The 43,677-nt window shown below is 73.0% G+C and carries 38 protein-coding genes (1 of these 38 cut by a window edge); 14 read left to right on the top strand and 24 right to left on the bottom strand.

What is annotated here, in order from left to right; genetic code table 11:
• Positions 1-477 precede the first annotated feature (477 nt).
• From proC to ACZ6RC_RS21930, 5 genes are all read right to left on the bottom strand, one after another.
• Positions 478-1,287, bottom strand: coding sequence for a pyrroline-5-carboxylate reductase (gene proC, locus ACZ6RC_RS21950; protein WP_391140434.1), 810 nt, complete (start codon positions 1,285-1,287; stop codon positions 478-480).
• 85 nt (positions 1,288-1,372) lie between these two features.
• On the bottom strand, positions 1,373-2,110 hold the full coding sequence (locus tag ACZ6RC_RS21945) for an ABC transporter permease (protein WP_391140433.1): 738 nt from the start codon (positions 2,108-2,110) through the stop codon (positions 1,373-1,375).
• A 79-nt stretch (positions 2,111-2,189) separates the two neighbouring features.
• On the bottom strand, positions 2,190-3,044 hold the full coding sequence (locus ACZ6RC_RS21940) for an ABC transporter ATP-binding protein (protein ID WP_469585682.1): 855 nt from the start codon (positions 3,042-3,044) through the stop codon (positions 2,190-2,192).
• Between the two features lie 61 nt (positions 3,045-3,105).
• On the bottom strand, positions 3,106-3,660 hold the full coding sequence (locus tag ACZ6RC_RS21935) for a hypothetical protein (RefSeq protein ID WP_469585679.1): 555 nt from the start codon (positions 3,658-3,660) through the stop codon (positions 3,106-3,108).
• 134 nt (positions 3,661-3,794) lie between these two features.
• The gene (locus tag ACZ6RC_RS21930) at positions 3,795-4,049 is read right to left on the bottom strand and encodes an SH3 domain-containing protein (RefSeq protein ID WP_469585774.1); all 255 of its coding nucleotides are present in this window, start codon (positions 4,047-4,049) and stop codon (positions 3,795-3,797) included.
• Between the two features lie 436 nt (positions 4,050-4,485).
• Between ACZ6RC_RS21930 and ACZ6RC_RS21925 the strand changes: the two genes are divergently transcribed.
• Positions 4,486-6,687, top strand: a complete 2,202-nt coding sequence (locus tag ACZ6RC_RS21925) for a protein kinase domain-containing protein (RefSeq protein WP_469585676.1) — start codon at positions 4,486-4,488, stop codon at positions 6,685-6,687.
• 361 nt (positions 6,688-7,048) lie between these two features.
• Here the strand turns inward: ACZ6RC_RS21925 and ilvD are convergent, their stop codons facing one another.
• From ilvD to ACZ6RC_RS21905, 4 genes are all read right to left on the bottom strand, one after another.
• Positions 7,049-8,902, bottom strand: a complete 1,854-nt coding sequence (gene ilvD / locus ACZ6RC_RS21920) for a dihydroxy-acid dehydratase (protein ID WP_469585673.1) — start codon at positions 8,900-8,902, stop codon at positions 7,049-7,051.
• Between the two features lie 143 nt (positions 8,903-9,045).
• Complete coding sequence (locus ACZ6RC_RS21915; protein ID WP_391140428.1) at positions 9,046-9,657, bottom strand: TetR/AcrR family transcriptional regulator; 612 nt, start codon at positions 9,655-9,657, stop codon at positions 9,046-9,048.
• Positions 9,654-10,490 (bottom strand): sugar phosphate isomerase/epimerase family protein, encoded by an 837-nt coding sequence (locus tag ACZ6RC_RS21910; protein WP_391140427.1) that lies wholly within the window; start codon positions 10,488-10,490, stop codon positions 9,654-9,656. The genes ACZ6RC_RS21915 and ACZ6RC_RS21910 overlap by 4 nt, the downstream gene beginning before the upstream one ends.
• Before the next feature lie 423 nt (positions 10,491-10,913).
• The gene (locus ACZ6RC_RS21905) at positions 10,914-11,846 is read right to left on the bottom strand and encodes a Ppx/GppA family phosphatase (RefSeq protein WP_453618471.1); all 933 of its coding nucleotides are present in this window, start codon (positions 11,844-11,846) and stop codon (positions 10,914-10,916) included.
• A 40-nt stretch (positions 11,847-11,886) separates the two neighbouring features.
• On the opposite strand from ACZ6RC_RS21905, the gene ACZ6RC_RS21900 reads away from it, so the two are divergent.
• Complete coding sequence (locus ACZ6RC_RS21900; protein WP_391140425.1) at positions 11,887-12,804, top strand: DUF3109 family protein; 918 nt, start codon at positions 11,887-11,889, stop codon at positions 12,802-12,804.
• 95 nt (positions 12,805-12,899) lie between these two features.
• Here the strand turns inward: ACZ6RC_RS21900 and ACZ6RC_RS21895 are convergent, their stop codons facing one another.
• Positions 12,900-14,777 carry a BACON domain-containing protein gene (locus tag ACZ6RC_RS21895; RefSeq protein ID WP_469585665.1) on the bottom strand — a complete coding sequence of 626 codons (1,878 nt, stop codon included), beginning with the start codon at positions 14,775-14,777 and terminating at the stop codon, positions 12,900-12,902.
• A 173-nt stretch (positions 14,778-14,950) separates the two neighbouring features.
• Here ACZ6RC_RS21895 and radA point away from each other — a divergent pair, with 173 nt between their 5' ends.
• Complete coding sequence (gene radA / locus ACZ6RC_RS21890; protein WP_391140423.1) at positions 14,951-16,363, top strand: DNA repair protein RadA; 1,413 nt, start codon at positions 14,951-14,953, stop codon at positions 16,361-16,363.
• Between the two features lie 288 nt (positions 16,364-16,651).
• Positions 16,652-17,776 (top strand): DNA integrity scanning diadenylate cyclase DisA, encoded by a 1,125-nt coding sequence (gene disA / locus ACZ6RC_RS21885; protein WP_391140422.1) that lies wholly within the window; start codon positions 16,652-16,654, stop codon positions 17,774-17,776.
• Positions 17,777-17,947: 171 nt separating this feature from the next.
• Here disA and ACZ6RC_RS21880 read toward each other — a convergent pair whose 3' ends face one another.
• Complete coding sequence (locus ACZ6RC_RS21880; protein ID WP_391140421.1) at positions 17,948-18,787, bottom strand: hypothetical protein; 840 nt, start codon at positions 18,785-18,787, stop codon at positions 17,948-17,950.
• 198 nt (positions 18,788-18,985) lie between these two features.
• On the opposite strand from ACZ6RC_RS21880, the gene ACZ6RC_RS21875 reads away from it, so the two are divergent.
• From ACZ6RC_RS21875 to cseC, 6 genes are all read left to right on the top strand, one after another.
• Complete coding sequence (locus ACZ6RC_RS21875; RefSeq protein ID WP_469585660.1) at positions 18,986-19,720, top strand: phosphatase PAP2 family protein; 735 nt, start codon at positions 18,986-18,988, stop codon at positions 19,718-19,720.
• Positions 19,721-19,742: 22 nt separating this feature from the next.
• Entirely contained in the window at positions 19,743-20,861 is a 1,119-nt protein-coding gene (locus tag ACZ6RC_RS21870; protein ID WP_469585656.1) for an HhH-GPD family protein, read from the top strand.
• 179 nt (positions 20,862-21,040) lie between these two features.
• Entirely contained in the window at positions 21,041-21,628 is a 588-nt protein-coding gene (locus tag ACZ6RC_RS21865; protein WP_391140418.1) for a SigE family RNA polymerase sigma factor, read from the top strand.
• Entirely contained in the window at positions 21,616-22,482 is an 867-nt protein-coding gene (locus tag ACZ6RC_RS21860) for a hypothetical protein (RefSeq protein ID WP_469585652.1), read from the top strand. The genes ACZ6RC_RS21865 and ACZ6RC_RS21860 overlap by 13 nt, the downstream gene beginning before the upstream one ends.
• A gap of 96 nt (positions 22,483-22,578) precedes the next feature.
• The gene (gene cseB, locus ACZ6RC_RS21855; protein ID WP_391140417.1) at positions 22,579-23,283 is read left to right on the top strand and encodes a two-component system response regulator CseB; all 705 of its coding nucleotides are present in this window, start codon (positions 22,579-22,581) and stop codon (positions 23,281-23,283) included.
• Positions 23,284-23,306: 23 nt separating this feature from the next.
• Positions 23,307-24,623, top strand: a complete 1,317-nt coding sequence (gene cseC, locus ACZ6RC_RS21850; protein WP_391140416.1) for a two-component system sensor histidine kinase CseC — start codon at positions 23,307-23,309, stop codon at positions 24,621-24,623.
• A gap of 172 nt (positions 24,624-24,795) precedes the next feature.
• Here cseC and ACZ6RC_RS21845 read toward each other — a convergent pair whose 3' ends face one another.
• On the bottom strand, positions 24,796-26,478 hold the full coding sequence (locus ACZ6RC_RS21845; protein ID WP_469585649.1) for an MDR family MFS transporter: 1,683 nt from the start codon (positions 26,476-26,478) through the stop codon (positions 24,796-24,798).
• Between the two features lie 160 nt (positions 26,479-26,638).
• Between ACZ6RC_RS21845 and ACZ6RC_RS21840 the strand changes: the two genes are divergently transcribed.
• Positions 26,639-27,196, top strand: a complete 558-nt coding sequence (locus ACZ6RC_RS21840; protein WP_391140414.1) for a TetR/AcrR family transcriptional regulator — start codon at positions 26,639-26,641, stop codon at positions 27,194-27,196.
• A 13-nt stretch (positions 27,197-27,209) separates the two neighbouring features.
• Here ACZ6RC_RS21840 and ACZ6RC_RS21835 read toward each other — a convergent pair whose 3' ends face one another.
• On the bottom strand, positions 27,210-27,902 hold the full coding sequence (locus ACZ6RC_RS21835) for a M23 family metallopeptidase (protein WP_391140413.1): 693 nt from the start codon (positions 27,900-27,902) through the stop codon (positions 27,210-27,212).
• Positions 27,903-28,387: 485 nt separating this feature from the next.
• On the opposite strand from ACZ6RC_RS21835, the gene ACZ6RC_RS21830 reads away from it, so the two are divergent.
• Entirely contained in the window at positions 28,388-31,438 is a 3,051-nt protein-coding gene (locus ACZ6RC_RS21830; RefSeq protein WP_469585644.1) for an NACHT N-terminal Helical domain 1-containing protein, read from the top strand.
• A gap of 72 nt (positions 31,439-31,510) precedes the next feature.
• On the opposite strand, the gene ACZ6RC_RS21825 is transcribed toward ACZ6RC_RS21830, so the two are convergent.
• Positions 31,511-34,036, bottom strand: a complete 2,526-nt coding sequence (locus ACZ6RC_RS21825; RefSeq protein ID WP_365712632.1) for an ATP-dependent Clp protease ATP-binding subunit — start codon at positions 34,034-34,036, stop codon at positions 31,511-31,513.
• A 463-nt stretch (positions 34,037-34,499) separates the two neighbouring features.
• Between ACZ6RC_RS21825 and ACZ6RC_RS21820 the strand changes: the two genes are divergently transcribed.
• Positions 34,500-35,090 (top strand): SCO3374 family protein, encoded by a 591-nt coding sequence (locus ACZ6RC_RS21820; RefSeq protein WP_391140411.1) that lies wholly within the window; start codon positions 34,500-34,502, stop codon positions 35,088-35,090.
• Here the strand turns inward: ACZ6RC_RS21820 and ACZ6RC_RS21815 are convergent.
• From ACZ6RC_RS21815 to ACZ6RC_RS21770, 10 genes are all read right to left on the bottom strand, one after another.
• Positions 35,069-35,404, bottom strand: a complete 336-nt coding sequence (locus ACZ6RC_RS21815; RefSeq protein WP_147979058.1) for a histone-like nucleoid-structuring protein Lsr2 — start codon at positions 35,402-35,404, stop codon at positions 35,069-35,071. The genes ACZ6RC_RS21820 and ACZ6RC_RS21815 overlap by 22 nt on opposite strands.
• 157 nt (positions 35,405-35,561) lie before the next feature.
• Complete coding sequence (locus ACZ6RC_RS21810) at positions 35,562-36,098, bottom strand: amino-acid N-acetyltransferase (RefSeq protein ID WP_391140410.1); 537 nt, start codon at positions 36,096-36,098, stop codon at positions 35,562-35,564.
• A gap of 9 nt (positions 36,099-36,107) precedes the next feature.
• Entirely contained in the window at positions 36,108-36,530 is a 423-nt protein-coding gene (locus ACZ6RC_RS21805) for a BlaI/MecI/CopY family transcriptional regulator (protein WP_391140409.1), read from the bottom strand.
• A gap of 136 nt (positions 36,531-36,666) precedes the next feature.
• Positions 36,667-36,843 (bottom strand): hypothetical protein, encoded by a 177-nt coding sequence (locus tag ACZ6RC_RS21800; RefSeq protein WP_391140408.1) that lies wholly within the window; start codon positions 36,841-36,843, stop codon positions 36,667-36,669.
• 14 nt (positions 36,844-36,857) lie between these two features.
• Entirely contained in the window at positions 36,858-37,427 is a 570-nt protein-coding gene (locus ACZ6RC_RS21795) for a hypothetical protein (RefSeq protein ID WP_391140469.1), read from the bottom strand.
• A 123-nt stretch (positions 37,428-37,550) separates the two neighbouring features.
• Entirely contained in the window at positions 37,551-38,357 is an 807-nt protein-coding gene (locus ACZ6RC_RS21790; protein ID WP_391140407.1) for a type III pantothenate kinase, read from the bottom strand.
• Positions 38,357-39,394 carry a carboxylating nicotinate-nucleotide diphosphorylase gene (nadC, locus tag ACZ6RC_RS21785; protein ID WP_391140406.1) on the bottom strand — a complete coding sequence of 346 codons (1,038 nt, stop codon included), beginning with the start codon at positions 39,392-39,394 and terminating at the stop codon, positions 38,357-38,359. The genes ACZ6RC_RS21790 and nadC overlap by 1 nt, the downstream gene beginning before the upstream one ends.
• Before the next feature lie 2 nt (positions 39,395-39,396).
• Positions 39,397-41,118, bottom strand: coding sequence for an L-aspartate oxidase (locus ACZ6RC_RS21780; protein ID WP_469585635.1), 1,722 nt, complete (start codon positions 41,116-41,118; stop codon positions 39,397-39,399).
• Complete coding sequence (gene panC, locus ACZ6RC_RS21775) at positions 41,115-42,188, bottom strand: pantoate--beta-alanine ligase (protein ID WP_469585632.1); 1,074 nt, start codon at positions 42,186-42,188, stop codon at positions 41,115-41,117. The genes ACZ6RC_RS21780 and panC overlap by 4 nt, the downstream gene beginning before the upstream one ends.
• Entirely contained in the window at positions 42,185-43,096 is a 912-nt protein-coding gene (locus tag ACZ6RC_RS21770) for a Rossmann-like and DUF2520 domain-containing protein (protein WP_469585629.1), read from the bottom strand. The genes panC and ACZ6RC_RS21770 overlap by 4 nt, the downstream gene beginning before the upstream one ends.
• A gap of 124 nt (positions 43,097-43,220) precedes the next feature.
• Between ACZ6RC_RS21770 and ACZ6RC_RS21765 the strand changes: the two genes are divergently transcribed.
• Positions 43,221-43,677, top strand: the 5' end (the start) of a protein-coding gene (locus tag ACZ6RC_RS21765) for a threonine aldolase family protein (protein WP_469585626.1). 683 nt of this gene lie beyond the right edge of the window; only the first 457 of its 1,140 coding nucleotides appear in the window; the start codon lies at positions 43,221-43,223; the stop codon falls past the right edge of the window.

The raw sequence follows: 43,677 nt of genomic DNA, 5'->3' as shown, positions 1-43,677 counted from the left end.
CCGGGCTTTTCCCTTCGGTCTTGCGTTTCCGACTCTATCAGATCTTTCCGATCCGATTTCCTCGGTGCTTTCCGGCTTCTTCGGTTTCCCGTTTCGGCCTTCCTGCGTTTCCGACTCTATCAGATCCTTTCGGGCCTGATTCCCAGTCAGCGGGAGTTGTCTTCGCGGCTGTTGGGCCGTTCCGACGAGTGAGACTTTAGCGGATTCCCTGCCCCCGACGCTAATCGGGGACGTGCGTTCAAACCTTCGAACACGGATTCCTCATTTCGCAGAAACACACGGAAAGCACGACGGCGCGACAAAGCGCCGTCAGCTTCTATGGGTTCTTGCGGGATGGCTGTCCGGGGCCGACCGGGGTCGGTGCTCACGTCGGACAACTCGGAGAACACTACGTACCGGGGAATCCCGTGTCAACCCCCGGCCTGGGGCGTGCCTCTCCCCGGGGCCTGGCACGCGCGGACGGCCCCTGAGAGGGGGTCAGCCGTTGCCGGAGGCGAGTTCGCGGCTGCGGTCGCGGGCGGCTTCGAGGGCCGCGATGAGGGCGGCGCGGACGCCGTGGTTCTCCAGCTCGCGGATGGCGCTGATGGTGGTGCCGGCCGGGGAGGTCACGGCCTCGCGGAGCTTGACCGGGTGTTCGCCGCTGTCGCGGAGCATCACGGCGGCTCCGATGGCGGCCTGGACGATCAGGTCGTGGGCCTGGGCGCGGGGCAGGCCGAGGAGGATGCCGGCGTCGGTCATCGCCTCGACGAGGAAGTAGAAGTAGGCCGGGCCCGAGCCGGAGAGGGCGGTGGCGGCGTCCTGCTGGGACTCCGGGACGCGCAGGGTCTTGCCGACGCCGCCGAAGATCTCCTCCGCGTGGGCGAGGTGATCGGGGGTGGCGTGGCTGCCGGCCGAGATGACGGACATGCCCTCGTCGACGAGGACGGGGGTGTTCGGCATGACGCGGACGACGGGGGTGCCGGCGGTGAGGCGTTCCTCGATGAACGAGGTGGGGATACCCGCGGCGGCGCTGATGACCAGGCGGTCGGTGGCGACGTGCGGCGCGAGTTCGTCGAGGAGACGCCCCATGTCCTGCGGCTTCACCGCGAGGATGAGGGTGTCGGCGCGCTTGGCCGCCTCGGCGTTGGTGACCGGCTCGACGCCGTAACGGGAGCGCAGCTCCTCCGCGCGTTCGGAGCGCCGGGCGGTGACGAGGAGGTTGGCGGGACGCCAGCCGGCTCGGATCATGCCGCTGAGGAGCGCTTCACCGATCTTGCCGGTGCCGAGGACTGCGACGGTCTGGGTCATGGCTCTGTTCACCTCGCCGGAGGGGGTTACGTGCCGCCATCCTCGCATCGCGGGGGCCGCGCGGCTCCGGGTGTCCGAGGGGCGGTCACGCCGTGCGGCGGCGGAGGGTGGCGGCCCCGAGGGCGAGGACGAGGAGGGCGCAGCCGGCGACGACCAGGGCGTCCCGTACGAAGACGTCGGTGACGTCCGGGTGGCGGAGGACCTCGTTCATGCCGTCGACGGCGTACGACATGGGCAGGACGTTCGAGAGCGTCTCCAGGACGGGCTGCATCCGGTCGCGGGCGGTGAACAGGCCGCAGAGCAGCAGCTGGGGGAAGATCACGGCCGGCATGAACTGGACGGCCTGGAACTCGGAGGCGGCGAAGGCGGAGACGAAGAGGCCCAGGGCGGTGCCGAGGAGGGCGTCGAGGAGGGCGACGAGCAGGAGGAGCCAGGGGGAGCCGACGACGTCGAGGCCGAGGAACCACAGGGCGAGGCCGGTGGCGAGGGCCGACTGGACGACGGCGAGGAGTCCGAACGCCAGGGCGTAGCCGGCGATGAGGTCGGCCTTCCCGAGGGGCATCGCGAGCAGGCGTTCCAGGGTGCCGGAGGTGCGTTCGCGCAGGGTGGCGATCGAGGTCACGAGGAACATCGTGATCAGCGGGAAGATGCCGAGCAGCGAGGCGCCGATGGAGTCGAAGGTGCCGGGGCTGCCGTCGAAGACGTACCGGAGCAGGAAGAGCATCAGGCACGGGACGACGAGCATCAGCGCGATGGAGCGCGGGTCGTGGCGCAGCTGGCGGAGGACACGGGCGGCGGTGGCGAGGGTGCGGGCGGCGTTCATGGCGGAGCTCCTGGGGGGGGCCGACGGGGCGGGCGGTGGCCGGCGTGGGGGCCCGCGGGTGGGCGGCAGGCGCCGGGGATCAGCGCGGTGGGGTCTCGGGGTGGGCGGCGGCGCGGGCGGCGGCGGCGTCGACCAGGCGGAGGAAGGCGTCCTCGACGGTGGCGGTGTCGTTGCGTCGCCGCAGGGCTTCGGGGGTGTCCTCGGCGAGGAGCTCGCCCTCGCGCATGAGGAGCAGGCGGTGGCAGCGCTCGGCCTCGTCCATGACGTGCGAGGAGACGAGGATCGTGGCGCCGCGTCGATCGGCGATGCGGTGGAAGAGGGCCCACAGGTCGCGGCGGAGGACCGGGTCGAGGCCGACGGTGGGCTCGTCGAGGACGAGGAGTTCCGGGGTCCCGAGGAGGGCGACGGCGAGGGATACCCGGCTGCGCTGGCCGCCGGAGAGCCGGCCGGCGAGGGCGTCTGCGTGCGAGGCGAGGTCGACGTCGTCGATGGCCCGCGCCACGGCCGTACGGCGTTCCTCGCGGTGGGCGCGGCCGGGGAGGAGGACGGAGGCGAAGTAGTCGAGGTTCTGGGCGACGGTGAGGTCGTCGTACACGGACGGGGCCTGGGTGACGTAGCCGATGCGGGCGCGCAGGGCGGCGTCGCCCGCCGGGCGGCCGAGGACGTCGAGGGTGCCGGTGACGTGGGCCTGGGTGCCGACGACCGCGCGCATGAGGGTGGACTTGCCGCAGCCGGAGGGGCCGAGGAGGCCGGTGATCCGGCCGGGTGGGACGACGAAGTCGATGCCGCGCAGGACGGTGCGCCTGCCTCGGACGACGGTGAGGCCGCGGGCGACGATCGCTCCGGTCACCGGGTGGTTCGAAGCGGTGCCCGGAGCGGGGTTCGTCTCTCGGTCCGCTGCCTGCCCCGGGGCCTGCTCGGAGTAATTCACCATGTGATGAATAATGGGCGTGGAGGGAGAGGGCGTCAAGCACTCGGGCAGGGGCTCGGGCGGACTACTTCCGCTTCGGCTTCTTGCGGGCCGCCGGGTTGCCCGTGCGGGTGCCGCGCCGCTTCTCGTACCGTGCGCGGGCCGTCTCGTACTCGGTGCGCCGCAGCTTCTCGCCGGGAGCCTCGATGAGGCAGCGGAAGGCGTACGCGAGGAGGGAGCCGATGAATCCGATCGCCTTCAGGCTGCGCAGGGAGTCCTCGCGGGCCGGGTCGGCCGGGCGCCGGGCGAAGCCCTCCCAGGTCTTGCGGAAGGCGATGGCGCTGCAGATCGAGAACATGACGATCACCAGGATGTTGACGAAGCCGCCGACGTCGGCGATCTCGAGGCCCTGGTAGCCGAAGCGCAGCACGAGGCAGCCGGCCGCGGCCGCGACGAGTGCCCCGACCGCGAGGCCGGCGCGGCGCAGGCCGTAGTGGCCGGTGTGGTCGACCCACGTCGTGCCGAAGAAACGGATCTCCTCGGGGCGCGGCCCGGCGGGAGTGCCGTCGGCCGCGCTCTCGGCGGTGCCGCGGGGGGTACGGGGGTTCTCGGGCCGGTCGGTGCGGTCGTCGTCGCTCACGGGACCGATTATCCCCGGGTGGGGCGGGGGCGCGTGAGGGCCGGGGCGTGGGGCGGTGCGCGTGGGGCGTTGCCCGTAGGGGTGGGCGCCCGGGCCGGGGTGCGTCCGGCCCGGGGGCCGGGGGCCCGGGTGGGTCAGCCGCAGCGGCGGGCGACGTAACCGTCGGTGCCCGTCTTCACGTAGGCGTCGGAGATGAACTCGCCCGAGGCGATGTTGTCCCAGATGTTCGTGGTGCCGTAGGGGCCGGAGATCCGTTCGCCGGGCGTCTGGCAGTAGATCGCCACCCGCACGTCCGGGGCGAGGGTCCGCACGAGCCGGAACTGCGTGCCCGGGCCGGAGCGGACGTTGACCCGGTAGCCGGGGGCGACGGGGTAGCGGGTCACGGTCATGGCGGCGACGCCGTCGAGCTCCGCGGCGGCGGGGGCGACGGTGACGGAGATCGCGGGCGCGGTGCCGTCGAGCTCCGCGACCGTGGGGGCCACCGCGACCGAGACCGCGGGCGCGGCGGGTGCGGTGCCGGTGTCCCCGCCCCTGCCGGTGCCGTTCGGTACGGCGTCGGTGGCCACCGGCTCCGCGACGGCCGTCGGCCCGTGCGGTGCCTCCGCCGTGTCCTTCGCGTCCCGTCCCCGGTTCTTCTCGTCCACGCCCATGCCGTCGTCCTCCCCCGTTGGCGCAAAAGCGCTCCATGACATCCGCGTACCGCCGACGTTCGCGTACCGCGACGCGCAGGCTAGCAAGGCCCCTCGGCCGTCCGGGGGCCATCGACTAGGCTCCGTGCGTCGCGCACGCGCGCGAACACAACGGGGAACCACACGGGGGTGGGCTATGCCGCCGTTGCGCAGCACCGGCGCGGACCGGGAAGCGGAAGAGCCTGAATACGCCGGTGAGTACCGCCTTCAGGCCTGTCTCGGCGCGGGCGGGATGGGTGTGGTGCACCTCGCCACCTCCGCCTCCGGCCTGCGGCTCGCGGTCAAGGTCGTCCACGGGCAGTACGCGGAGGACCCGGAGTTCAGGGCCCGCTTCCGGCAGGAAGTGGCCGCTGCCCGACGGGTGAGCGGCGCCTTCACCGCGCCCGTCGTGGACGCCGATCCCGATGCCGTGCGCCCCTGGATGGCGACCCTGTACGTCCCCGGCCCCACCCTCGCCGACCAGGTGAAACGGAACGGTCCCCTGGCCCCCGCCGAGCTGCGCCGCCTGACGGCGGGGCTCTCGGAGGCGCTGCGCGACATCCACCGCGCGGGGGTCGTCCACCGTGACCTCAAGCCGAGCAACGTCCTGCTCACCGACACCGGCCCGAAGGTCATCGACTTCGGCATCTCGCGGCCGGTGGACAGCGATCTGCGGACGGAGACGGGGAAGCTGATCGGCTCGCCGCCGTTCATGGCGCCCGAGCAGTTCCAGCGGCCCCGGGAGGTCGGGCCGGCGGCGGACGTCTTCGCCCTCGGGTCGGTCCTGGTGCACGCGGCGACCGGGCACGGCCCGTTCGACTCCGACAGTCCGTATGTGGTCGCGTACCAGGTCGTGCACGACGAACCCGATCTCTCGGGGGTGCCGGGCGAGCTGGCACCGCTGGTCGCCCGCTGCCTGGCGAAGGAGCCGGCCGAGCGGCCGACCCCCTCCGAGATCATGGCGGCGCTGCTCCCTCCGTCGTACGAGGCGGAGGCATTCATACCGGCGCAGCGGCGGCCGCTCGTCCTGCCGGAGCCGGTGGCGGGGGCGGGCGCCGGGGCGGGGTCCGGATTCGGGTCCGGGTTCGGGGCCTCGTGGGACGCCGATACTCCCGTACGGGTCACCGTGCCGGCGCGGAGGCCTCGCCGGGCCGGGCGGTTCCGGTTGCCGGTCGTGGTGACGGCGCTCGTCGGCCTGGCGGCCGGCGGCCTCTTCGTGGCGTTCGGGGCGGGAGCGGACGCCACCGGGCCCGAGCCGCGCCGGGCCGAGGTCGCCACCGCCTTCGGCGGCTGGCAGACCGCACTGCAGAAGGCGGGCGAGCCCACGGCCCCCGCGTGCGCGCACGTCGGCGGCGCGCTGTTCTGTTCGGCGCGCGGGGTCGGCCTGGCGCGGCTCGACCCGCGGACCGGCCGGGTCGCCTGGTCGCACCCGGCCGCCCTCGACGATCCGGTCGCCGGGCCCCTGGCCGCGGGCGGTGTCCTCGGGGTCGTCGCCGCCGACGGCACGCTCCGTACGTACGGCCGCGAGGACGGGGCCGCGCGGTGGGACACGAGCGGTGCCGCCCGCCAGGAGGGAGCCGTTCCGGCCGGTGACACCTTCCTCTTCCCCACGTCGGCCGGGGGCGTCCGGGCCGTCGACAGCGCGACCGGCGCGCAGCGCCGCACGTACGCCCTGCGCGGGTTCACGGCTCCCCGCTTCGGTTCGTACGACCCCGCGACCGGTCTCCTGCCGGTCTTCGAGACGGCGACGGCCGCCGGGAGCGGTAAGCGGACCCGCGTCGGGGCGCTGCGGCCGCGTACCGGTGAACTCGTCTGGCAGACGCGGCTGGAGGGGGATCTGGTGCCGGTGGGGATGGGGGCGGGCGGGGCGCTGTTCCTGCGCTCCGCGAACAGCGACTCGCAGATCGACGCGGTCGTACGGTACGAGCCCGGGGCCGCCGGGGCGGCGGGGACGGTGCGGCGGGTGGCGCTGCCGTTCCGGTTGGACGAGCCCACGATCGCGGTCCGGGGCGACATCGCCTATCTGCTGACCCCGCGGGGGCAGTTGACCGCCCTGGACACGGCCGCGCCGGGCGGGCGGGTCCTGTGGGAGCTGGAGACGGCCGCCGGAAACGTCTCCGCGCCCGTCGTGACCGCCGACGGCGCCCGGCTGTACCTCTCCGCGTCCGACGGCCGCCTCCTCGCCGTCGACACGGCGCGGGGCGCCCTCCTCGGCCAGACGAAGCCCCGCCTGCGCGACGGGCGGCTCGGTTATGCCACGACCGTCCCGGCGCCGGTGGTGACCGGGGACCGGGTCTACGCGACCGCCCCCGACGGGTCGGTCTTCGCGGTGGACGCGCGCGACCCGGGGGCGTGGTGAGGGGGTAGGTCCCGCGGCGTGAGTGCCTGACGATGCGGGCGGGGCTCTACGCGGCGTGAGTGGCCGGCGATCCGGGTGGGTCACCGTGCCCGGCGACCCGCCCGGGGAGCGGTTCGCTTCCCCGAGGGGCCGCGGCCCGCCCTATGCGGGGGACGGTTCGCTGCCCCGAGAGGCCCGGGCCCTGGCGGCGAGCGGGTCGCTCCCCCGAGGGGTCCGGCCACGAGCGGCGAGCGGGTCGGAGAGAACCTTGGCGGCGTACGTGAGCGGACGGACGAGCCGCAGAAGCCCCCCTTCGCGCCGTACTCGGCGGCACGAAGAGGGGCCGGCTCACCCGCCCCCCGCGAGGGGCCGGCGGCTCGGGTCAGCCCAGGCGGGTCACGTCGCGCACCGCGCCCTTGTCGGCGCTGGTTGCCATCGCCGCGTAGGCGCGGAGGGCCGCCGAGACCTTGCGCTGGCGGTTCTTCGGGGCGTAGACGCCGGCCAGGGCCTCGTGGCGGGCCGCCAGGGTCGCGTCGTCGACCAGGAGCTCGATCGCGCGGGTCGGGATATCGATGCGGATGCGGTCGCCGTCCTCGACCAGGGCGATCGTGCCGCCGGAGGCCGCCTCCGGTGAGGCGTGGCCGATCGACAGGCCCGACGTACCGCCCGAGAAGCGGCCGTCCGTGACCAGGGCGCAGGTCTTGCCCAGGCCGCGGCCCTTCAGGAAGGACGTCGGGTAGAGCATCTCCTGCATGCCCGGGCCGCCGCGCGGGCCTTCGTAGCGGATGACGACGACGTCGCCGTCCTTGATCTGCTTGTTGAGGATCTTCTCGACGGCCTCGTCCTGCGACTCGCAGACGACCGCCGGGCCCTCGAACGTCCAGATCGACTCGTCGACACCGGCCGTCTTGACCACGCAGCCGTCGACGGCCAGGTTGCCGCGCAGGACCGCGAGGCCGCCGTCCTTCGAGTAGGCGTGGGCCGCGTCGCGGATGCAGCCGCCGGCCGCGTCCGTGTCGAGGGAGGCCCAGCGCTCGGACTGCGAGAAGGCGGTCGCGGAGCGGACGCAGCCGGGCGCCGCGTGCCACAGCTCGACGGCCTCCTCGGACGGCGAGCCGCCGCGCACGTCCCAGGTCTCCAGCCACTCCTTGATGGAGCGGGAGTGGACGGTGTGGACGTCTTCGTTGAGGAGGCCGGCGCGGTACAGCTCGCCGAGGATGGCGGGGATGCCGCCTGCGCGGTGGACATCCTCCATGTAGTACGTGCCGCCGGGCGCCACGTTCGGGGCGACCTTCGCCAGGCACGGGACCCGGCGCGAGACCGCGTCCATGTCGGACAGGCCGTAGTCCAGCTCGGCCTCCTGCGCGGCGGCGAGCAGGTGCAGGATCGTGTTGGTCGAGCCGCCCATGGCGATGTCGAGGGCCATGGCGTTCTCGAAGGCCGCGCGGGTCGCGATCGAGCGCGGCAGGACGGAGTCGTCGTCCTCGTCGTAGTAGCGCCGGGTGATGTCGACGACCGTGCGGGCGGCGTTCTCGTACAGCGCCTTGCGGGCCGTGTGGGTGGCGAGGACCGAGCCGTTGCCGGGGAGGGAGAGGCCGATGGCCTCGGTCAGGCAGTTCATCGAGTTGGCGGTGAACATGCCGGAACAGGACCCGCAGGTCGGGCAGGCGTTCTCCTCGATGCGGAGGATGTCCTCGTCCGAGATCTTGTCGTTCACGGCGTCGGAGATCGCGTCGACCAGGTCGAGCGTGCGGACCGTGCCGTCGACCAGCGTGGCCTTGCCGGACTCCATCGGACCGCCGGAGACGAAGACCGTCGGGATGTTGAGGCGCAGCGCGGCGTTCAGCATGCCGGGGGTGATCTTGTCGCAGTTGGAGATGCAGATCAGCGCGTCGGCGCAGTGCGCCTCGACCATGTACTCCACGCTGTCCGCGATCAGGTCGCGGGAGGGCAGGGAGTACAGCATGCCACCGTGGCCCATCGCGATGCCGTCGTCGACGGCGATCGTGTTGAACTCGCGCGGGATGGCCCCGGCGGCCGTGATGGCCTCGGAGACGATCCGGCCGACCGGCTGGAGGTGGGTGTGGCCGGGCACGAACTCGGTGAAGGAGTTGGCGACGGCGATGATCGGCTTCCGGCCGATGTCCGCGCCGGGTACACCGGAGGCGCGCATAAGGGCGCGTGCGCCCGCCATGTTGCGGCCGTGGGTGACAGTGCGGGACCTCAGCTCGGGCATCGTCGCTCGCTCCTCGTGACGGGTGTGCTTGCTTTCGAGCGTACGCCGCCGCTCCAAGATCTGGACAGGCTGTCCGTATGCCGGACCTGGTGTTCAGCTTTCGGGCATCCGTGCGGCGTGAGCCACGGGGGGTGATCCGCGGGTCACGCCTCCGTCAGGTACCGCTGGAGTGTGGGGGCCACCAGGGCCACGATCTCCTCCGGGTCGGCGGAGGCCAGCGGCTCGACCTGGATGACGTACCGCAGGATCGCGATGCCGATCATGTGCGAGGCGGCCAGCTCCGCGCGGAACTTGGGGTCCGGGACCTCCAGGTCGGCGGCCACGCGTTCCAGGAGCCGGCGCAGGACGAAGCCGCGGAGCACCTTCGCCGCCGCCTCGTGGGTGAGGGCGGAGCGGATGATGGCCAGCAGCGGGGCGCGGGTCGCGGGGTTCTCCCAGACACCGATGAAATAGCGGGCGAGGCGCTCCCCGATGCCGTCGAGCGGGCCTCCGAGGACCTGCGGGACGACGAGGGCGGGTTCGAAGGAGATCTCGACGGCGGCCGCGAACAGCTCGTCCTTCGTACCGAAGTAGTGGTGCACAAGCGCCGGGTCGACCCCGGCGGCCTTGGCGATGCCGCGCACGGAGGTCTTGTCGTAGCCGCGCTCGGCGAACTGCGCGCGGGCCGCCTCCATGATCCGCTGCCGGGCCCCCGGTCCGCGGTCCTCCGCGGTACGGGAGGGGCGGCCGCGCCGGCGCGGGGCCGGTGCGGTCATGAGCGGGGGACCCGCCCCGGCTGCGCGGTCGCCGAGGCGAGGTGGAGGCGGGTGAAGGCCAGGGCCTCGGCCAGGTCGGCCTCGCGTTCGGCGGCGGACATCGCGCGGCGGGTGTTGACCTCGACGACGACGTGCCCGTCGAAGCCGATGTGGGCGAGGCGTTCCAGAACCTCCGCGCAGGGCTGGGTGCCGCGGCCGGGGACCAGATGCTCGTCCTTGGCGGAACCCCTGCCGTCGGCGAGGTGGACGTGACCGAGCCGGTCGCCCATGCGGTCGACCATGGCGAGGGCGTCGGTGCGGGCGGTCGCGGTGTGCGAGAGGTCGACGGTGAAGTGGCGGTAGTCGTCCTTGGTGACGTCCCACTCGGGGGCGTACGCGAGCATCTCGCGGTCCTTGTAGCGCCAGGGGTACATGTTCTCGACGGCGAACCGGACGTCGGTCTCGTCGGCCATCCGCCAGATGCCGGTGACGAAGTCGCGGGCGTACTGCCGCTGCCAGCGGAACGGCGGGTGGACGACGACGGTGGAGGCGCCGAGCTTCTCGGCGGCCGCCTGGGCGCGCTGGAGCTTGACCCACGGGTCGGTGGACCAGACGCGCTGGGTGATGAGGAGGCAGGGGGCGTGGACGGCGAGGATCGGGACCTCGTGGTAGTCCGAGAGCCGGCGCAGCGCTTCGATGTCCTGGCTGACGGGGTCGGTCCAGACCATGACCTCGACACCGTCGTAGCCGAGGCGTGCGGCGATCTCGAAGGCCGTCGCCGTCGACTCCGGATAGACCGAGGCCGTCGACAGGGCGACCTTCGCATCCGGGACGCGCACCACTGGTTCTGCCACGAAGGACAGGGTACGGGGCGGGCCCGGGCCCCGGGGAGGTGGTTCCGGTCACGTACGGCACCGGGCGGTCGCTCTCCGGAGCGCCGGGCACGCGCGCGTTGCCGGGCTTCCCGGAGGTCCCAGGGGGTCTCCCGGGGGGTCCCGGGCTGTGCGGGTGCGGCGGGGCGGGGCCACGCGCGCGTGGGGGAGGACACACGCCCGGCCGGGTGGAAGGGGCGGTGCGGGGGTGCGGGTCTCCGGGCGGTGCGGGGTGGTTCCCGGGGCGTACGGGAGCGGGCGGCGCGCGCCGAGGCGCGTGCCGAGGCGCGTGCGGGCCGGCCTCGCGCCGGGGGCGCGGGTCCGCTCGTACCCCTCCGGCCGCGGGTCCGCCTCGCGCCGGGGCGCGTGTCCGCTCCGTACCCCCTCCGGCCGCGGGTCCGCCCGTCATCCCTCCGGGAGGTGGTCCAGGCGGCGGAGGATCACGCCCTCGCGGAGGGCCCAGGGGCAGATCTCGAGGTCGTCGATGCCGAAGAGGTCCATCGCGGCCTCGGCGACCAGCGCGCCCGCCAGGAGCTGCGGGGCGCGGCCCTCCGAGACGCCGGGGAGGGCCCCGCGCTCCTGGACCGTCATCACGGCGAGCTTGGGGACCCACTCCTCCAGGGACCGGTGGCTGAGGTCCCGCTGGACGTAGAGCCCTTCGCCGGATCCGGGCGCCCCGGCGATCCTGGCCAGCTGCTTGAAGGTCTTGGAGGTGGCGACGACGTGGTCCGGCTTGCCGAAGCGGGTGAACTCGCCGACGGTACGGGCGATCCGGGCCCGGACGTGGCGGCGCAGGGCCTTGACGTCCGCCGCGTCGGCGGGGTCGCCGGGGAGCCAGCCGGCCGTCAGCCGCCCCGCGCCCAGCGGAAGCGAGACCGCCGCGTCCGGCTCCTCGTCTATGCCGTACGCGATCTCCAGGGAGCCGCCGCCGATGTCGAGGAGGAGCAGCTTCCCGGAGGACCAGCCGAACCAGCGGCGGGCGGCGAGGAAGGTGAGGCGCGCCTCCTCCTCGCCGGTGAGGACCTGGAGGTCGACGCCGGTCACCTCCTGGACCCGGGCCAGGACCGCGTCGGCGTTCGTCGCCTCGCGCACCGCGGAGGTCGCGAACGGCAGCACCTCCTCGCAGCCCTTGTCCTCCGCCGCCTGGAGCGCGTCCACGACCGTGGCGATGAGCCGGTCGACCCCGGCGGGCGCGATGGCGCCGTGCTCGTCGAGCAGCTCGGCGAGGCGCAGCTCCGCCTTGTGGGAGTGGGCGGGCAGGGGCCGTGCGCCGTGGTGGGCGTCCACCACCAGCAGGTGCACCGTGTTCGAACCGACGTCGAGGACTCCGAGTCTCATGGGCGGAACGCTACTGCGCCCGCGCGCATACGCTTGTGGTGTGCCCAAGACGAAAAAGGCGAAGCCGGACAAAGCCAGTGGCGGCGACAGCGCCACCACTCCGCTCAAGGCTCGCAAGGCCTCCAAGGAGCCCGCGATCTCCAAGAAGCAGGGCGTCGCGCCCGAACCCGACGAGAAGGGCCTGGACTTCGCGCGGGCCTGGGTGGAGTTTCCCGACCCGGCCGACGACGAGCAGGTCTTCCGCTGCGATCTGACCTGGCTCACCTCGCGGTGGAGCTGCATCTTCGGCAGCGGCTGCCAGGGCATCCAGGCCGGCCGCGCCGACGACGGCTGCTGCACGCTGGGCGCCCACTTCTCCGACGAGGACGACGAGAAGCGGGTCGCCTCGTACGTGGACCGGCTCACGCCCGAGCTGTGGCAGTTCCACGACGTCGGCACCGCGACCGGCTGGACGCAGCTCGACGAGGACGGTGACCGGCAGACCCGGCGCTGGGAGGGGTCCTGCATCTTCCAGAACCGTCCCGGTTTCGCGGGAGGCGCCGGCTGCTCGCTGCACATCCTGGCCCTCCGGGAGGGCAAGGAGCCGCTGGAGACCAAGCCGGACGTCTGCTGGCAGCTGCCGGTGCGGCGTACGTACGACTGGATCGACCGGCCCGACGACACCCGCGTCCTGCAGATCTCGATCGGGGAGTACGACCGTCGTGGCTGGGGCCCGGGAGGTCACGACCTGCACTGGTGGTGCACCTCGGCGACCTCGGCGCACGGGGCCGGGGAGCCGGTGTACGTGACGTACCGGCCCGAGCTGACGGAGCTCATGGGCAAGGAGGCGTACGACGTGCTGGTGGAGCTGTGCGAGGCGCGCCTCGCGTCCCAGCTGCCGCTGGTGGCCCCGCACCCGGCCGACCCCGTGAGCCCGCCGACGCCCGGCGGCCGACCGGTCCAGGACCGGCTGTCCTGAGAGCTCCGGGCTGTCCTGGGAGCGTCCGGCCGTCCTGAGCCCGGCGGGCCTTCCCGCCACGCCCGCCGCCGTCCGGCGGCCGCCGCGCTCTCCGGTCACGAGGGAGGCGGGGACCCCGTGTCGCCCGGGGTTCCCGGGTCGGTGGACGGGGTCGGTTCGCCGGTCGTCGGGGGCGGTTCCTCCGTCGTCGGCGGCGGGCTCGTCGGGTCCGTGGGATCGGTCGTCGGCGGCGGTTCCTCCGTCGTCGGCGGTGGGGTGGTCGGGTCCGTGGTGGGTGGCGGGGTCGTCGGGTCCGTCGTGGGCGGGGGTTCCTCGGTGGTCGGCGGCGGGGTGGTGGCGCCGCGGCCGTGGATGCGGACCACCGCGCCGGAGGGGTTCACGCCGACCCGGGCCGACCAGGCCCCCGAGGGCTCGCGCGCCTGGTCGACGTGGACGCGGACCGTCACGGACTGCCCCGGCCGGAGGGTTCCGGACGACTGGGAGACGTACAGCCACGGTCCGTCCGTCCACAGGGACCAGTCCACGGACGAGCCGCCGGAGTTGGTGAGCGTGAGCGTCGTGGTGGCGCCGTTCCCGTGGGCGGAGACGGTGATCCGGCCGGCGGCCGGCTGCCCGGGGAGGGTCGGTCCGGTGGGGCCGCCCGGGCTGATCACCTCGACCGAGACGTCGGGCGAGCGGCTGCCCTGGGTGAAGCGCGGGTCGGGGGTGGTGCGGGCGTTGCCGGTGTTCTCGTACCGGTCGTTCGGGGCGCCGTCCAGGCCGCCCGCGTCCTCGGACTCCCGCGCGGTGACCGGCGCTCCGGCCCTGCCCTCCCCCGTCGCGGGGTCGCCGCGGTACGAGGCCCACAGGGCGAGGACGGGGGCGGCGACGACGGCGGCGACGACCGTGGTGGTGACCGCCCGGGCGCGCATCCGGTCGCGCCGGGCCGCGTGGTCCTTGGGGTCCATCGGGAAACCGGTGGGCCCGAAGCGCGGGGCACCGGCACGCGCGCGCGGGATGCCCGCCGCCGCGCACGCCGCGGGCGGGGGCGCCGGGACCAGCGGGAGCCGCGCGGGGGCGTCCGCCGCCGCGCCGGGCCACGGGCCGCCCGCGCCGGCGCGTTCGGCGGCCCGGCGGCAGCGCGGGCAGTCGTCGACGTGGCGGACGAGTTCGGCGCGCAGGGCGGCGGAGAGCAGCACCTGGTGGTCGCCGGTGAGGCGGGCGACGGCGGGGCAGCCGCCGGTCTCGACGACCGCGAGGGCGGCCCTGGTCCGCTCCACCTCGCAGGCGGCGGAGGAGAGCAGTTCGCGCGCGGCGAGCGGGTCGAGGGAGAGCACGGCGGCGACGCCCCGGTGCCCGAGGCCGTGGCGGACGGCGAGCTCCAGGGCCTCGCGCTGCTCCGGGGTCGTACCGGCGGCCTCGGGCCAGGCGAGCAGGGACAGCTCGGCGCGGCGGCGGTGGGCGTCCGTAGCGGAAGCGGCTCCGGTGGTCTCGTCGGCGCTCCCGTCCGCGTCCCGGGCCCGTTCCGCGTCCCCTTTCCCGGCGGCCTGACGGCCGCTGTGGGCGCCGCCCTGGCGCTTGCGGCGCTGCTCGCCGAGGGTGCGCAGGCAGGCCCAGCGGGCGAGCGCGTACAGCCACGCCCGGCGTCCTTCCTCGTCGGAGGGGCAGCGGCCGCGGTGGCGTTCGGCGAGGGCGAGGACGTCGCCGAGGACGGCGGTCGCCGTGTCGTGGTCGCAGAGCACGGACAGGCAGTACGTGAACAGGCCGTCGAGACAGGGCTCGTGGACGGGCTCGTCACGGGACGGGGAGCGACGACCGTGTGTACGGGAACCGGCGCGCGCGTCGGCTCCGGCTCCGGCCTTGGCGGCCGGGGCGGCCTTTGTGCCGGACGGTGCGCCGGTCGGGGCGCTTCCGGCGGCGTGGGACGGCGCGCGGCGGTGCGCCCGGTGTGCGCCGGTGGTGTGGGTAGGGGGTTCCAGCCTGCTGCTCGTCACTGGGCGACCGTAGGCAAGGCGGAGCGGCCTCTTCGCACCCCTTGAACACTTTTAATCCTTACGGGTGAAGGTATCCCTCGAAAGGGGACAGGAATCGTTCATTCCGAGGGGTGAGCCGGTGACGGCATCACTCCCGGGACGCGTTGTCAGTGCGGACCGCTACGGTTCGGTCCATGGCTGCCCGTACGAAATCCGCCAAGGACAGGCCGTCCTACCGCTGCACCGAGTGCGGTTGGACGACCGCCAAGTGGCTCGGCCGTTGCCCCGAGTGCCAGGCCTGGGGGACGGTCGAGGAGTACGGCGCGCCCGCCGTCCGCACCACCGCCGCCGGCCGTGTCTCGACCGCCGCGCTGCCCATCGGCCAGGTCGACGGCCGGCAGGCCACCGCGCGCTCCACCGGTGTGGACGAGCTGGACCGGGTCCTGGGCGGGGGGCTCGTGCCCGGCGCGGTCGTGCTGCTCGCGGGCGAGCCCGGCGTCGGCAAGTCCACGCTGCTGCTCGACGTCGCCGCGAAGGCCGCGAGCGACGAGCACCGCACGCTGTACGTGACGGGCGAGGAGTCCGCCAGTCAGGTCCGGCTGCGCGCGGACCGGATCAACGCGTTGAGCGACCACCTGTACCTGGCGGCCGAGACCGATCTGTCGGCCGTCCTCGGACATCTCGACGCCGTCAAGCCCTCACTGCTGATCATGGACTCGGTGCAGACGGTGGCCTCCCCGGAGATCGACGGGGCGCCGGGCGGCATGGCGCAGGTCCGTGAGGTCGCCGGGGCGCTGATCCGGGCGTCGAAGGAGCGCGGGATGTCCACGCTCCTGGTCGGCCATGTGACCAAGGACGGCGCCATCGCCGGCCCCCGGCTCCTGGAGCACCTGGTCGACGTCGTGCTCTCCTTCGAGGGCGACCGGCACGCGCGCCTGCGGCTGGTCCGGGGCGTGAAGAACCGGTACGGAGCGACGGACGAGGTCGGCTGCTTCGAGCTGCACGACGAGGGGATCACCGGGCTGGCCGACCCGTCCGGCCTCTTCCTGACCCGCCGCGACACGGCCGTGCCGGGGACCTGTCTGACGGTGACCCTGGAGGGGCGCAGGCCGCTCGTCGCCGAGGTCCAGGCCCTGACGGTGGACTCGCAGATCCCGTCGCCGCGGCGGACGACCTCCGGCCTGGAGACGTCCCGGGTGTCGATGATGCTCGCCGTGCTGGAGCAGCGCGGCCGGATCACCGCGCTCGGCAAGCGTGACATCTATTCGGCGACGGTCGGCGGGGTGAAGCTCTCCGAGCCGGCCGCCGACCTGGCGATCGCCCTCGCCCTGGCCTCCGCCGCCAGCGACACCCCGCTGCCGAAGAACCTGGTCGCCATCGGGGAGGTCGGGCTGGCGGGCGAGGTCCGCCGGGTCACGGGCGTCCAGCGCCGCCTGGCCGAGGCGCACCGGCTCGGCTTCACCCACGCCCTGGTCCCCACGGACCCGGGCAAGGTCCCGGCCGGCATGAAGGTGACGGAGGTCGCGGACATGGGCGACGCGCTGCGGGTCCTGCCGCGAAGCCGCCGCCCGGCCGCGGCGAAGGGCGCGAACGCGGAAGAGGGCTAGGCATCGGCGGGGAACAGGGCTGGGCGTCGGCGAAGAAGAGGGCTGGGCATGAGCGGGGAAGAGCGCTAGGCATCGGCGGGGAAGAGGGCTAGGCGTCGGCGAAGAAGCCGGTCAGGACGCGCGGGGAAGAGGGGGAGGAGAGCCAGGACGAGGCCGTCCGGCGGTGTAGCGGAGCGGTCGGCGGGGCAGGCCCCGCACGGGGTCGCGCGGCGCGCGGCAGAGGGGCGTCGGGTCGTGTCGCTAGACTTTGCCCTGGTCTCGCCCATCCGTACGAGCCGGAGGAGTGCAGTGGCAGCCAAGGACGGGGCAGCAGGTCCCGGAAAGTCCGGCGCGGGCTCCGGCGTCGAAGCGCTGATGCGCGCCTCGCTCAGCGCCGTAGCCCCCGGCACCGCCCTGCGCGACGGTCTGGAGCGCATCCTCCGGGGCAACACCGGCGGCCTCCTCGTCCTCGGCATGGACAAGACGGTCGAATCGATGTGCACCGGCGGCTTCGTGCTGGACGTGGAGTTCACCGCGACCCGTCTGCGCGAGCTGTGCAAGCTCGACGGCGCGCTCATCCTCGACAAGGACATCACCAAGATCCTCCGCGCGGGCGTGCAGCTCGTCCCGGACGCCTCCATCCACACCGAGGAGACCGGCACCCGGCACCGCACCGCCGACCGCGTCTCCAAGCAGTGCGGATTCCCGGTGGTCTCCGTCTCGCAGTCGATGCGCCTGATCGCGCTGTACGTCGACGGTGAGCGCCGGGTCCTGGAGGAGTCGGCCGCGATCCTCTCGCGCGCCAACCAGGCGCTCGCGACCCTGGAGCGGTACAAGCTCCGCCTGGACGAGGTCGCCGGCACGCTCTCCGCCCTGGAGATCGAGGACCTGGTGACCGTCCGCGACGTGACCGCCGTCGCCCAGCGGCTGGAGATGGTCCGCCGGATCGCCACCGAGATCGCCGAGTACGTCGTCGAGCTGGGCACCGACGGCCGGCTGCTCTCGCTCCAGCTCGACGAGCTGATCGCGGGCGTCGAGCCCGAGCGCGAGCTCGTCATCCGCGACTACGTCCCCGAGCCGACGGCCAAGCGGTCCCGTACGGTCTCCGAGGCGCTCACGGAGCTCGACGCGCTCACCCACGCCGAGCTGCTCGAGCTGCCGATCGTGGCGCGGGCGCTGGGCTACAGCGGCTCCCCCGAGACCCTGGACTCCGCCGTCTCGCCGCGCGGCTACCGGCTCCTCGCCAAGGTCCCCCGGCTCCCGGGCGCCATCATCGAGCGGCTGGTCGAGCACTTCGGCGGCCTGCAGAAGCTGCTGGCCGCGAGCGTCGACGACCTGCAGACCGTGGACGGTGTCGGCGAGGCGCGGGCGCGGAGCGTCCGCGAGGGCCTGTCCCGGCTCGCCGAGTCCTCGATCCTCGAACGGTACGTGTAGGGCCCGTCGGCCCCGCGCCCCCTCAGCCGGCCGTCGGCAGCCCCGCGCGGACATGCCCCTCGCGGTCAGCCGTCTCGCGGTCAGGCGTCTCGCGGTCGGGGTCCTCGCGTACAGGGGCCCCTCACGGTCAGGCGTCTCGCGGTCGGGCCACTCGCGGTCGAGGCCCTCGCGTCAGTCCTTCGCCAGCGTGAACGACGCCGGGAGGACCTTCACGCCCGGCATCGCCGCCTCCACCAGATACGTCCCAGGACCGACGGGTCCCGCGGGGGCCGTCGCGCAGCGCGGGGCGCTCTGGCCGCGGTCCCATTCCACGGTGTGGGTGATCGTGGCGCGGGCCGGGACCCGGAGCAGGACGCCGGTCGCGGGGCGCGGGCAGTCCTGGGAGGACCAGAGCTCGTCGTCCTTGGTGTCGCTGATCGTCAGAACCGCGTTGCGGGGACCGAAGTCGGCCTTGCAGTCGACGGCGGAGGTGTTCCTGGCGACCAGGTGGAAGCGCGGCTTCTCGCCCGGCTCGTAGGAGACCTTGGCGCTCTTGAGCGTCAACTGGAGTGCGCCCGGAGCGCAGTTCGGCAGCGGGGAGTTCGCCGGGATCTGCTGACCCGAACCCGTCCCGGCCCCGCCGTCGCCGCCCGCGCCGTCCGTGTCGCCGTTCTTGCCCACGCCGTCGCCCGTGCCGTCACCGCCGGCGGCCGCGCCCGCGTTCGCTCCGCCCTCGGTGTTCCCGCCGGAGTTCTCGCCGGAGGTGCCGGAGGAGCCGGATCCGCCCGACTCGTCGCGTCCGCCCGGCTGTTGGCTGATCGCGGGACCGGAACCGGAGGGCCCGGGGGTGATCGAGGGCGCGGGGGAAGCGCCGTTGGCGCCGTCGCTCGACCTCTTTCCGCCGCCGCCACCGAAGGTGACGGCCCAGAGGGCGAGCAGCGCGACCAGGGCGATCAGGCACAGCGCGACCGCCCTCCGTCGCCAGTAGATGGAGGAGGGAAGCGGCCCGACCGGATTGCGCAGTGATCCCACGCCACGAACCTTACGAGAGATCGACGCCAACTCCCGCCCCACCCGCCGCCTCAGCGAGAAGTTTTGCCGATGATCACACCCAGCGCGTCGGCGGCCCGTGTGCGCCCCCTCGTCCGCCCCCCTCTTCACTCGGGCGCGGCGTGCTCCCGCGGCCCCCCGAGGAACCGGAGTACCGGCGGCCGGTTAGCGTCCTCGATCATGAGCAACGTCTCCCCTTCCGCGCCCCCGTCCGGCCCGTCCCCCCTGTCGGAACCGACGGTCCTGTCGGCCCTGCCGGCCCCCTCGGACGTCTCGGGCGACCTCTACCTCGACATCCTGGGCTTCGCCCACTCCACACCGCACTGGTTCCAACAGCTCGCGGAGGCATGGACCGAGCTGGGACTGCTGCTGTTCGGCGTGCTGTTCGTGGCCGGCTGGTGGCGGGCGCGGGCCGGGGCGAGCGGCTGGACGGCGCTGGCCCTGCTCGCGCCCCTCGCGACCGCCTTCGGTTACGTGGTGAGCGAGTCGTTCAAGTCGCTGGTGGACGAGGAGCGTCCGTGCCGGACGGTGGTGGGGGCGCCGGCCTCGCTGGTCCCGTGCCCGCCGACCGGCGACTGGTCGTTCCCGAGCAACCACGCGGCGATCGCGGGAGCCGCCGCTGTGGCGCTCGCGCTGTCGTGGCGGGGGCTCGGGCTGCTGACCGTGCCGATGGCGCTGCTGATGGCGTTCTCCCGGGTCTTCGTCGGCGTCCACTACCCCCACGACGTGGCGGCCGGCCTGCTGCTCGGCGGCGCGGTCGCGTACGTCGTCGTCAAGGCGGCGACCCGGCCCGTCCGGTTCCTCGTCGAGAGCGCCCGGGCGAGCGGTAACGGCGCGGTGGTGTGGTGCGTGGGGCGCGGACCGCGCCCACACGCCCCCACGCGCCCCGAGGGCGTGCGCCACGGCGCGCACTGAACGTGCCAGGATCGGAGGTGCCATGACTTCCATCGACGCGCCCCTCACCGACGGTTCCCCCACCGACGTTCCCGTCACCGACGCCCGCGTGACCGACGCCTCCGAGACCACCGCCGCCTCCGTGACCGATGCCCCCGGCCCGTCCACCGACGCCCGACCGGCCGCGGCCCGGGCCGCCACCCAAGCCTCCACCCAAGCCGCAGACCAGACCGCCGACCAGGCCGCCGACCAGACCGCCGTCCAAGCCGGGGGCGCAGGCCCGGCCGTCGAGCCCGCCGAGCTGCACGGGCCCGTCCTCGCCTGGTTCGACCGGCACGCCCGCGACCTGCCCTGGCGCCGCCCGGAGGCGGGGGCGTGGGGCGTGATGGTCAGCGAGTTCATGCTCCAGCAGACGCCCGTCGTACGGGTCCTGCCGGTGTACGAGCAGTGGCTGGCGCGCTGGCCGCGCCCGGCCGACCTGGCCGCGGAGGCTCCCGGCGAGGCCGTACGCGCCTGGGGCCGGCTCGGTTATCCGCGGCGCGCGCTGCGGCTGCACGCGGCGGCCGTCGCCATAACGGAGCGGCACGGCGGGGACGTGCCGAGCGAGCACGGTCAGCTGCTGGCGCTCCCCGGGATCGGGGAGTACACGGCGGCGGCGGTGGCCTCGTTCGCGTACGGGCAGCGGCACGCGGTCCTCGACACCAACGTCCGCCGGGTGTTCGCCCGGGCGGCGGCCGGGGTCCAGTACCCGCCCAACGCCACGACGGCGGCGGAGCGCAAGCTGGCGCGCGAGCTGCTGCCCCGGGACGAGCCGACGGCGGCCCGCTGGGCGGCCGCCTCCATGGAGCTGGGCGCGCTGGTCTGCACGGCGAAGAACGAGGACTGCGGGCGCTGCCCGATCGCCACGCGGTGCGTCTGGCGCCTCGCGGGCAAGCCGGCGCACGACGGCCCGCCGCGCCGGGGTCAGACGTACGCCGGCACGGACCGCCAGGTCCGGGGCAGGCTGCTGGCCGTCCTGCGGGAGGCGGTGGGCTCCGTGCCGCAGTCCGCCCTGGACACGGTCTGGCACGAACCGGTCCAGCGTGCCCGCGCCCTCGACGGCCTGGTCGCGGACGGTCTGGTCGAACCCCTGGAGAACGGCTTCTACCGCCTCCCTCACTAGGTCATGTCGGGCGGGCCCGCGTGCCGGGCCCGTCTCCGGCGCCCGCCCCCTCCTGTTACACAACCGATGGGCAGCCGTGCGTCCGCCGACGGCTGCCCCGCACAGCCTCGTGACAAGTGCTCCGTAGCGTCGTCGACGTCACACAAACAGGCAGGTCACGGGGTTCGGAGGCGGTTCGGATGGCGCACGGTGAGGTGCTCGACTTCGAGGAGTACGTACGCACTCGGCAGGACGCGCTGCTGCGCAGCGCCCGACGGCTCGTGCCCGACCCGGTCGACGCCCAGGACCTGCTGCAGACCGCGCTCGTCCGGACGTACGGTCGGTGGGACGGGATCGCCGACAAGTCCCTCGCCGACGCCTACCTCCGCCGCGTGATGATCAACACCCGGACCGAGTGGTGGCGCGCCCGCAAGCTCGAAGAGGTCCCCACCGAGCAGCTGCCCGACGCCTCCGTCGACGACGCCACCGAGCAGCACGCCGACCGTGCCCTGCTCATGGACATCCTCAAGGTCCTCGCCCCCAAGCAGCGCAGCGTCGTCGTCCTGCGCCACTGGGAGCAGATGAGCACCGAGGAGACCGCGGCGGCGCTCGGCATGTCGACCGGTACGGTGAAGAGCACGCTCCACCGCGCCCTGGCCCGGCTTCGCCAGGAGCTGGAGAGCCGCGGTGTCGCCGACGCCCGCGCTCTGGAGCGGACGACCGAGCGGAGCACCGAGCGGGCGACGGCACGAGGCAACGAACGGGGGCGGGAGCGGTGCGCGGCCTGAGCGCCAGATCCGACACCCACCAGAACCGCGCGAACCGCGACTCCCGCACGAAGCGCGAGCACCACGAACAGCACGAGCACCACGGACATCACGGATGCTCCGAGCATGCTCAGCACCACGAGCACGGTCAGCACCACCCGCATCACGAACAGCACGACCATCAAGAGCCTCACGAGCAAGGCCCCGCAGGGCACAGGGACCGCGCCGAGCGCGCGGTCCGGGCGGCGAGCACCACGGCACTGGCCGGGCTCGTCGCCGTCGGGCTGTCCCTGACCGCCTGCTCGACCGGTGGCACCGGCTCCCGTGACGAGGGCGCCGCACGGCCGGCCGAGGTGGCCTCGGCGCCGTCGACCGCCTCCCCCTCCGCCTCCCCCGGCCCGCAGTCGGCCAAGCGGGTCGACCCCGTCGCGCTCATCAAGTCCGACCCCAAGATCGGCGAGCGGCTCAAGGACGACCTGAAGCCCTGTTCCGCGGACGCGTACCCCGTGGACACCTCGTACGGGAACCTCACCGGCGGAACCTCCCCCGACGTCGTCGTCAACGTGATGACCTGCGGGGACGCCGTCGGTATCGGCACGTACGTGTACCGCGAGGAGAACAACCGGTACAAGAACGTCTTCATGGCCGAGGACGCGGCCGTGTACGCCACGATCGACCGGGGCGACCTGGTCGTCACCAAGCAGGTGTACGCCGAGGGCGACCCGATGACGTACCCCTCGGGCGAGGACGTGATCACGTACCGCTGGTCGGGCAACAGGTTCACCCAGCACGACTGGGTGCACAACGACTACAGCCGCGCGGTCGGCGACGGCGGCATCGACGGCACCGCGCCCAGCCCGTCGAGCGGCGGCTGACCGGCCGGGCAACCTCGCGCGGCCGCCGGACGTCGTGAAGGAAGGACGCGGGCGGGAACCGTGCGCGGGAACGGAAAGGAAAGGGAGAGGCGCGCGATGGCCGAGACCCATGTGCTGTTCGTCGAGGACGACGATGTGATCCGCGAGGCGACGCAGCTCGCGCTGGAGCGGGACGGCTTCACGGTGACCGCCATGCCCGACGGCCTGTCGGGCCTCGACGCGTTCCGGGCCGACCGGCCCGACATCGCGCTGCTCGACGTGATGCTGCCGGGCATGGACGGCGTCAGCCTGTGCCGGCGGATCCGTGACGAGTCGACCGTTCCGGTGATCATGCTGTCGGCCCGGGCCGACTCGATCGACGTCGTCCTCGGCCTGGAGGCCGGCGCCGACGACTACGTCACCAAGCCCTTCGACGGCTCCGTCCTCGTCGCCCGCATCCGCGCCGTGCTCCGCCGCTTCGGCCACGCCGGCGGCCCCGCCGCCGGGGAGGCCGGCCGGGGCGAGGAGGGCGGGGGCGGGGTCCTCGTCTTCGGTGACCTGGAGGTCGACACCGACGGCATGGAGGTCCTCAGGGGCGGCGCCCCGGTGTCGCTGACCCCGACCGAGATGCGGCTGCTGCTGGAGTTCTCCACCGCGCCGGGCACGGTGCTCTCCCGTGACAAGCTCCTGGAGCGGGTGTGGGACTACGGCTGGGGCGGCGACACCCGGGTCGTGGACGTCCATGTCCAGCGGCTGCGCACCAAGATCGGCCAGGACCGGATCGAGACGGTCCGCGGCTTCGGCTACAAGCTCAAGGGATAGAGCGGAACGATGAGGTCCACGCGATGAGGCGGGTCGCCCTGCGTACGGGGGTCCGCTGGAAGATCTCGGTCGCCATCGCCGCCGTGGGGGCGCTCATCGCGGTCACCCTCAGCCTGGTCGTGCACAACTCCGCCCGCGTCTCGATGCTCGACAACGCGCGCGAGGTGCAGATGGAGCGGCTGCTCTTCGCCCAGCGCATGTACGAGAGCTCCAAGCCGAAGGAACCGCGCTTCGGCACCAAGATCAACGATCCGATGCTGCCGCCGCAGCTCGACCAGCTGATGCGGGACAGGCGGCGCGGCACCTTCGTGCAGGAGCACCGCCACGGCGGCCCGCCCGACGTGTGGGCGGCCGTGCCGCTCGCCAACGGGGACGTGCTGTCGCTGCACATCCCGTTCGCCGACCGCAGCGCGGCGATCATGAAGGATCTCGACCGGGCCCTGATCATCGGCTCGGTGTCGGTGGTCGTCGGCGGCTGCGCGCTCGGGGTGCTCATCGGCGGCCAGCTGTCGCGCCGGCTGCGCAAGGCCGCCGCGGCCGCCGGAAGGGTCGCGCAGGGCAACACGGACGTACGGGTGCGCCATGCCATCGGCGGAGTCGTACGCGACGAGACGGACGAGCTGGCCCGGGCGGTCGACGCCCTCACGGACGCGCTCCAGGAGCGGATCGAGGCCGAGCGCCGGGTCACGGCGGACATCGCGCACGAGCTGCGCACCCCGGTGACCGGGCTGCTGACGGCGGCCGAGCTGCTGCCGCCGGGGCGCCCGACCGAGCTGGTACGGGACCGGGCGCAGGCGATGCGGACGCTGGTCGAGGACGTGCTGGAGGTCGCCAGGCTCGACAGCGCGTCGGAGCGGGCCGAGCTCCAGGAGATCGCGCTCGGCGAGTTCGTCGAGCGGCGGGTGCGGGCGCTGGACCCGGCGGTGGTCGTGCACGTGGTCCACGAGTCGTGGGTCAGCACCGATCCGCGGCGCCTGGAGCGGATCCTGGGCAATCTCCTCGCCAACGCGGCCAAGCACGGCAAGCCGACGGTCGAGGTGACGGTCGAGGGCCGGGTGGTACGGGTCCGGGACCACGGCCCCGGCTTCCCCGAGGCGCTGCTGCGCGAGGGCCCGAGCCGGTTCCGTACGGGCGCGAGCGACCGCGCCGGGCAGGGGCACGGGCTCGGGCTGACGATCGCGGCCGGGCAGGCCCGGGTGCTGGGCGCGCGGCTGACCTTTCGCAACGCGGCGCCGGAGGGGACCCCGGAGGGGGCGGGCGGCGCGATCGCGGTGCTCTGGCTGCCGGACCACGCGCCGACGAACACCGGCAGCTTCCCGATGATCAGCTTCCCGGACTGAGGACCGGCACAGCGGACGGCGGACCAGCCCCCTGAGGACCGGCGCGGCGGACGGCGAACCGGCACGCCTGAGGACCGGACGACGCGCGGCGGCCCCGGCGAGAACGCCGGGGCCGCCGCGGTCCCGTACAGGCCGGACCGTCATGTCGTCAGGCCGTCATGTCGTCAGCCCGTCAGACCGTCTCCGCGACCTTCGGTCCGTCGCCCTCCGCCGCCGCCGGCCGCGGGCGCTCCGGGCCGGCCCCGCGCAGCGCCACCTCCTTGACGAAGAAGGCGAGGACGACGCCGATCACCGCGACCGCCGCTCCGACCAGGAAGGCGGAGTGGGTGCCGGCGGCCACCGCGTACTGGTACGACTCGCGCAGCGCGGCCGGCAGCTTCGCCAGGGAGGCCGCGTCGAGCTGGGCCGACTGCTGGGTCAGCTCCGAGCCGCCGCGCGACGCCATCTCGTCCTGGACCCGGCTCGTGAAGAGCGCGCCCATGATCGCGACGCCGAAGGAGGAGCCGAGGGTCCGGAACAGGGTGGTCGTGGAGGAGGCGACGCCCATGTCCTTCATCTCGACGCTGTTCTGCGCGACGAGCATCGTGATCTGCATCAGGAAGCCCATGCCGGCACCGAGCACCGCCATGTAGATCCCCGAGGTGAGGCGCGAGGTGCCGGTGTCCATCTGGGCGAGCAGGAACAGGCCGAGCACCATGAGCGCCGAACCGATGATCGGAAAGATCTTGTACTTGCCGCTGTTGGTGGTGATCCGGCCGGAGACCAGCGAGACGACCATCATCGACAGCAGCATCGGCAGGAGCAGCAGGCCGGAGTTGGTGGCGGAGGCGCCCTGCACGGACTGCTGGAACAGCGGCAGGAAGAGGACCGCGCCGAACATGACGAAGCCGGTCAGGAAGCCGATCACCGACATGAGGGTGAAGTTGCCGTTGCGGAAAATGTGCAACGGGACGACCGGGTCGCTCGCGCGGGTCTCGGCCCACAGGAACGCGGCGAGGGCGGCGACACCGGCGACCGACAGTCCGACGATGGTGGCGGAGCCCCAGGCGTACTCCGTGCCGCCCCAGGTGGTGACGAGGACGATCGCGGTGATGCCGACGGTCAGCAGTCCGGCGCCGAGGAAGTCGATCCGGGTGGACCGGTCGCGCTCCTTCTTCGGCAGGTGCAGGACGGCGGTGACCATCGCGAGGGCGACGGCGCCCAGCGGCAGGTTGATGTAGAAGGACCAGCGCCAGCCCCAGTGGTCGGTGATGGTGCCGCCGACGAGCGGTCCGCCGATCATGGCGAGAGCCATCACACCGGCCATCATGCCCTGGTACTTGCCGCGCTCACGGGGCGGGATCAGGTCGCCGATGATCGCCATGACGCCGACCATCAGGCCGCCGGCGCCGAGGCCCTGGATCGCCCGGAAGCCGATGAGCTGGCCCATGTCCTGGGCCATGCCGCTGAGCGCCGAGCCGAGCAGGAAGATCACGATCGACAGGAGGAAGGTGCCCTTCCGGCCGAACATGTCGCCGAGCTTGCCCCAGATGGGGGTGGAGGCGGCGGTGGCCAGGGTGTAGGCGGTGACCACCCAGGAGAGGTGTGCGAGGCCGCCCAGCTCGCCGACGATCGTCGGCATGGCGGTGCCGATGATCATGTTGTCCAGCATCGCGAGCAGCATCGCGATCATGAGGGCGAGCAGGACCACGCGGACACTGCGCGGCTTCGGGGCTCCGTCGTCCACGGCGGGCGCCTCCGACTGGCCTCCGGGCGTCTTCCCGCTCCCCCCGGGCGACCCGTTGCCCGCGGCCGTGCCGCCGTCCGCCGGTGGTGCGGTCCCCTCCGCCGGTATGTCGGTCTCGGTCCTCGCCATGTTCCCTGCTCCCCGGTTGCGTACGGCCGTCTCGTACGGTCGTTCCCTGTGCTCGCCGGGGGAACTTACTTGCCGCCCGGCTAGTTACTACACTGGGGGACGGTAGACCCGTCACTAGCCGGGCGTCAAGTAAGTAAAAGTCGGTGGGAGCGAGCAGACCATGGCCCGAGGCAACACACGCCAGCGCATTCAGGACGTCGCTCTCGAACTCTTCGCCGAGCAGGGGTACGAGAAGACCTCACTGCGCGAGATCGCGGAGCGGCTCGACGTCACGAAGGCGGCGCTGTACTACCACTTCAAGACCAAGGAAGACATCCTGATCGGGCTCTTCGAGGACCTCACCCGCCCCATGGACGAGCTGATCACCTGGGCGCGGGCGCAGCCGCGCACCCTGGAGACCCGCAAGGAGGCCCTGCGCAGGTACCAGCGGGCGCTGCTGGACGCCGCCCCGCTGTACCGCTTCATGCAGGAGAACCAGGCCACCGTGCGCGAGCTGAGCATCGGCCTCACCTTCAAGGAGCGGATGCTCGAGGTGACGGAGCTGGTGCAGGAGCCGGACTTCGCGATGGCCGACCGGGTCCGCTGCGTCAGCGCGATCTTCACCCTGCACGCCGGCACGTTCTTCCTGCAGAACGTCGAGGGCGACCCCGAGGAGAAGCACGAAGCCGTCCTCGAGGTCGCCCTCGATCTGCTCACTCAGGCGCATCAGGCGCCGTAGGGAGTCGTACGAATCAGATGGTGACGCCGACCGTACGCAGGAACGCGGACGGGTTCAGGGCGGAACCGTAGTTCGGGGTCGTACGGATCTCGAAGTGCAGGTGCGGGCCGGAGGAGTTGCCGGTGTTGCCCGAGAGGGCGATCTTCTGGCCGGCGCCGACCTTCTGGCCGGGGTACACGTTGATCTTCGAGAGGTGCGCGTACTGCGAGTACTTGCCGTTGGCGTGCTTGACGACGATGGCGTTGCCGTACGCCGGGCCGTCACCGCCGCCGTTCGGGCCGGCCTTCACGACGGTGCCGGCGCCGGCGGCCTTGACCGCGGTGCCGACCGGCACGGCGAAGTCCTGGCCGGAGTGCTTGTGGGACCACATGGAGCCGCCCTGGTTGAAGCTGGCGGTCAGGGTGTAGCCGCCGACCGGCTTGACCCAGGCGGCCTTCTTCTTGGCGGCCTTCGGAGCGGCCTTCTTCGCGACGGCCGCCTTGGCGGCCTTCTTGACGGTGGCGGCCTTGGCGGCGGCCTGCGCCTGGGCGTCGGCCTGCGCGGCGACGGCGGCGGACGTGCCGGTCGCGGCGACGGACGCGGTGGTGGCCTTGCCCTCGGCGGCGAAGGCGGACCCTGCTCCGGCCACCAGTGACGCCCCCAGGCCCGCGGTGGCGAGAGCAACAGCGGTGACACGGGCGGCGGGGTTCATAACGCGCTTCGACATACGGGGGAAAACCTCCGGGACAGAAAGGGACCCGACGCGAGCGGTGCGCCGGGCGGGCTTGCCACACCTTGGTAACCCGGACGCCCATCCCGGCTCAAACCCCCCATCTACGACATCTCGTCGTAGCGATCTCCTCGGAAGTTCGGGTCTTGACGACCTCGGACACCCCTCTCGAAAAACGGACAAACCTGCCCAAGAGAAGCGGTTTACGCGCACGTCGGACCTGTCCCCAGAGGCCCGGGAGGCCGTATCCCGTACGGTTCGGGACCCCATAGGTCGAAAGTCCCGATGCTCCGCACCAGAACGTCCCGATTCCACCCTGAACGTCATCACTATTCCGGCTAGTACACCCGAAAACGCCTGTGCGCCTTGTCACGGCGGCCGCCGCCCCATTGCGACCTGGGTCACGCGATCAGGCCCTTGGCGGGCCGTCGCTGACTACGCTGACGGGAGGGGTCGGGAGCACGGCGACGACGGGGGCGGCAGTGGATCCAGCACTCATCGGCACACGGCTCGCCACGAGCGCGGCCGGGCTGCTGATCAAAGGACTCCTGGTCCAGGACGGCCCCGGCGCGGGCCTCACCGGCGCCGCCCGCCGCATCCGCCTCTCCCGGCGCGTCTCCTTCCGGGGCGCGCAGCGCACGCTGACCGAGAAGGACGTCCGCAGGCTGGCGGCCACCCTCGTCGACCAGGCTCGGACCGGCCCGGGCGAGGCACCCTTCCCCGCCGACGAGGCCGAAGCGGTCACCGACACCCTGGCGACCACCCTCCTCGCCCTCGGCGACCTCGACATGGACGACGTCCAGGCCGTCCACCTCGGCGCCACGGCCCTCGCGGACCGCCTGCGCGAGGCGGCCCCGCCCCCGGACGGCCTGTCGACGGACTCCGTCCACTTCCTCGACGGGCTCACGCGGTGGGCCTGCGTCCACATCCTGGAGTTCTTCACCGAACGCCCCACCTTCGTGGCCCGCACGCTGGTGGAGCAGACCCGGGGCCAGGAGGAGCTGAACGCCAAGGTCGACGAGGTCATTCGCCGCACCCCGCGGGCGGACGGCCGCGACACCGCGTTCGAGGAGCGCTACCGCGATCACCTGGCGAAGAAGCACGGCCGGCTGACGATCTACGGCGTCGACCTGCACCACTCCCCCGACCAGTGGCCGCTCGACATGGCCTACCTGTCGCTCGAAGCGACGGCCCCGGCGACCGCCGGCCCCTGGTTCTCGGTGCCCGGGGCGGCCGACGCCTGGAGGGAGGGGAACGGCACCGCCGCGCTCACCATCGCGGCCGAGGACCTGCTCCCCTACCTCTCCGGCACCGGACACCGCCCCGCGGAGACCCTGCACGCCGATCTCGCCCTCGCCCGCCACGACAAGGTCCTGCTGCGCGGGCTCGCCGGCTCCGGCAAGACCACCCTCGTCCAGTGGCTCACGGTCTCGGCGGCGGCCGGGCACCGGGCGGGAGGCATGGAGTACCTCCGGGACCGCGTCCCCTTCGTCCTCCCGCTGCGCACCCTCACCCGCCACGGCGAACGGCTCCCCGCCCCCGACCGCTTCCTCCCCGCCGCCGGCTGCCCCCTCACCCCGCCCGACGGCTGGGCCGACCGGGTCCTGGCCGCCGGACGCGGACTGATCCTCGTCGACGGCATCGACGAGGTGCCCGAAGCCGAGCGTGAGCGCGCCCGGGGCTGGCTGCGCGACCTCCTCGCCGCCTACGAAGGCAACCGCTGGCTGGTGACCTCCCGCCCCACCGCCGTACGCGACGACTGGCTGGCCTCGGACGGCTTCACCGAGCTGACCCTCTCCCCCATGTCCCGCACCGAGGTCACCACCTTCGTGCGGCGCTGGCACCAGGCCGCGGGGCCCGAGGCGCAGCCGTACGAGGACTCCCTCCTCGACGCGCTGCGCACCGCCGACCACGTCGCCCAGCTCGCCACCAACCCCCTGATGTGCGGTCTGATCTGCGCGCTGCACCGCGACCGCCGCGGCTTCCTGCCCCGGGGCCGCAGGGCGCTCTACGAAGCCGCGCTCTCCATGCTCCTGGCCCGGCGCGACCGGGAGCGGGACATGGGGGCGCCGTACGGGATCGAGCTGGGCGAGGCGCCGCAGATCCAGCTGATCCAGCGCCTCGCGTACTGGCTCACGCTCAACGGCCGGACCCAGATGGACCGCTCGCGCGCCGAGTCGCTCGTACGGGAACGGGTGCCGTACGTCCCCGAGGCGGCCGCCTTCGACGACCCGGACGCGGTCTTCACCCATCTCCTGCACCGCAGCGGGCTGCTGCGCGAGCCGACCCCGGACAGCGTCGACTTCGTCCACCGCACCTTCCAGGACCACCTCGCGGCCAAGGCGCTGGTGGACCGGTGGGACATCGGCGTCCTCGTGCGGCACGCGGCCGACGACCAGTGGGAGGACGTCGTCCGCATGGCCGTCGGCCACGCGCGCCCCCGTGAGTGCGAGGAGATCCTCACCGAGTTACTGAAGGCCGCGGACGCGGCGACGGACCGCAACGTCCAGCTCCGCATCCTGGTGGTGGCGGCGACCGCCCTGGAGGAGGCGACGGAGGTCTCCCCGCGGATCCGGGAGCGCATCCTGGCGCGCACGGCCGAGGTGATCCCGCCGCGCGACGGCGCGGAGGCCCGTGAGCTGGCCTCGGTGGGGCGGGCCGTGCTCGACCTGTTGCCCGGGCCGGAGGGCCTGGACGAGGAGTCGGCCCTGATGGCGGTGGTCACGGCGACCCACGTCGCCCATGACGCGGCCCTGCCGTACCTCCGGAGGTTCACCCGCCATCCGAAGGTCCGCGTCCGCAGCCAGCTGATGTGGGGGTGGGCGCGGTACGACACGGAGACGTACGGCGAGGAGATCATCGCGCGGCTCGATCCGGACGGCCTCGACTATACGATCCGCTCCGACGCCCAGGCCGCGGAGCTGATCCGGCTGGGGCTCCGCCCGGCCTCCGTCGATCTCCGCTCCGGTCTCTCCGACCACGGGCTGGCGGCGCTGGGACCGCTCCTCGGGGAGGTGGAGAACCTGGCGCTGGGGACCGACATGAACTGGGTGCTGGACTCCCTTCCCGGCGAGAGCCGCCTGCGCTCCCTCTATCTGGACACCCGCCCCGAGCAGGGGCTGGCCTGCCTCAGCGGCCTCCCCCCTCTGGTGCGGCTCACCCTGGGCCCCGTCATGGAGTCCACGGCGGAGGACTGGGGCCACATCCGCGCCCTGGGCTCCCTGCGGACCCTCGTCCTGGAGGGCGCCGCCCTGACGAGCTGCCCGGACGCGGCCCGCATCCCCCAGGTGCGCTCCCTCTCCCTGCTTCTCGACCGCGCCGGCCCCACGGGCCCGAGCGGCTGCCTCGCCGAGCAGATCGCGCGGGCCTTCCCCGGCCTGCGCAAGCTGCACCTCCTCGGGACCGCGCCGCACGGCCCGGCCCATGACCTGGCCCCCCTCGCCGGTCTGCGCGAACTGGAGTACGTCATCACCTCGGGTGTCGCCACCGTCGGCGCCGAGCGCCTTCCCTCCACCGTCCGGCTCCTGACCTGACCGGGGACGGGAAAAGGGGCGGCCCCGGACTCTTCCGAGTCCGGGGCCGCCCCTTTTCACGCTGTGGAGCGCTTACGCGTCCTTCGAGAGGTTCGGGCCGGCTCCGCCGGTCGCCTGCTCGATCGGGGGGACGTCGGGCAGTGCCGACTTCTCCTCGCCGCGGAAGGTGAACTTCTTCTCCTCACCCTCGCCCTCGGTGTCCACGACCACGATGTGACCGGGGCGCAGCTCGCCGAAGAGGATCTTCTCCGAGAGCGTGTCCTCGATCTCGCGCTGGATCGTCCGGCGCAGCGGCCGGGCGCCCAGAACGGGGTCGTAACCCTTCTTGGCGAGCAGCTCCTTCGCGGACTGGGAGAGCTCGAGGCCCATGTCCCGGTCCTTCAGGCGCTCGTCCACCCGGCCGATCATCAGGTCGACGATCTGGAGGATGTCGTCCTGGGTGAGCTGCGGGAAGACGATGACGTCGTCCACACGGTTCAGGAACTCCGGGCGGAAGTGCTGCTTCAGCTCGTCGCTGACCTTCGCCTTCATCCGCTCGTAGTTGGACTTCGTGTCGCCCTGGGCCGCGAAGCCGAGGTTGAAGCCCTTCGAGATGTCCCGGGTCCCGAGGTTGGTCGTCATGATGATGACCGTGTTCTTGAAGTCCACGACCCGGCCCTGGGAGTCGGTCAGTCGACCGTCCTCCAGGATCTGGAGAAGGGAATTGAAGATATCGGGGTGGGCCTTCTCGACCTCGTCGAAGAGGACGACGGAGAACGGCTTGCGGCGCACCTTCTCGGTGAGCTGGCCGCCCTCTTCGTAGCCCACGTATCCGGGGGGAGAACCGAAGAGGCGGGAGACCGTGTGCTTCTCGCTGAACTCCGACATGTCGAGGGAGATCATCGCGTCCTCGTCGCCGAAGAGGAATTCGGCGAGCGCCTTGGACAGCTCGGTCTTACCGACACCGGACGGGCCGGCGAAGATGAACGAGCCACCGGGGCGCTTCGGGTCCTTCAGACCGGCACGCGTACGGCGGATCGCCTTCGACAGGCCGCGGACGGCGTCGATCTGGCCGATGACGCGCTTGTGGAGCTCGTCCTCCATGCGGAGCAGACGCGAGGACTCCTCCTCGGTCAGCTTGAAGACCGGGATGCCGGTGGCGGTCGCGAGGACCTCGGCGATCAGCTCGCCGTCGACCTCGGCGACGACGTCCATGTCGCCGGCCTTCCACTCCTTCTCCCGCTTGGCCTTCGCCGCCAGCAGCTGCTTCTCCTTGTCGCGGAGAGACGCCGCCTTCTCGAAGTCCTGGGAGTCGATCGCGGACTCCTTGTCCCGGCGGACGCCGGCGATCTTCTCGTCGAACTCGCGGAGGTCCGGCGGCGCGGTCATCCGGCGGATGCGCATCCGGGAGCCGGCCTCGTCGATCAGGTCGATCGCCTTGTCCGGCAGGAAGCGGTCCGAGATGTACCGGTCGGCCAGGGTCGCCGCCTGGACGAGGGCCTCGTCGGTGATGGAGACCCGGTGGTGGGCCTCGTACCGGTCGCGCAGACCCTTGAGGATCTCGATCGTGTGCGGCAGCGACGGCTCCGCGACCTGGATGGGCTGGAAGCGGCGCTCGAGGGCGGCGTCCTTCTCCAGGTACTTGCGGTACTCGTCGAGCGTGGTGGCACCGATGGTCTGCAGCTCACCGCGGGCCAGCATCGGCTTGAGGATGCTGGCGGCGTCGATCGCGCCCTCGGCGGCGCCCGCACCCACGAGGGTGTGGAGCTCGTCGATGAACAGGATGATGTCGCCGCGGGTGCGGATCTCCTTGAGGACCTTCTTCAGGCGCTCCTCGAAGTCACCGCGGTAGCGGGAACCGGCGACCAGCGCGCCGAGGTCGAGGGTGTAGAGGTGCTTGTCCTTGAGGGTCTCGGGCACCTCGCCCTTGACGATGGCCTGGGCCAGGCCCTCGACGACGGCGGTCTTGCCGACGCCGGGCTCGCCGATGAGGACCGGGTTGTTCTTCGTGCGGCGGGACAGCACCTGCATGACCCGCTCGATCTCCTTCTCGCGCCCGATGACGGGGTCGAGCTTGGATTCGCGAGCGGCCTGGGTGAGGTTCCGGCCGAACTGGTCGAGGACCAGGGACGTCGAGGGGGTGCCCTCGGCAGGACCGCCGGCCGTGGCGGCTTCCTTGCCCTGGTAGCCGGAGAGCAGCTGGATGACCTGCTGCCGCACCCGGTTGAGATCGGCGCCCAGCTTCACGAGGACCTGGGCGGCGACGCCCTCGCCCTCGCGGATCAGGCCGAGCAGGATGTGCTCGGTGCCGATGTAGTTGTGGCCGAGCTGGAGGGCCTCGCGGAGCGACAGCTCCAGGACCTTCTTGGCACGCGGGGTGAAGGGGATGTGCCCGGACGGGGCCTGCTGCCCCTGCCCGATGATCTCCTCAACCTGCTGGCGGACCGCCTCGAGCGAAATCCCGAGGCTCTCCAGGGCCTTAGCGGCGACACCCTCACCCTCGTGGATAAGGCCCAGGAGGATGTGCTCGGTGCCGATGTAGTTGTGGTTGAGCATCCGGGCTTCTTCCTGAGCCAGGACGACAACCCGCCGCGCGCGGTCGGTGAACCTCTCGAACATCGTTAATCGCTCCTCAGAGCGGTCAGTCAGTTAGGGGTCGATCCCCTCCCTGTCCTTCCGCAGCTTAGTCCCGCAAGCGGGGACCGCTCATTCCAACTGCCGACATCCGTCCGGATCACCCCCTCTCTGGCGGGGAGACCTGCTGCCGAACAGCCGACAAATGCTCCAACCCGATGGTGCGAGACGATGTTCCCGCAGGCCAAGCTGTTAGCCCCGGCTTCTGTACGCCGATGGCGAACGTGAGACGCCAAAGCCTGCGAGTCGCCCCTCCCCACTAGGAATGTCTTACCCGTAAGGACTGACACTCCATGCGGCGGACCCCGGTTGTCTCCGCTACGGGCGAACAACCTTGCGCTCTCGAATGCACCCGTACGCCCTCAACAAGGACACTCGGTGCAGTCGACCGGCGACGCTGTGTCAGCCCGGGGCGTAACCAACGCGTCCCGGAGGGAGTTCCCGGGGTATGGCCTTCACCGTCCCGCCGCCCCGTTCGCCGCTCGATGACAGCCCCGCGCGGTGGTACGAGCACGTTCTGGGCTGGTCGACCGTCGAGGGGCCGCCGGTACAGCTGGTGACAGGGGTGCGCTTCGACGTCCTGGAGATGCCCGCCGTGGCCGGCCGCGAGGTGCTGCGCAGGATGGGCGACGCCACGGGCCCGGTGGCCCTCATGGGGCGCCGGATGCGGCTCCTGGTCGCCGCGGGCGCCGCGGAGGAGCTGCCCGGCCTGCTCGACTGGCTGGACTGGGGCGGGATCACGCTGGATCTCGTGGCGCTGGGCGCGGGCGGCCGGATGACCGCGCCCGTCCCCCCAGGACGGAGCGGTTCCGGCGCGCCGGGCGCCGCGGTGTGGCTGCGGGCTCCGGAGCCCGGCCGCGAGGTGGAGTCCTCGCTGCCGGCCCTGCGGACCGCCGTGCGGGGCGATGCCGGCGCCCCCTGTCTCGTACGGCTCGTGGCGGCCGCCGCCGGGGCGTGCCACCGGGCACGGCTGCTGTCCGCCCGGACGCGGGTCCCGGCGTCCAGGCAGCCGACGGGTCAGCGGTTCGCGTCCTCGTAGGCCGCCTTGATCTCCGCGGGCACCCGGCCGCGGTCGTTCACGTTGTAGCCGTTCTCCTTCGCCCAGGCGCGGATCTTCGCCGTGTCCGGGCTGCCGCCGGCGGCGACCCGGCCCTTGCCCCGCGTACCGGCGCTGCGGCCACCGGTGCGCCGGCCGCTCTTGGTGTACGGCTCGAGCAGGCCGCGGAGCTTGTCCGCGTTGGCGGTGGTGAGGTCGATCTCGTAGGTCTTGCCGTCCAGCGCGAACGTCACGGTCTCGTCCGCCTCGACACCGTCGAGGTCATCGACAAGAAGGACCTGAACCTTCTGTGCCACCGGATTTCCTTTCATCGAAAATGCAGTACGCGGAAAGGAAACCGCTTTTCCCGGAAAAACACAAACCCCTGGCAGAGGTTCAGAAGCCCGGGAACGCGGGAAACGTGCGCGATTCGGACATAGGGATCGGACTTAGGGTTCCCGGCGATCGATACGGTCACAGGTGCAGAAGCATCCGGCTGTTGCCCAAGGTGTTCGGCTTCACTCGTTCGAGACCCAGGAACTCGGCGACACCCTCGTCATAGGAACGCAGGAGCTCGCTGTAGACATCTCCGTCGACCGGAGTCTCGCCGATCTCGACGAAGCCGTGCTTCGCGAAGAAGTCGACTTCGAAGGTCAGGCAGAATACCCGGCGCACCCCGAGCCATCGGGCGGTGTGCAACAACTTGTCGAGCACCTGATGTCCGACGCCGCCGCCCTTGAACTCGGGATCGACCGCCAGAGTGCGCACTTCGGCGAGGTCTTCCCACATGACGTGGAGTGCGCCGCATCCGACGACGACCGCGTCCTCGTCGCGTTCGGCGACCCAGAACTCCTGGATGTCCTCGTAAAGCGTCACGGTCGCTTTGTCGAGCAGGATGCCGCGGCCGACGTAGGGGTCGACTAGGCGGCGGACCGCGGCGACGTCGCTGGTGCGGGCCCGGCGTACGGTGACGGCTTTCGAAGGGGGCGTGGTGGCGGGGGACGACGGCATGGGGGGACGTTATCGCCCCGGGCCCTCGGTCCCCTCGGCACCCTCGGCCGGTGCGGGCGGCGCGTCGACGGTGTTGTGGCCGACGATGCGGATGGCGGCGTTGAGCGCTTCGCGCTGTTCCGAGGACATCATCCCGAAGAAGGCGACGAGGGCGGCGGCCGGGTTGTCGCTCTGGGACCAGGCCTCGTTCATGAGGGCGGCGGAGTAGGCGGCGCGGGTGGAGACGGCGGTATATCGATAGGCGCGGCCGTCGACTTCCCTCCGTACCCAGCCCTTCTGATGGAGATTGTCCATGACGGTCATGACGGTGGTGTAGGCGATGGACCGTTCCTGCTGGAGATCCTCCAGGACTTCCCGGACGGTCACCGGGCGGTTCCATTGCCAGACGCGTGTCATGACGGCGTCTTCGAGTTCTCCCAATTGACGGGGCACATCGCCACCATAGTGGGAGAGGCCGGGAGCACCGGTTATTGACGTAGGAAACGCAACAAAAAGGACGTACGCCGCTATAGCGGGCGTACGTCCTCGGGGGTGCCACGGACACGGGGCCGCGGGGCGGCCCCGCCGGTCAGGAGGGGGAGCCGTCCGCCTGGCGGGCGGCCTCGGTGCGGGCGAGGGCGGCGTCCACGGCCGCGTCCTCCTTGGCCTTGTTCGGGCCGCCCTGGCTCTTGACGATGGTGACCACGAGAGCGATGAAGAACGCGGCCATCACGACCGGGGGCACGAGCGCGGATACGTAGTCCATGGCGTCCAGAGTAGCTATCCGGCGGCGCGTTCCTCGGGCGGGGGCGGGGGCACGGGGCGCCGGCGCGGCGGGAACACCTCGGAGGGCTTGGGGACCGGGCGCTCGGTGGGGGTGGGCGGCGGTGTCGGCTTCGGCTCGTCGGCGGCGCGGCCGCCGGGCAGGGCGAACAGCCGGGCGCGGGGGCGGGGGGCGGTGGCCACGACCGTCTGGGTGACCCGGGCCAGCCGGGCGCGGACGGAGCGCTCCGCGAGGATCCGGCAGCGTTCCAGGAGCGCCGCGGCGCGGGGGTTGCCGCGCAGGGCCCGCAGGGCGGCGAGGTCGTCGGCGCCGGGGTCGTACCCGGCGGCGAGGGCGTCCTGGAGGAGTTCCAGATAGCCGGGGAGCGAGCCGGGCAGGGCCTCGCGGTAGCGGGCCAGGTCGGCCAGGAGGAAGGCGCGCAGTCGGCCGGCCTCGCGGACGGCGTCGTCCACGGCTTCGGCGAGGCGCAGACAGTCCTGGACGTCCTCGTCCTGGAGGGGGGCGGGGTTGAGGGCGGTGGCAAGGGCGCGGCGGAGCACACGCAGCTCGTCCGCGCTGAACGCCATGCCGCCGCGGGATCCGTATGGCGTGGGCATGAGGTGACAATACGCGCTAATCGGACAAACTTCGTTTACCGATCATCCTCGGGCGCGTTGCCCCCCTGCCCCGCCACACCGGACCCGGGCGCGCTACATCCGCGAGACGTTCCGCTCGTACACCAGGCGCAGGCCGATCAGGGTCAGCCAGGGCTCGTGCTCGTCGATCTCCGTCGACTCGCCCAGGACCATCGGGGCCAGACCGCCCGTCGCGATCACCGTCACGTCCGAGGGGTCGCCCTCCCGGCCCACGATCTCCCGCTTCATCCGGGCCACCACGCCGTCGACCTGGCCCGCGAAGCCGAAGACGATGCCCGACTGCATCGCCTCGACCGTGTTCTTGCCGATCACACTGCGCGGCCGGGCCAGCTCGATCTTGCGGAGCTGGGCCCCGCGCACGCCCAGCGCCTCGACCGAGATCTCGATGCCCGGCGCGATCGCCCCGCCGGCGTACTCGCCGCGGGCGGTGATCGCGTCGTACGTCGTCGCCGTGCCGAAGTCGACCACGATCGCCGGACCGCCGTAGAGCTCGACCGCCGCGACCGCGTTGATGATGCGGTCCGCGCCGACCTCCTTGGGGTTGTCCGTGAGGATCGGCACGCCCGTCTTGACGCCCGGCTCGACCAGGACGGCCGGGACGTCGCCGTAATAGCGCCGCGTCACCTCGCGCAGCTCGTGCAGGACCGAGGGGACCGTCGCGCAGATCGCGATGCCCTCGATGCCGTCGCTCAGCTCCACGCCCAGCAGCGGGTGCATGCCCATCAGGCCCTGCAGCAGGACCGCCATCTCGTCGGCCGTGCGGCGCGGGTCCGTCGAGATGCGCCAGTGCTCGACGATCTCCTCGCCGTCGAAGAGACCGAGGACGGTGTGCGTGTTGCCGACGTCGATGGTGAGCAGCATCAGACAGCCGCCTCGGAGGCGTCGCGCAGGTCGAGGCCGATGTCCAGGATCGGGGAGGAGTGCGTGAGGCCGCCCACCGCGAGATAGTCCACGCCGGTCGCCGCGTAGGCCGCGGCGTTCTCCAGCGTCAGACGGCCGGAGGACTCCAGGGCGGCCCGGCCGTCGACCAGGGCGACGGCCTCCTCGGTCTCCAGCGGGGTGAAGTTGTCCAGCAGGATCAGGTCGGCGCCCGCGTCCAGGACCTCGCGGACCTGGTGCAGCGTGTCCACCTCGACCTCGATCGGCAGCTCGGGGAACAGCTCCCGCACGGCCTTGAACGCCTGCGCCACACCGCCGGCGGCCACCACGTGGTTGTCCTTCACCAGGGCCGCGTCCGACAGCGACATGCGGTGGTTGACGCCGCCGCCGCAGCGCACCGCGTACTTCTCCAGGGCGCGCAGGCCCGGGGTCGTCTTGCGGGTGTCGCGGACCTTGGCCCGGGTGCCCTCCAGGACGTCCGCCCACGCGCGCGTGGCGGTGGCGATGCCGGAGAGACGGCACAGGATGTTCAGCGCGCTCCGCTCGCCCGTGAGCAGGTCGCGGGTGCGGGTGGTGACCGACAGCAGCTTCTGGCCCGCCTCGACCCGCTCGCCGTCCTCCACGTGCCGCTCGACCTCGAAGGTCTCCGTACAGACGATGGACAGGACCGCCTCGGCGACCCGCAGGCCCGCCACCACGCCCGCCTCGCGGGCGGTGAAGTCGGCGGTGGCGACGGCGTCCTCGGGGACGGTCGCGACCGTCGTCACGTCCACGCCGCCGTCGAGGTCCTCCTCGATGGCCAGGTGGGCGATGTCCTCCACCTGCACGGGGTCGAGACCGGCGTCCGCGAGCAGCTGGGCGAGGGCGGGGTCGAGACCGCACTCGTACACCTCGTCGCCCTCGGCGCAGCCGCATCCCTCGCCGCAGCCGCCCGCGCTCTCGGCGGGGGCGCTGATCTGGATCAGGGGTACGTCCACGGGCTGCGGGCGTTCTTCTTCGGGGGTGCTCGGCGTGCTCACGGTTACGGCTCCCTGGGGGCGTCGGCGGCGGTAGGGGGGAAGTCTTGGCTGTCGGTGAGCCGGACGTCGAGGGTCCGCTCCGGGGTGAGGCGCACGACGAGGTGGCGGCGCCAGGCCTGGTCGTCGCGCTCGGGGTGGTCCTCGCGCCAGTGGCAGCCGCGGGTCTCCTCGCGGCGGTGGGCGGCGGCGACCAGGAAGCGGGCGACGGCGAGGAGGTTGGTGGCCTCCCAGGACTCCGTGCCGGGCTCGGCGGACTTCCGGTCGGCCGAACCGTCGGCGACGGCGCCGATGTGCAGGGCGTCGAGCGCGCCGGCGGCCTCGCGCAGGCTGGCCTCGGAACGCAGGACCCCGGCGCCCGCGGTCATGATCCGCTGGATGGCCGTCCGCGCCGCGGGGTCGAGCAGCGGCACGACGACGGGGGCGCGGTCGGGGGCCGGCTGTGCCGCGGGGGCGGGTGCGGGCGTGGTGGTCGGGGCGGCGGCCCGCGCGGCGATGTCCTCGGCGATCCGCTCGGCGAAGACCAGGCCCTCCAGGAGCGAGTTCGAGGCGAGCCGGTTGGCGCCGTGCACGCCCGTGCAGGCGACCTCGCCGCAGGCGTACAGGCCGGGGACGGTCGTGCGGCCGCGCAGGTCCGTCCGGACGCCGCCGGAGGCGTAGTGCGCGGCGGGGGCGACGGGGATCGGCTCGGTCACCGGGTCGATGCCGTGGGCGCGGCAGGCGGCCAGGATCGTCGGGAAGCGGTTCTCCCACATCTCGGCGCCGAAGTGGCGGGCGTCGAGGTACATGTGCTCGGTGCCCCGCTCCCGCGTCCGGCGCATGATCGCCTTGGCGACGATGTCCCGGGGCGCCAGCTCGGCCAGCTCGTGCTGCCCGAGCATGAAGCGGACCCCGTCCGCGTCGACGAGGTGGGCGCCCTCGCCACGCACCGCCTCGGAGACCAGTGGCTGCTGGCCCTCGGCGTCGGCGCCCAGGAAGAGCACGGTCGGGTGGAACTGCACGAACTCCAGGTCGGAGACCTCGGCGCCGGCGCGCAGGGCGAGCGCGACGCCGTCGCCGGTGGAGACGGCCGGGTTGGTGGTGGCGGAGAAGACCTGGCCCATGCCGCCGGTGGCCAGGACCACGGCCGGGGCGTGGACGGCGCCGACGCCGTCGTGCTGGCCCTCGCCCATGACGTGCAGCGTCACCCCGGCGGTGCGGCCCTCGGCGTCGTGGAGGAGGTCCAGGACGAGGGCGTGCTCGATGGTGGCGACCGCCCGGTCGCGGATGGCCTCGACGAGCGCCCGGGAGATCTCGGCGCCGGTGGCGTCCCCGCCGGCGTGCGCGATACGGCGCCGGTGGTGGCCGCCCTCGCGGGTCAGGGCGATCTCCCCGTCGGCGTCCTTGTCGAAGTCGGCGCCGGTGGCGATCAGCCGGCGGACGGCGTCGGGGCCCTCGGTGACGAGGGCGCGCACGGCCTGCTCGTCGCAGAGTCCCGCACCGGCGACGAGCGTGTCGGCCAGGTGCTGCTCGGGGGTGTCGCCGTCGCCGAGCGCGGCGGCGATCCCGCCCTGGGCCCAACGGGTGGAACCGTCGTCCAGGCGGGCCTTGGTGACGACGACCGTACGCAGTCCCGCGGCGGTGCAGCGCAGGGCGGCGGTCAGCCCGGCGACGCCGGAGCCGACCACGACGACATCGGCGTCGATGGCCCAGCCGGGGGCGGGCGCGTGCAGCCGTATACCGGTCACTTGGTGGCTCCGAAGGTCAGCGGGAGGTTGTCGATCAGCCGGGTGGCGCCGACGCGCGCGGCGACGGCGAGGATCGCCTCGCCGTCGTGGCCGTCGGCGACCTCGGTGAAGTCGGCCGGGTCGACGAGGGCCAGATAGTCCAGGGCGAGCGGCGGCTCGGCCTTCGCCGCGTCGTCGAGCACCGAACGGGCCGCGGCCCGCACGGCGTCGGCGCCGGCCCTGTCCGTCGCCTGCGCGACGGCGTGCGCGTCGGCGGCGGCGCGGGCCTCACCGAGCCGCGACAGCGCCTCGGCCCGGCTCTCCGAGCCGGGGAGGGAGGCGGCACGCGCGCAGAGTGCCTGCTGGGCGGCGAGCCGGTCGGCCGCGGCGAACAGCGCCCGGGACAGGGCGAGGGCGGTGTGGCGCTCGGCGGTGGAGAGATAGCGGTTGCGGCTGGAGAGCGCGAGGCCGTCGGGCTCGCGGACGGTCGGCACGCCGACGATCTCCACGGGGAAGTTCAGATCGCGGACCATGCGGCGGATCAGCGCCAGCTGCTGGGCGTCCTTCTGGCCGAAGAACGCCACGTCGGGGCGGGTGAGGTGGAGGAGCTTGGCGACGACGGTGAGCATGCCGTCGAAGTGCCCGGGGCGGGAGGCGCCTTCCAGGCGCTCCCCCATCGGTCCGGCGGTGATCCGGACCTGGGGCTCCCCGCCGGGGTACACCTCCTCGACGGAGGGTGCGAAGACGGCGTCGGCCCCCGCCGCGCGGGCGGTGTCGAGGTCCGCCTCCAGCGTGCGCGGATACCGGTCGAGGTCCTCGCCTGCGCCGAACTGGAGGGGGTTGACGAAGACGGTGACGACGACCAGCCCGTCGGGTCCGACGGTCTCCCGGGCGGTACGGACGAGGGTGGCGTGGCCGTCGTGGAGGGCGCCCATGGTCATCACGACGGCGCGCCGCCCGCGACCCGGCAGGGCGTGCAGCTCGGCGGCGGTGCGCACGGGGGCGAACGAGCCGGCGGGGCGGGGGCCGGCCGGGGCGGCGGGCCCCGGGGCGCCGGAGGGCTCCGGCGGGACGGGCGGCGTGGGGCTCATCGGGACTCTCCCTCGGCGAGCACGCCCAGCAGATCCTCGGCCAGCTCGGGCTTGAGCAGGCCGTGCGCGAGCGCCCGGTCGGCGGTCGTACGGGCCATCGCCAGATAGCCGGCGACGGCGGCGGGCGCGTGCTCGCGCAGCTCGGCGACATGGGCGGCGACCGTACCGGCGTCACCGCGCGCGACGGGGCCGGTCAGGGCCGCGTCGCCGGAGCGCAGGGCGTTGTCCAGGGCGGCGCCCAGGAGCGGACCGAGCATCCGGTCGGGCGCGGCGACCCCGGCCGTGCGGAGCAGCTCCATGGACTGGGCGACCAGGGTGACCAGGTGGTTCGCGCCGAGGGCGAGGGCCGCGTGGTAGAGCGGGCGGGACTCCTCGCGGATCCACTCCGGCTCGCCGCCCATCTCGATGACCAGGGCCTCTGCGGCCAGCCGCAGCTCCTCGGGGGCGGTGACGCCGAAGGAGCAGCCGGCCAGGCGCTGCACGTCGACGGAGGTCCCGGTGAAGGTCATGGCCGGGTGCAGGGCGAGCGGCAGGGCGCCGGCCCGCCGGGCGGGCGCCAGGACGTTCACGCCGTACCGCCCGGAGGTGTGCACCAGGATCTGTCCGGGACGTACGGCTCCGGTGTCGGCCAGGCCCTCGACGAGGCCGGGCAGGGCGTCGTCGGGGACGGTCAGCAGGACCAGCTCGGCGTGGGCGAGGACCTGGGCCGGCGACATGACCGGCACGTCGGGAAGGAGGGCGGCGGCGCGGCGGACGGACGCGTCGGAGACCGCGGAGACCGCGACGGGGCGGTGTCCCGCGAGCCGCAGGGCGGCGGCGAGGGCGGGCCCCACACGGCCGGCTCCCACCACTCCGACGGTGAGTCGGGCGGGGCGGTCTTCCGCTCGGGCTTCTGCTGGTTGGTTCACGCGGCAACGGCCTTCCGTTCCAGTCCGCGGGGGGTACCGGACGATTTCTCGTCATGCTACGCCAGCGTTTCGCCCCTCTCCGTGGCTGTCCACAGGGCATGGGTGGCGGTGTGATGATCGGAGCATGAGCGAGCAGGAGGCCCGGCGGCACCGGGCACGCGTGTGGGGCGCCGCCGCCCGGCGGCTGTCGTCCTCCCCGGTCGAGACGACGGTCGGGCGGCGGCTGCGCGAGCTGGCGGACTGGGCGGACGCCGACGGCTGCGCCGGGCTACCGCCCGACGTGTACGGCGACGGCCCGGTCGAGGAGGTCGAACAGCGCGTCGCGGAGGTGCTCGGCCTGCCCGCGGCGGTCTTCTTCCCGACCGGCACGATGGCCCAGCAGGTGGCCCTGCGCTGCTGGTCGGGGCGGACCGGCAACCCGGTGGTCGCCCTGCACCCGCTCGCCCATCCGGAGGTGCACGAGGGCGGCGCGCTGAGCGCCGTGAGCGGGCTGCGCACGGTGCGGCTGACGGACGAGCCCCGCCTGCCGACGGCCGAGGAGGTGCGGGACCACCCGGAGCCGTTCGGGACGCTGATGCTGG

The sequence above is a fragment of the Streptomyces sp. NPDC048353 genome (assembly GCF_055587165.1).
This window is presented reverse-complemented; position numbering and strand designations above follow the sequence as displayed.

Bases quoted from the DNA above. Each gene is read 5' to 3' on its own strand.
- proC (WP_391140434.1), bottom strand. From the start codon at position 1,287: ATGACCCAGACCGTCGCAGTCCTCGGCACCGGCAAGATCGGTGAAGCG.
- ACZ6RC_RS21945 (WP_391140433.1), bottom strand. From the start codon at position 2,110: ATGAACGCCGCCCGCACCCTCGCCACCGCCGCCCGTGTCCTCCGCCAG.
- ACZ6RC_RS21940 (WP_469585682.1), bottom strand. From the start codon at position 3,044: ATGGTGAATTACTCCGAGCAGGCCCCGGGGCAGGCAGCGGACCGAGAG.
- ACZ6RC_RS21930 (WP_469585774.1), bottom strand. From the start codon at position 4,049: ATGACCGTGACCCGCTACCCCGTCGCCCCCGGCTACCGGGTCAACGTC.
- ACZ6RC_RS21925 (WP_469585676.1), top strand. From the start codon at position 4,486: ATGCCGCCGTTGCGCAGCACCGGCGCGGACCGGGAAGCGGAAGAGCCT.
- ilvD (WP_469585673.1), bottom strand. From the start codon at position 8,902: ATGCCCGAGCTGAGGTCCCGCACTGTCACCCACGGCCGCAACATGGCG.
- ACZ6RC_RS21915 (WP_391140428.1), bottom strand. From the start codon at position 9,657: ATGACCGCACCGGCCCCGCGCCGGCGCGGCCGCCCCTCCCGTACCGCG.
- ACZ6RC_RS21905 (WP_453618471.1), bottom strand. From the start codon at position 11,846: ATGAGACTCGGAGTCCTCGACGTCGGTTCGAACACGGTGCACCTGCTG.
- radA (WP_391140423.1), top strand. From the start codon at position 14,951: ATGGCTGCCCGTACGAAATCCGCCAAGGACAGGCCGTCCTACCGCTGC.
- ACZ6RC_RS21875 (WP_469585660.1), top strand. From the start codon at position 18,986: ATGAGCAACGTCTCCCCTTCCGCGCCCCCGTCCGGCCCGTCCCCCCTG.
- ACZ6RC_RS21870 (WP_469585656.1), top strand. From the start codon at position 19,743: ATGACTTCCATCGACGCGCCCCTCACCGACGGTTCCCCCACCGACGTT.
- ACZ6RC_RS21865 (WP_391140418.1), top strand. From the start codon at position 21,041: ATGGCGCACGGTGAGGTGCTCGACTTCGAGGAGTACGTACGCACTCGG.
- cseB (WP_391140417.1), top strand. From the start codon at position 22,579: ATGGCCGAGACCCATGTGCTGTTCGTCGAGGACGACGATGTGATCCGC.
- cseC (WP_391140416.1), top strand. From the start codon at position 23,307: ATGAGGCGGGTCGCCCTGCGTACGGGGGTCCGCTGGAAGATCTCGGTC.
- ACZ6RC_RS21845 (WP_469585649.1), bottom strand. From the start codon at position 26,478: ATGGCGAGGACCGAGACCGACATACCGGCGGAGGGGACCGCACCACCG.
- ACZ6RC_RS21840 (WP_391140414.1), top strand. From the start codon at position 26,639: ATGGCCCGAGGCAACACACGCCAGCGCATTCAGGACGTCGCTCTCGAA.
- ACZ6RC_RS21835 (WP_391140413.1), bottom strand. From the start codon at position 27,902: ATGTCGAAGCGCGTTATGAACCCCGCCGCCCGTGTCACCGCTGTTGCT.
- ACZ6RC_RS21825 (WP_365712632.1), bottom strand. From the start codon at position 34,036: ATGTTCGAGAGGTTCACCGACCGCGCGCGGCGGGTTGTCGTCCTGGCT.
- ACZ6RC_RS21820 (WP_391140411.1), top strand. From the start codon at position 34,500: ATGGCCTTCACCGTCCCGCCGCCCCGTTCGCCGCTCGATGACAGCCCC.
- ACZ6RC_RS21810 (WP_391140410.1), bottom strand. From the start codon at position 36,098: ATGCCGTCGTCCCCCGCCACCACGCCCCCTTCGAAAGCCGTCACCGTA.
- ACZ6RC_RS21800 (WP_391140408.1), bottom strand. From the start codon at position 36,843: ATGGACTACGTATCCGCGCTCGTGCCCCCGGTCGTGATGGCCGCGTTC.
- ACZ6RC_RS21795 (WP_391140469.1), bottom strand. From the start codon at position 37,427: ATGGCGTTCAGCGCGGACGAGCTGCGTGTGCTCCGCCGCGCCCTTGCC.
- ACZ6RC_RS21790 (WP_391140407.1), bottom strand. From the start codon at position 38,357: ATGCTGCTCACCATCGACGTCGGCAACACGCACACCGTCCTCGGTCTC.
- panC (WP_469585632.1), bottom strand. From the start codon at position 42,188: ATGAGCCCCACGCCGCCCGTCCCGCCGGAGCCCTCCGGCGCCCCGGGG.